Source organism: Shewanella sp. SW1, from assembly GCF_025653545.1.
Classification (GTDB): Bacteria; Pseudomonadota; Gammaproteobacteria; order Enterobacterales; family Shewanellaceae; genus Shewanella; species Shewanella oncorhynchi.
Genome location: NZ_JAKKSG010000007.1, coordinates 1 through 57,671, shown reverse-complemented (window position 1 = coordinate 57,671; position 57,671 = coordinate 1). Strand labels below are relative to the sequence as shown.

General features: G+C 48.7%; 43 protein-coding genes and 2 pseudogenes. 28 read left to right on the top strand and 17 right to left on the bottom strand.

The features are described from left to right. Positions 1-20 precede the first annotated feature (20 nt). From phsA to nrfD, 3 genes are read left to right on the top strand one after another with little or no spacing between them, the layout of a single operon-like run. A complete protein-coding gene (gene phsA / locus L5M71_RS07985) occupies positions 21-2,303 on the top strand; it encodes a thiosulfate reductase PhsA (RefSeq protein ID WP_263206846.1) in 2,283 nt (760 codons plus the stop codon). Between the two features lie 12 nt (positions 2,304-2,315). Beyond that, positions 2,316-2,882: a 4Fe-4S dicluster domain-containing protein gene (locus L5M71_RS07980; RefSeq protein ID WP_105251316.1), complete on the top strand. Its 567-nt coding sequence runs from the start codon at positions 2,316-2,318 to the stop codon at positions 2,880-2,882. Between the two features lie 2 nt (positions 2,883-2,884). After that, positions 2,885-3,832, top strand: coding sequence for an NrfD/PsrC family molybdoenzyme membrane anchor subunit (gene nrfD / locus L5M71_RS07975; protein ID WP_263206844.1), 948 nt, complete (start codon positions 2,885-2,887; stop codon positions 3,830-3,832). A 106-nt stretch (positions 3,833-3,938) separates the two neighbouring features. On the opposite strand, the gene L5M71_RS07970 is transcribed toward nrfD, so the two are convergent. Further along, complete coding sequence (locus L5M71_RS07970) at positions 3,939-4,682, bottom strand: sulfite exporter TauE/SafE family protein (RefSeq protein ID WP_113940051.1); 744 nt, start codon at positions 4,680-4,682, stop codon at positions 3,939-3,941. A 134-nt stretch (positions 4,683-4,816) separates the two neighbouring features. Then, positions 4,817-5,131, bottom strand: a complete 315-nt coding sequence (gene metJ / locus L5M71_RS07965) for a met regulon transcriptional regulator MetJ (RefSeq protein ID WP_259582805.1) — start codon at positions 5,129-5,131, stop codon at positions 4,817-4,819. Between the two features lie 212 nt (positions 5,132-5,343). On the opposite strand from metJ, the gene metB reads away from it, so the two are divergent. The 3 genes from metB to metF all read left to right on the top strand — a co-directional run bounded on the left by metB (position 5,344) and on the right by metF (position 10,017). After that, positions 5,344-6,507: a cystathionine gamma-synthase gene (gene metB / locus L5M71_RS07960; protein WP_263206842.1), complete on the top strand. Its 1,164-nt coding sequence runs from the start codon at positions 5,344-5,346 to the stop codon at positions 6,505-6,507. Between the two features lie 11 nt (positions 6,508-6,518). After that, positions 6,519-8,912, top strand: a complete 2,394-nt coding sequence (locus tag L5M71_RS07955; protein WP_113940049.1) for a bifunctional aspartate kinase/homoserine dehydrogenase II — start codon at positions 6,519-6,521, stop codon at positions 8,910-8,912. A 217-nt stretch (positions 8,913-9,129) separates the two neighbouring features. Continuing rightward, entirely contained in the window at positions 9,130-10,017 is an 888-nt protein-coding gene (gene metF, locus L5M71_RS07950; RefSeq protein WP_012088154.1) for a methylenetetrahydrofolate reductase, read from the top strand. A gap of 56 nt (positions 10,018-10,073) precedes the next feature. On the opposite strand, the gene L5M71_RS07945 is transcribed toward metF, so the two are convergent. Beyond that, complete coding sequence (locus L5M71_RS07945; protein ID WP_263206947.1) at positions 10,074-11,975, bottom strand: methyl-accepting chemotaxis protein; 1,902 nt, start codon at positions 11,973-11,975, stop codon at positions 10,074-10,076. Positions 11,976-12,198: 223 nt separating this feature from the next. Here L5M71_RS07945 and slyA point away from each other — a divergent pair, with 223 nt between their 5' ends. From slyA to L5M71_RS07910, 7 genes are all read left to right on the top strand, one after another. Next, positions 12,199-12,672 carry a transcriptional regulator SlyA gene (gene slyA, locus L5M71_RS07940; protein WP_105251323.1) on the top strand — a complete coding sequence of 158 codons (474 nt, stop codon included), beginning with the start codon at positions 12,199-12,201 and terminating at the stop codon, positions 12,670-12,672. 8 nt (positions 12,673-12,680) lie between these two features. After that, on the top strand, positions 12,681-13,739 hold the full coding sequence (locus L5M71_RS07935; RefSeq protein ID WP_263206840.1) for an HlyD family secretion protein: 1,059 nt from the start codon (positions 12,681-12,683) through the stop codon (positions 13,737-13,739). Between the two features lie 213 nt (positions 13,740-13,952). Further along, complete coding sequence (locus L5M71_RS07930; protein WP_198573402.1) at positions 13,953-14,981, top strand: DUF2955 domain-containing protein; 1,029 nt, start codon at positions 13,953-13,955, stop codon at positions 14,979-14,981. 225 nt (positions 14,982-15,206) lie between these two features. Continuing rightward, complete coding sequence (locus tag L5M71_RS07925; protein ID WP_263167726.1) at positions 15,207-15,830, top strand: c-type cytochrome; 624 nt, start codon at positions 15,207-15,209, stop codon at positions 15,828-15,830. 10 nt (positions 15,831-15,840) lie between these two features. After that, entirely contained in the window at positions 15,841-16,908 is a 1,068-nt protein-coding gene (locus L5M71_RS07920) for a c-type cytochrome (protein WP_263206837.1), read from the top strand. 599 nt (positions 16,909-17,507) lie between these two features. Then, entirely contained in the window at positions 17,508-18,458 is a 951-nt protein-coding gene (locus tag L5M71_RS07915) for a hypothetical protein (protein WP_168825619.1), read from the top strand. Positions 18,459-19,151: 693 nt separating this feature from the next. Then, entirely contained in the window at positions 19,152-19,481 is a 330-nt protein-coding gene (locus L5M71_RS07910) for a cysteine-rich CWC family protein (RefSeq protein WP_263206835.1), read from the top strand. Positions 19,482-19,488: 7 nt separating this feature from the next. Here L5M71_RS07910 and L5M71_RS07905 read toward each other — a convergent pair whose 3' ends face one another. Then, positions 19,489-20,598, bottom strand: a complete 1,110-nt coding sequence (locus L5M71_RS07905; protein ID WP_263206833.1) for an energy transducer TonB — start codon at positions 20,596-20,598, stop codon at positions 19,489-19,491. Between the two features lie 196 nt (positions 20,599-20,794). Next, on the bottom strand, positions 20,795-21,616 hold the full coding sequence (locus L5M71_RS07900) for a hydratase (RefSeq protein WP_263206831.1): 822 nt from the start codon (positions 21,614-21,616) through the stop codon (positions 20,795-20,797). Between the two features lie 318 nt (positions 21,617-21,934). Between L5M71_RS07900 and L5M71_RS07895 the strand changes: the two genes are divergently transcribed. Both L5M71_RS07895 and L5M71_RS07890 read left to right on the top strand, forming a co-directional pair. Continuing rightward, complete coding sequence (locus tag L5M71_RS07895; protein WP_113940039.1) at positions 21,935-22,909, top strand: DMT family transporter; 975 nt, start codon at positions 21,935-21,937, stop codon at positions 22,907-22,909. Positions 22,910-22,938: 29 nt separating this feature from the next. After that, the gene (locus L5M71_RS07890) at positions 22,939-23,553 is read left to right on the top strand and encodes an HAD family hydrolase (RefSeq protein WP_263206829.1); all 615 of its coding nucleotides are present in this window, start codon (positions 22,939-22,941) and stop codon (positions 23,551-23,553) included. Here L5M71_RS07890 and L5M71_RS07885 read toward each other — a convergent pair. From L5M71_RS07885 to uvrA, 4 genes are all read right to left on the bottom strand, one after another. Next, positions 23,550-23,921, bottom strand: coding sequence for a DUF6677 family protein (locus tag L5M71_RS07885; RefSeq protein WP_263142103.1), 372 nt, complete (start codon positions 23,919-23,921; stop codon positions 23,550-23,552). The genes L5M71_RS07890 and L5M71_RS07885 overlap by 4 nt on opposite strands. A 138-nt stretch (positions 23,922-24,059) precedes the next feature. Beyond that, entirely contained in the window at positions 24,060-25,982 is a 1,923-nt protein-coding gene (locus L5M71_RS07880) for a DEAD/DEAH box helicase (RefSeq protein ID WP_011847889.1), read from the bottom strand. A 194-nt stretch (positions 25,983-26,176) separates the two neighbouring features. Further along, the gene (locus L5M71_RS07875) at positions 26,177-27,331 is read right to left on the bottom strand and encodes a M28 family peptidase (RefSeq protein ID WP_263206827.1); all 1,155 of its coding nucleotides are present in this window, start codon (positions 27,329-27,331) and stop codon (positions 26,177-26,179) included. A 188-nt stretch (positions 27,332-27,519) separates the two neighbouring features. Further along, positions 27,520-30,402: an excinuclease ABC subunit UvrA gene (gene uvrA / locus L5M71_RS07870; RefSeq protein WP_263206825.1), complete on the bottom strand. Its 2,883-nt coding sequence runs from the start codon at positions 30,400-30,402 to the stop codon at positions 27,520-27,522. Between the two features lie 403 nt (positions 30,403-30,805). Here uvrA and L5M71_RS07865 point away from each other — a divergent pair, with 403 nt between their 5' ends. After that, positions 30,806-32,173: an MFS transporter gene (locus tag L5M71_RS07865; RefSeq protein WP_263206822.1), complete on the top strand. Its 1,368-nt coding sequence runs from the start codon at positions 30,806-30,808 to the stop codon at positions 32,171-32,173. 108 nt (positions 32,174-32,281) lie between these two features. Next, complete coding sequence (ssb, locus tag L5M71_RS07860) at positions 32,282-32,992, top strand: single-stranded DNA-binding protein (protein ID WP_011790777.1); 711 nt, start codon at positions 32,282-32,284, stop codon at positions 32,990-32,992. A 191-nt stretch (positions 32,993-33,183) separates the two neighbouring features. On the opposite strand, the pseudogene L5M71_RS07855 reads toward ssb, so the two are convergent. Then, positions 33,184-33,468: pseudogene (locus tag L5M71_RS07855) on the bottom strand (transposase); the annotation flags it as partial. 160 nt (positions 33,469-33,628) lie between these two features. Here L5M71_RS07855 and L5M71_RS07850 point away from each other — a divergent pair. The 8 genes and pseudogenes from L5M71_RS07850 to cueR all read left to right on the top strand — a co-directional run bounded on the left by L5M71_RS07850 (position 33,629) and on the right by cueR (position 44,985). After that, complete coding sequence (locus L5M71_RS07850) at positions 33,629-33,877, top strand: heavy-metal-associated domain-containing protein (protein WP_105252492.1); 249 nt, start codon at positions 33,629-33,631, stop codon at positions 33,875-33,877. A 328-nt stretch (positions 33,878-34,205) separates the two neighbouring features. Beyond that, positions 34,206-35,094 (top strand): annotated as a pseudogene (locus tag L5M71_RS07845) (transposase). Positions 35,095-35,739: 645 nt separating this feature from the next. Beyond that, positions 35,740-36,909, top strand: coding sequence for an efflux RND transporter periplasmic adaptor subunit (locus tag L5M71_RS07840; protein ID WP_317630039.1), 1,170 nt, complete (start codon positions 35,740-35,742; stop codon positions 36,907-36,909). Beyond that, positions 36,906-40,088, top strand: a complete 3,183-nt coding sequence (locus L5M71_RS07835; protein WP_263206819.1) for an efflux RND transporter permease subunit — start codon at positions 36,906-36,908, stop codon at positions 40,086-40,088. The genes L5M71_RS07840 and L5M71_RS07835 overlap by 4 nt, the downstream gene beginning before the upstream one ends. Beyond that, complete coding sequence (locus L5M71_RS07830) at positions 40,085-41,551, top strand: efflux transporter outer membrane subunit (protein ID WP_263206817.1); 1,467 nt, start codon at positions 40,085-40,087, stop codon at positions 41,549-41,551. Before L5M71_RS07835 ends, L5M71_RS07830 begins: the two co-directional genes overlap by 4 nt. 76 nt (positions 41,552-41,627) lie before the next feature. Next, positions 41,628-44,135, top strand: coding sequence for a heavy metal translocating P-type ATPase (locus L5M71_RS07825; protein ID WP_263206815.1), 2,508 nt, complete (start codon positions 41,628-41,630; stop codon positions 44,133-44,135). 83 nt (positions 44,136-44,218) lie between these two features. After that, positions 44,219-44,482: a hypothetical protein gene (locus L5M71_RS07820; RefSeq protein ID WP_105252487.1), complete on the top strand. Its 264-nt coding sequence runs from the start codon at positions 44,219-44,221 to the stop codon at positions 44,480-44,482. A 20-nt stretch (positions 44,483-44,502) separates the two neighbouring features. After that, positions 44,503-44,985: a Cu(I)-responsive transcriptional regulator gene (cueR, locus tag L5M71_RS07815; protein ID WP_105252486.1), complete on the top strand. Its 483-nt coding sequence runs from the start codon at positions 44,503-44,505 to the stop codon at positions 44,983-44,985. Between the two features lie 212 nt (positions 44,986-45,197). Here cueR and L5M71_RS07810 read toward each other — a convergent pair whose 3' ends face one another. The 6 genes from L5M71_RS07810 to aspA all read right to left on the bottom strand — a co-directional run bounded on the left by L5M71_RS07810 (position 45,198) and on the right by aspA (position 53,102). Beyond that, complete coding sequence (locus tag L5M71_RS07810) at positions 45,198-46,265, bottom strand: porin (RefSeq protein WP_263206811.1); 1,068 nt, start codon at positions 46,263-46,265, stop codon at positions 45,198-45,200. A gap of 230 nt (positions 46,266-46,495) precedes the next feature. Beyond that, the gene (locus L5M71_RS07805) at positions 46,496-47,221 is read right to left on the bottom strand and encodes a fumarate reductase iron-sulfur subunit (protein ID WP_113940031.1); all 726 of its coding nucleotides are present in this window, start codon (positions 47,219-47,221) and stop codon (positions 46,496-46,498) included. Beyond that, entirely contained in the window at positions 47,218-49,227 is a 2,010-nt protein-coding gene (locus L5M71_RS07800) for a fumarate reductase flavoprotein subunit (protein WP_263206809.1), read from the bottom strand. The genes L5M71_RS07805 and L5M71_RS07800 overlap by 4 nt, the downstream gene beginning before the upstream one ends. Positions 49,228-49,378: 151 nt before the next feature. Then, the gene (locus tag L5M71_RS07795) at positions 49,379-50,104 is read right to left on the bottom strand and encodes a fumarate reductase cytochrome b subunit (RefSeq protein WP_263179777.1); all 726 of its coding nucleotides are present in this window, start codon (positions 50,102-50,104) and stop codon (positions 49,379-49,381) included. A 139-nt stretch (positions 50,105-50,243) separates the two neighbouring features. Beyond that, positions 50,244-51,545 (bottom strand): anaerobic C4-dicarboxylate transporter, encoded by a 1,302-nt coding sequence (locus tag L5M71_RS07790; RefSeq protein WP_105251341.1) that lies wholly within the window; start codon positions 51,543-51,545, stop codon positions 50,244-50,246. A gap of 114 nt (positions 51,546-51,659) precedes the next feature. Then, on the bottom strand, positions 51,660-53,102 hold the full coding sequence (gene aspA, locus L5M71_RS07785) for an aspartate ammonia-lyase (protein ID WP_212600104.1): 1,443 nt from the start codon (positions 53,100-53,102) through the stop codon (positions 51,660-51,662). Positions 53,103-53,658: 556 nt separating this feature from the next. Between aspA and ansB the strand changes: the two genes are divergently transcribed. The 3 genes from ansB to L5M71_RS07770 all read left to right on the top strand — a co-directional run bounded on the left by ansB (position 53,659) and on the right by L5M71_RS07770 (position 56,223). Continuing rightward, positions 53,659-54,717: an L-asparaginase 2 gene (ansB, locus tag L5M71_RS07780; protein WP_263206807.1), complete on the top strand. Its 1,059-nt coding sequence runs from the start codon at positions 53,659-53,661 to the stop codon at positions 54,715-54,717. A 422-nt stretch (positions 54,718-55,139) separates the two neighbouring features. Next, entirely contained in the window at positions 55,140-55,487 is a 348-nt protein-coding gene (locus tag L5M71_RS07775) for a hypothetical protein (protein WP_263206805.1), read from the top strand. A gap of 4 nt (positions 55,488-55,491) precedes the next feature. Next, positions 55,492-56,223, top strand: coding sequence for a hypothetical protein (locus tag L5M71_RS07770; RefSeq protein ID WP_263206804.1), 732 nt, complete (start codon positions 55,492-55,494; stop codon positions 56,221-56,223). Here the strand turns inward: L5M71_RS07770 and L5M71_RS07765 are convergent. Beyond that, positions 56,173-57,356 (bottom strand): IS3 family transposase gene (locus tag L5M71_RS07765; protein WP_263206803.1). Its coding sequence is split into 2 segments (ribosomal slippage): positions 56,173-57,098 and positions 57,098-57,356, totalling 1,185 coding nucleotides; the frame shifts between segments, so codons are not numbered across the junction. The genes L5M71_RS07770 and L5M71_RS07765 overlap by 51 nt on opposite strands. Positions 57,357-57,671: the final 315 nt, after the last annotated feature.

The following is a 57,671-nucleotide window of genomic DNA, read 5'->3' as shown; positions in this document are numbered from 1 at the left end:
TGAGCGTGATGGAGGTAACCATGATTGAGCTTAATAGGCGAACCTTTTTAAAGGGAGCAGGAGCGAGCAGCGCCACGTGTGCGTTGGCCAGTCTGCTGCCGGGCAGCTTAGCGGCATTAGAGAATAAGCAGCTAAAGGGCATGGGCAAAGACATTGCCAGTATTTGTGAAATGTGTTCGACTCGCTGCCCGATTTCGGCGCGGGTGATTGAGGGCAAAAACGTCTTCATTAGTGGCAACAAGGCCGCTAAATCCTTTGGCGGTAAAGTGTGTGCCCGTGGCGGCGCAGGCCATAGTTTATTGTACGATCCACAGCGTATCGTTAAACCGTTAAAGCGGGTCGGTGAGCGCGGCGAAGGCAAATGGGCTGAGATCAGTTGGGATGAGGCTTATAAATTAATCGCTGAAAACCTCAATAAAATCAAAAAAGAACATGGCCCAGAGGCCGTGGCATTCTCGTCAAAATCTGGCTCACAAGAAAAGCATTTGTTTCACCTTGCGACCGCCTTTGGTAGTCCAAATACTTTTACCCACGCGTCGACTTGCCCTGGTGGTTATGAAATTGCCGCTAAGGCTATTTTTGGCACTAAGGTCAAACGTGATTTAAGTAATTCTAAATACATCATTAACTTCGGCCATAACCTGTACGAAGGCATCAATATGTCCGAAACCCGCGGCATGATGGCGGCGCAAATGGATAAAGGTGCCAAGCTGGTGGTGTTCGAGCCAAGATTCTCCGTCGTGGCCGATAAAGCCGATGAATGGTATGCCATTCGTCCCGGTACCGACGTGGCCGTTGCCTTGGCGTTATGCCATGTATTGATTGAAGATAATCTTTACGACAAGGCATTTGTCGCGCGCTATGTGGAAGGCTTCGAAGCCTTTGCCGCCGAAGTGAAAGCCTATACCCCTGAATGGGCAGAAACTATCTCCGATGTGCCTGCCAAAGACATTCGTCGTATCGCCCACGAATATGCCGCTAAAGCGCCCCATGCTGTGGTCGATTTTGGTCACAGAGCCACCTTTACCACCGAAGAGTTTGAGATGCGCCGCGCCCTTTACGCCGCTAACGTCTTGATTGGTAACATCGAGCGTAAGGGCGGGATTTATATCGGCCAGAAACCCGGTGATTACAACAAGCTTGCCGGTGAAGCGGTTGCGCCTGTATTGGCAAAACCTGGTGTGAAAGACATGCCAAAACCAGCAGCGAAACGTATCGATCAGGTGGAAGAACAGTACGCCATGATGTGGACATCTGGCGGCGTTTACCAAACCATTCTCGATGCCACATTAAGCGCTGTTCCTTACCAGTTACACGGTTGGGTGATGTCACGCACTAACCCAATGCAAACCATGACAGACAGAGCACGCGTTGTTGAAGCGATGAAAAAGCTCGACTTTATCGCCGTGTGTGATGTGTATATCAGCGAAACCGCCGCCTATGCGGACGTGATTTTACCTGAATCGACTTATCTTGAACGTGATGAAGAAATTGCTGATAAGTCAGGTAAAAATCCGGCCTATTATGTGCGCCAACGGGTCGTTGAAACCTTAGGTGATACTAAGCCTTCTTGGCAGATCTTTAAGGATGTGGGTGTGGCTATGGGCCTTGGCGAGTTCTATCCATGGGAAAACATGGAAACCCTGCAAATGCTGCAGGTGAACCGCGACACTGACCTGCTGCGCCGGATCAAAGACGAAGGTTTTGTGAGCTTCGGTAAGCCAATTATGTTGTGCGAGCCTAAGATGGTTACCGAGTTTATTAAGGCATACCCCAATGCGCGACCTGCCGATGAAGACGGCACTTACGCCAGCGCACTGACCTTTAAAACGCCAAGCGGCAAAATTGAACTCACTTCCGCGAAAGTCGAAGCCATGGCACCGGGCCGTGGGGTGATCAAGTTCCGCGAAGTGAATCTTAAAAAAGCAGATGAGCTGTACTTTATCCAAGGCAAAGTGGCGGTGCACACCAATGGCGCAACCCACAATGTGCCTATGCTCGCTAACCTGATGTCGGATAACGCAGTGTGGGTTCACCCTGTTACTGCGGGCAAGTTAGGGATCAGCAATGGCGACCCAATCCGCCTCACCAGCAGTGTTGGCACAGAAGAAGGCCATGCCTTAGTCACGCCGGGTATTCGCCAAGATACTGTGTTTGCTTACATGGGCTTTGGTTCTAAAAACAAAGAGTTGGTCAGAGCAACGGGCAAAGGTATCCACTGCGGTAACTTACTGCCGCACGTTACTGCTCCTGTGTGTGGCATGACAGTGCACACCACGGGCGTCACGCTGGCAAAGCGCTAATCGGAGGCTTAAATGAATAAACGATATGTAATGGTGCACGACGAGAATAAGTGCATCGGCTGCCAAGCTTGTAACGTGGCGTGTCGCAGTGAAAATGGCGTACCCGAAGGCGTAACTCGTCTGCAAGTGCGTGTGGAAGGTCCCTTTGGTGAGATGCCCAATCTGCATTTCAAATATCACAGGGTATCTTGCCAGCAATGTGAAGATGCACCCTGCGTTAAAGTGTGCCCAACAGGCGCGGCCTATGTGGGTGAAGATGGCATTATCTCTATCCATACCGAGAAGTGTGTCGGCTGTATGTACTGTGTGGCAGCGTGCCCTTATAAAGTGCGCTTTATGAACCCAGAAACCAAGGCGGCGGACAAGTGTAACTTCTGTAAGGATACGCGTTTAGCACGGGGCGAAGAGCCAGCGTGTGTGACTGTGTGTCCAACCGATGCCTTAGTGTTTGGTGATGCCAATGATCCACGCAGTGAAGTGGCCATCATGCTCAACACTAAAATCACTTACCAAGATAAAACCCATTTGGGCACTAAACCTAGGGTATATCGCGTTCCTACCAAAAGAGGGGGGATTTGATTATGAACAATACTTGGGGCGACATGGCGCAATATGATCCTGTCACTTGGCACTGGGTCATCGCCGTTTACCTGTTTATGGCGGGGTTATCCGCGGGCAGTTTACTGATTGGCATTGGTTTACGCTGGGCGAATAAGGAACTCAGCGCGGGAGCCGAAAGCAGCATTCTTAAGGCGGCAGCCATTATTGGGCCTGTAGCAATTAGCTTAGGTCTAGCTTGTTTAGTGTTTGACTTAACCAAACCATTCCACTTTTGGTTGATCTTAATTCACTATAACTTCCAGTCTGTGATGGCTATCGGGGTGCTGGCGCTGCTGGCGTATTCTCCCTTAGCTTTTGCGTACGCCATTATTGTGCTGCGGGATGACTTACCAAAATGGGGGTTGGGTTTCCTAACACCTATCGCTAAGTTACTTATGCCATTTCGAAAGCTGATTGAAGTATTGTTGTTTGTCCTCGCCATTGGCGTAGGGGCTTACACTGGCTTCTTAATTTCGGCGATGAATGCCTATCCTATGCTCAACACTGCGGTACTGCCTGCGCTGTTTTTAGTGTCAGGTCTATCGGCGGGCGCTGCGGCAAATGCGGTACTGGCGTTGCTGATGTTTAAGACTGACAGCCACGACAAAACTTTAGTGAAGATGCACGGTTTAGAATTGCCTGTGATGGCGATTGAAATTCTGTTCCTGTTCATGTTGTTTTGCGCCTTGTACTTCAAGGGCGGCGCGGCGGCTGCGGCCTTAGCATCGTTAACTTCTGGGCTATGGGCAAGCGTGTTCTGGATAGGTGTTGTCGGAATTGGCTTTGGTATTCCATTGCTGTTTATGCTGCTACCCGCCGCGACTCGCCACACTAAGGGCGCGATGATCATGGTGGCTTGTGCGAGCTTAACGGGCGTACTCGCCTTAAGACACTTTATTATGTACGCAGGGCAAAGCTATTTAAGCTGAGTGTAATCTGGCTTTACATATTGATAGATAAAGAAAAAGCACTGGCAATGTCAGTGCTTTTTTATTGTTTGAATCGTGAGAAGGTTTGCCAGTACAAGCGGGACGCTTATTGGGGTAATAACTCGATAACCGACTTCACCGTTAGTACTAAGGCGCTGATACTGCACAGGACTAACGTCGCCATCTTTGTCTTCTCTTTATCGACACGGCCCACTAATCGTCCTGCGACTAAGTAACCTAAAATCACAGAGGGGAGCAGCATCAACGACAGCCACAGATGTTTTAATTCTAATAAGCCAGTGATCGCTAAAATGATCAATGCAATCATGGAGCTAAAAATGAAGAAGGCCGACAGGGCAGCGCGAAACTGCGAGGCATCTTTGCCTGCCAACAAAATCGCCATCGGCGGGCCACCAATCGCGGCGATATTGCCGAAGATCCCTGAAACCACGCCCGCACCGAAGAGGGTTTTCTTATTCACTGGCAGGCTGAATTTATACAGGCTGAGGATCACTGCGACAGTCACAATGGCGGCGATGGATAAACCCAGTATGGGTTGAGGCGCAAACAGCAACAGGCTCGCGCCGATAAAACCACCGGGCACGCGACCTAGGAGCGCATATTGCAAGCCATTGAATTCTAAGTGACCGCGTTCACGCACTAAGGTCAGCAGGGCGATGGAGAAACCCATAGCAATAACAGGCGCAGGTACAAGTTGTGGATCGACGATATACAGCAAAGGACTGGCGACAACCGCAAGCCCAAACCCAATCAGACTTTGGGTTAATGCGCCCAGAAACACGACCAGCGAGGCTAAGGCGAGTGTCTGTGGATCTATCATAGAAAACATAGGATTTCCTATATCCCAAACCAACTCAAGATGGTGAAATTTAAAGTTTGAAGTCGCTTGGGTATAAACAAAAAGGGATCGTTAACGATCCCTATTGATGAGCACTGTGATATGACTTTGAAAGCGACGAGTCGCTATTCCATGTCTTCCCACTCGATTCCCATTTGATCCATCAACAACTTGGCTTCGGCGGGAATGCTGTCTGGGTTATCTTTTGACAGATCGTCATCGTTGGGCAATGGCTGGCCAGTGTAGGCGTGCAAAAATGCCTCACACAACAGCTCGCTGTTGGTGGCGTGACGCAAATTATTGACCTGACGACGAGTACGTTCGTCCGTGAGGACCTTAAGCACTTTGAGCGGAATAGACACAGTAATTTTTTTTACTTGTTCATTCTTCTTGCCATGTTCAGCATAGGGGCTGATGTATTCCCCATTCCATTCAGTCATTGACTCACCTGTTATAACGCTAAATTCGGGGCAGATTTTAAACCCTTACAAAGAACAGTCAAATTATTGCTACTATTTCTTTGTGATTGCAAACAGATTTCTTTATGTTCAGACGTCTAAACGTCTTCACGCCTATTGACGATGGCGTTGGGCTTAGGTACATTTAGACGTCCAGACATCTCTATCAGTCTATCGAATTTAGGAGTCCACCCATGGCAGAGCGTCAATTAGCCACACTGGCAGTGCGTCAGGGTATCGAAAGCGATACTCAATATGGCGCAGTTGTGCCACCGATTTATTTGTCGACTAATTACGCCTTCGATGGTCATAAAAATCCCCGCGAATTCGATTACAGTCGTTCAGGCAACCCAACGCGCTGCATTTTAGGCGAAGCATTAGCGCAATTAGAAAAGGGCGCCACTGGCATAGTGACGTGCACTGGCATGGCGGCCATCACCTTAGTGACTACTTTGCTCGGCCCCGATGAACTATTAGTTGTGCCCCATGATTGCTATGGTGGTTCCTACCGTTTATTTACCAACTTAGCGAAGAAAGGCCAGTTTAAGCTCATTGTGGTCGACCAAACCGACAGCCAAGCGTTAGCCGCCGCCATTGCGCAGAATCCTAAGATGGTGTGGCTCGAAACCCCATCGAACCCGTTATTGCGTGTGGTAGATATCGAAGCCATTGCTAAGGCGAGCCATGAGGTCGGCGCGCTGGTGGTGGTCGATAACACCTTTTTATCGCCGATATTGCAACAACCCCTATTGTTAGGCGCGGATATCGTTATCCACTCCACCACTAAATATATCAATGGTCACAGCGATGTGGTCGGCGGCGCTGTGGTCGCCAAAGACGCGCAAATCGGCGAAAGCTTACATTGGTGGTCGAACACTCTAGGCTTAACGGGGTCAGCCTTCGACAGTTATCTGACCCTGCGAGGCCTGCGTACCTTAGCGGTGCGTATTCGCGAGCATCAAACCAATGCCCAGCGTATTATTGAGGTATTAACGCAAAGCCCTGTGGTGAGCAAAGTTTATTACCCCGGTCTTGCGGATCACCCAGGTCACGCCATTGCGGCCAAGCAACAACAGGGCTTTGGCGCTATGCTGAGCTTTGAGCTCAAAGGCGGCGAGGCCGAAGTGGTGGCCTTTTTAGGTGCACTCAGCTTATTTAGCGTGGCGGAAAGTTTAGGTGGCGTCGAAAGTTTAGTGGCCGTGCCCGCCACTATGACCCACAGAGCCATGGAGCCGCAGGCGCGTTTTGAGGCAGGTATTAAGGACACCCTATTGCGTCTATCGGTGGGTATTGAAGATGCCGCCGATTTAGTTGCAGATATTCAAGCAGGATTAGCCGCCGTTGTGGCTTGTCAGTAGAGGAATAATAGATGGCACGTTGTCACTTACATAAATTTGGTGGCTCCAGTTTAGCGGATGCCGATTGTTATCGCCGAGTCGCCCATATCCTGTTAACCCACGGTCATAGTGATGATCTCGTGGTGGTCTCTGCGGCGGGTAAAAGCACGAATTTCCTGTATAAATTATTAGCGCTGCGTGATGCGGGTCAGCTATGGCAAGAAGAATTACAAGTGCTGATCAGCTACCAACAGGGGTTGATTGAGCAGTTGTTGTCGAATGAACAAGCCCGCGATCTGCGTGAGCGTTTGGCCACAGATAAAGCGCAACTCATCAGCTTGTTGTCCTTAGATGAGCGCAACGAATACCAAATCAATCATGTGGTGAGCTTTGGCGAACGTTGGTCGGCACGTTTAATGGCGGCGCTACTGCGCGAATCTGGCGTGGCGGCAAGCCATGTGGATGCCTGTTCAATTTTAGTGGCCGATGAAGCCGCTGTACCGCAAATTCGGGTACAAGAATCCCGCGCTAAAGTACAAGCCCTATTAGCCGCGCATCCCAATGAACGCTTAGTGATCACAGGTTTTATCTGCGCTAACGAGCGTGGCGATACCCTATTACTTGGCCGTAATGGTTCCGATTTTAGCGCCAGCCTGATTGCTAGTCTCGCCGATATCGAGCGCGTGACCATTTGGACCGATGTGGAAGGGGTGTTCAACGCCGATCCTAATAAAATCAACGATGCCAAGTTACTAAAAAGCATGTCACTTGCCGAAGCCGATCGCCTAGCGCGTTTGGGCTCGCCAGTATTGCATTCGCGCACTTTGCAGCCGTTATTCAATACTGAAGTGAGCTTAGCGGTGCGTTCAAGTTATGCGTCGCATACCGACTTTACCTTAATCGCGCCCCACAGTTCGTCGGCGAGCGCGCCTGTGGTGACTAACCTCAATGCTGTGGTCCTGTTCGGCTTTAAACTCACGGGTGAGTTAACTCGTTTATTAGATTTATTGATCGCCGCAGGTTTAACGCCATTGGCCCATTGGACCTCTGCCCATCAAAGGGTTGAACTTGCCTATACCGCTGAGAATCAAAAACAAGTTCAAAGATTACTCGATGCCGAGGCAGAAGCATTAGGGATCAGCGATCAGCAGATCAACACAGATTTTGGTTTAGTCGCATTAGTGAGTGCCGACGCCGAACATTATCGCCGCAGCTTCGCCCGTTTACTGAGCCGTGATGCTAAACCTTTGTTCAGTGGCGATTTAAGTTTAGTGACGTTAGTGCCCCAGTCACAGGTGAATCTGTTAACCCAAAAAGTTCACCGCCGCTGCGCTGGCCCGCGTAAACGCATTGGTGTCCTGCTGCTCGGTGTGGGTAATATCGGTGAGGCTTGGATCGATCTGTTTAAGTCGGTTTCGCCATCACTGGACCATGAACTCGAAGCCAGTGTTGAGTTAGTCGGTTTAGTCAGTTCGAGTAAAGCCTTGATTAAATCCACTGGCATTAATCTTGCTGCGTGGCAAACAGAGTTTAATACTGAAGCAACGCCTTGGCAGTATGAACATTTATTCGAGCAATTAGAGCAAGTTAACTGCGATGAGCTGGTGGCCTTAGATATCAGTGCCAGCGCTAGTTTGACGCTGCAATATCCAGAACTGTTCGAGCGTGGCATACATGTGGTGAGCGCGAATAAACTTGCGGGCTCGGGTCCACTGCCTTTCTATCGAGAGTTAAAGCAGCAACTGGGTAATCGTCGTTTGTTTTGGCGCTATAACGCCAGCTGTGGCGCTGGTTTACCTATCCAACATGCGCTAAATGATCTGCGTAACAGCGGTGATAGCGTTGAAGCGGTGGGCGGGATTTTCTCTGGCACCTTGTGTTGGTTGTTTGAGAAATACGATACCAGCAAGCCTTTCTCTGAATTAGTGATTGAAGCCAGAGGCTTAGGCATCACTGAACCCGATCCCCGCGATGATCTCTCCGGCCGTGATATGCAGCGTAAACTGCTTATTTTGGCCCGTGAAATAGGCCTTGAAATCGAGCTTGAAGATATTGAGCTGCGCTCACTCGTACCAGCCGCTTTGGCGGATATTCCCTTAGATCAATTTCTCACCCGCATTGCCGAGTTAGATGCCGATCTGCTGCAACAGTATGGTGCGGCGGCGGAGCAAAATAAGGTGCTCAGATATGTGGCATCCTTAGACAACAGCGGCCCAGAGCTCAAGGCCGAGGTGGGTTTGCAGTGGATTGATACCCATCACCCTTACGCCAACTTAACCCCTGGTGATAATGTGTTTGTGATCCGCAGTGTCTTCTACCAAGGTAATCCGCTGATCATCCGTGGACCGGGCGCAGGACGCGAAGTGACCGCGGCGGCGGTGCAGTCGGATCTGACCCAGATCTGTCGCGATCTGCTGCAGGAATAACGCGGTATCAAGCTTCTTAAAGGACTCATTCGAGTCCTTTTTTATTGGCTAGAATAAATCTATCGAATTAACCGAGATTAAATGCGGTTTATGGGTATTTTTGGGCTTGACTTACATCTCAGTTTCTCTAGTATATGGACATATAGACGTCCAAACGTCCATTTGAACTAATTCATACTAGCAAAGAGTAGCGCCAAGGGCGGTTGAGGAAATACACATGGCTTTTCATCACGCACAACATTCACAATCGCTGAACCAGAGCTTGTCTGAGCTTAATGGCGATATTAATGTTTCTTTTGAGTTTTTCCCGCCATCGACCCCCGAAATGGAACAGATCCTGTGGAACTCTATCCGTCGTTTAGAGCCGCTGAATCCTAAGTTTGTGTCTGTGACTTATGGTGCTAACTCAGGCGTACGTGACCGCACCCATGGCGTGATTGAGCGTATCCAACAGGAAACTGACCTCGTTGCCGCGCCGCACTTAACCTTAGTGGATGCCAGCGATGAAGAGCTATTAGAACTGGCTAAGCATTACTGGAAATCGGGCATTCGTGACATAGTGGCACTGCGTGGTGATTTACCCGCGGGCAGCCCAAAGCCAACCCGTTTTGCGGTCGATTTAGTGCGTTTACTGCGCTCTGTGGCTGACTTTGATATTTCCGTTGCGGCCTATCCAGAAGTGCATCCCGATGCGAGCAATGCACAGGCGGATTTGATCAACCTTAAGCGTAAGATTGATGCGGGTGCCAGCCGTGCCATTACCCAATTTTTCTTCGATGTGGAATCTTACCTGCGTTTTCGTGATCGCTGTGTTGCCGCCGGTATCGACGTTGAAATTGTGCCGGGTATTTTACCTGTGACTAACTTTACCCAGCTAAAACGTTTCGCGGGCATGACCAATGTGTCGTTACCGAATTGGTTACATAAGCAATTCGACGGTCTAGAAAACGATGCGGGTACACGCCAATTGGTGGGGGCAAACGTGGCCATCGACATGGTGAAAGTGCTGTCCCGCGAAGGCGTGAAGGATTTCCATTTTTACACCTTAAATCGCGCCGAATTGACCTACGCGATTTGCCACACTTTAGGCGTGCGTCCTAAATAAAACCTTATAAAATAAGCTAATAAAAACGCCGCAGAGAATGCGGCGTTTTGTTTTGTTTAAATTCTAAATTGAGCTAATAAAGTTGTTAAACGGGCTGCGAGTTGGGCAAGTTCATCGCCAGCGCGTGCGGTTTGTACCGCACTATCTGTCGCATTGGTCGCAATATCATTGATGTTATTAACATTTTTATTAATCTCAGCCGAAACCGCACATTGCTCATTTGCAGCGCTGGCGATCTGGATATTCATCTGGCTAATGGTGGAAACCGCATGGGTAATGGCTTCGAGTGCTTCACCCGCTTGGTGAACTTGGGATACACAGCTTTGGGTGGTGCGGGTGCTGGTTTCCATCGCATTGACTGTAGACTTAGCTTTATGCTGAAGCGCTTCGATCATCTGCTGAATTTCTGCCGTAGATGCTTGAGTGCGACTCGCCAGAGTGCGTACTTCATCGGCAACGACTGCAAACCCTCGACCTTGTTCTCCCGCCCTTGCGGCTTCAATTGCCGCATTGAGTGCGAGTAAATTAGTTTGGTCGGCAATATTACGGATAACTACAAGTACAGAATCGATTTCAGCGGTATTACGCTCTAATTCATTGATTTCACTCGCTGCTGTGGCTATTTCCTCGGCCAGTATGGCGATAGTGGTTACCACTTTTTGTACAACCAATTTGCCTTGTTCGGTTGAGTCATTGGCATGATTGGCTGCATCGGCCGCATCGGTCGCATTATGGGCAACTTCTTGTACCGTTGCGGCCATTTCATTCATTGCGGTGGCAACTTGCTCGGTTTCGAGGTGCTGACGACTCGCCATCTTCTGGGTTTCCCGCGTAATGCTCGACATTTCTTCAGCAGAGGTGGCGAGCAGGCTTGTTGAGTCGGCGACGTGGGAAACTGTGTTGTGAATTTTTTCTACAAAGCGGTTGAATGCCATCGATAATTCAGCAATTTCATCCTTACCTTTTACCGCGATTCTGCGGGTTAAATCGCCTTCACCTTCAGCGATATCATTCATGGCTTGGGTGGTTTCAGCGATAGGGCGAGTAATGCCTTTGGCAATAAACCAAGCAATGGCAGTTCCAATGACCAGAGCCACTAAACCGATAAGGATCAACTTAAGGCGAATATCCGCTATCGCTTTTTCTGAATGGGTTCTATCCATCGCAATATCGAGTACCCCAAATACGTTTCCTGAATAATCTTTTATGGCGTTGCGATACAGAGCATAGGTTTTGTTATTTAAGGAAATAGTGCGTATGACTTCATGGCCTTGCATGACGTTATTGAGTTCATCTGTCGCTTGGGTATCAGGCGTGAATGTCGCGCCAAATAACTTATATCCAGAATCATCTGGCAAGATGAGGGCAATTTCTGCTTGATAGGCTTGTTTAAAATTATCAAAAAAGGGTTGACCGAAGGACATGCCAAACTCAACTGATCCTGTGTGTTGCCCGTTGTAACTCATTGGAACTAAACCACGAATACCTAATCCTTCCACTCCATATTCCAAGCCATAAAGAGGGCGCTTTTGGCTATTTGTTTCCACTATGGTCTTGCGTATGCTGGTGAGATCATCGCCAAATTTTTCGGGACGATGCAAGCGTAGAAAAGAAGTGGCTGGTGGCCTATGAAATTGGAATTGCTGAACCGCAAAATCGCGCTTAAGTTGGGTGAATATAGGTAAGGTACGGGTGGTGAGTTCATCACGCTCGCCTGTTGCAAAGGTGCTTTGAACTTCTGGCGTGAGTGAGATGATGGTTGCCATTGCTTCGGCTAATTTGCCCGATGAGGCTATCTCGGCAACAGCGGTTTCATAGATCTTATGGAGTTCTCTTTGCTCGGATTCTGCAACTTGGCGACTGAATTCAGAGAGAACGAGCGGCATGATAAAGCTCATTACTGTTAACAGTAATAGACAGATCCCAATAACGATCCTCGTACTAATTTTTAGATTTATCAAAACAGCCTCCAATTCATGTGCAAATCAACTCAATTTATCCGTTTGATATTATAGAGATACAACTTGATAAGATTTGAGAGGGCGCGAACCTTTTTAAGTTATTTATTCCCTCTTACGCTCGTTTCGTGCCCTTGGACACAGATCTATTTGTGACCTAAATATTTACTTAGCCTGCTAACTAAGTATAATGCTTAGCACGCTAACTAAGTGGGTGAGCAAGATGCAAAAAGAATTAGAGCGACTAAAAGAGTTATCACTGGCGGAGCATTTAGGCCGTCTGCATCGATTGTGGCGTACCGTGGCCGATGTTGAGCTGGCACCTTTAGGATTAACTCATCCCCGTTGGACTGCCCTTTGGAAACTGCTGCGTTTAGGCGACAGCGTGAGCCAGAAAGTATTGGCTGATGCCTTAGAAATTGAATTGGCTTCGCTAATGCGCACCTTAGGGCAATTAGAAGAGCAAGGTTTAGTCGAGCGTCATTGTTGTGACAAAGATAAGCGGGCAAGGATTGTGAGCCTGACGCCAGCGGGATTAGATGTTTTAAAGCAAATGGAAGCGCGGATTATTCAAGTGCGCCGTGAGTTATTAGGCGGGATCAGTGCCGAAGAGTTGAGCGAATTTGAACGCATTATTAGCCTGATCAGCGACAATGCAAGCGCCAAATTAACCAAGGTTACAGACACCCTTTTGTGAGAAAGAAGATGACACCGGATCAACAGTTTGCCCGTTTAGTAAAATTTGCCATGTTTGGCTTTGTGATGGTTTTTGGCTATTTCATGCTGGCCGACACTATGATGCCATTGACGCCTCAAGCCATGGCGACCCGTGTAGTGACGAAAGTGACACCGCAGATCAGTGGTAAAATCCAGACCATAGCCGTGACCAATAACCAAGCGGTTGCCAAGGACGATTTGTTGTTTCAAGTCGATCCCGCGCCTTATGAGTTAGCGGTATCGCAAGCTAAATTGGCCTTAGAGCAAGCCCGTCAAGATAATGCTGAGTTAGATGCCTCGCTACTAGCCGCTAAGGCCGAGGTCAATGCCAATAAAACCACCTCACAACAAAAACGCAGCGAGGCTAAACGTCTCGATGCCCTGTATGCCATCCATGGCGTATCGCAGCAGCAAAAGGAGTTAGCCGATAGCGATGCCGCAGCTGCTGAAGCCAATTTGCTTGCCGCCAATGCGCGTTTAGAAAAACTCAAAGTGAGTCGTGGCAGTTATGGCGAAGAGAATCTTAAAGTGCGTCAGGCGCAAAACCATTTAGCCCAAGCCGAGCTTAATCTGTCTTATACCCAAATACGTGCCGATCAAGATGGGATAGTGACTAACTTACAGTTAGAAGTCGGTAGTTTTGCGACCGTGGGGCAACCTCTGTTGGCCGTGGTATCGGATAAAGTGGATATTATTGCCGATTTTCGCGAGAAGAGTCTGCGTGGCGTGAATGCTTCTTCGACCGCTTTGATTGCGTTCGATGGCGAACCTGGGCGTTTATATCGGGCGACGGTGAGCAGTGTCGATGCGGGCGTGAGTGCAGGGCAATTCGATGCTAATGGCCGTTTAGCCGCGCCACAGGAATCGGACCGTTGGGTACGTGATGCTCAAAGATTGAGATTACATCTAGTGTTAGATGGTATGGCAATGAACAGCTTACCTGCGGGTGCGCGCGCGACCGTGCAACTGCTGCCCGAGAATAGCCTTTTTAGCTTGCTCGCTAAGGTGCAGATTAAAGCAATCAGCTTGCTGCACTATATTTACTAGCCTATTTACTAGAATGTTTACTAGCGTATTTGCCAGCATATTTATCGGCATATCCATCAGTACTTATCTGTGTTGACGAGCACGAGTGACTCGCGGTGGTTTGTATTTGCCACGAGTCGCTTGAGTGAACGCTTCAAAGCAACATAAGTGTGAACGCAGCATAAGCCAGCTAAACATCCTCATTTAATGTATCGATAGAACAAGGCGACGAGCATGTTACTACGCCATAGCCCATTGACGGCCAACGATTTACGCCAGTGTTTACGGATTGCGACTGGCGCGACCTTAGGTTTTACCCTGTGTAAAATTTTTGGTTGGAGCAATGGAGTCTTTTTCACTGTGACACCTATGCTACTACTCGGATTAGTGCCAGTGATGAATGGTCATGCTATGCGCCAATTATTGGCTTCATCTGCCATGGCTGGGTTAGAGGTTGGGTTACTCGGCGGTTTCTTTGGCAGCCATCCCGGCATGATGACTCCCATCGTTTTCCTATTATTTTTATACCGCTTTGCGGCCATGTCCCGCGGCAGTTTGTTTCTCTTTGGTGCCAACGGTGTGCTGAGTCTCAGTATCATGCTGCACTTTGCTAGCTATCCAGGCGTTGACTTAAACGACTTAGTTTTCAGTAACTTTTGGGCAACAGCCCTTTCAGTTGTTATCGCCTACGCTATGACGGCACTCTGGCCCGATGTTGAACCAAGAGTGGCTTACAAATCTGGGCCTAAGGCGCCGCATCGAATGCGCCACGAAGCCTTGCTCGGCGCGACCATAGCGACGGCATCGTTTCTGGTGTTCCAAATATTTGATCTGCGGGATTCGATGTCGGCTCAAGCGACCACTCTTTTGCTATTGTTTCCCATGCATTGGAATGGCGCACTCGACTATGCCCGTAAGCGCGCCATAGGCACCCTGTTGGGGGTGTCGTTTGGGATACTCGTGCAGTTGCTGCTCTATGATTGGTCAGGGCTATTGATGTTAGTTGTCCCCTTGTTGTGGATCGGACTGATGATTTTTAGCCAAGCCCATGTGCGCGAGGCGAATGGCTCTGGCGTGGGTTTTGGTGCTATGACCACGTTAGGGATTTTGTTTGGGCAGTATTTGACCCCAGGTAACGACTTAATCTTCAGTGCCTTATACCGAGTGAGCAGTATTTTAATCGCTATCGTTGGCACGTTACTTTTATGCTATTTGATACATAAGTTATTGAATCGTTTCGAATCGACGCGATTTGGTTATTGAGCAGGCCATTAAGTCTTGAAGGCTTGCAGCTTAACCTTGTACAGAGTAAGGTAAATTTATCCCGTTTGAATTGAACAATAAGTGACTCTTAATGAATGTTAAGGCTCATTTATTGGCTGTTTTAAAAATGAGCGGCTGATTTTAAAATGGGTTTAGTGTGTGAGCACAAACATAAATAACAATAACCCCTATGCTTTAGAGCTTAATTCTCTTCAAGGATAGAACATGAAGATTAAAACATTAGTCATAGGCTTAACGCTATGTAGCGGCTATGCCGCTGCCGCCGAGCCTTCTGACAAACAATCGATGAACGTTATGCCACAAGCTGCACAGTTATGTGTGTCTTGCCATGGGGCAGCGGGTGAGGGTATTGAACCACTCGGCCCTCGATTAGCGGGATTATCTAAAGAATATATCTCGATACAATTGCAGCATTTCCAAGCGGGCGTTCGCCAAAATGCGACCATGATGCCGATGGCAATGACGCTCCAAGGTGACGGTATTGAGCAAGTGTCGAGCTATTTTTCAGCTAAGCCTGCCAATGACGTCAAGCCTGTTATCCGCGGTGAACAAGTTGTTTTTAATGACGATACTGCTCGTTTAGCCTATCAAGGTGATTGGTCCCGTGGTTTACCAGCCTGCGTGACCTGCCATGGTCCTTCTGCATTAGGTGGCGGCTTATTTCCTCGCTTAGCAGGTCAACAGGCGAGTTATATCAAAACGCAATTATTAGCATGGCAGTCGGGAACACGTAAAGGTGATGTCGATGGCATGATGGGGAGCGTCGCGAATAAGCTCACCGTCGCCGAGATTGATGCGTTAGCCAACTACTTTGCGAATTTAAAATAAGGAGCCGGCCATGAAATATTCCGCAATGTTATTACTGGCCGCGATGGGGTCGTTAACCGTTCAGGCGCAAGCTGAAACTGAGCCAGTACAAGAACGCCCAGATAAGCAAGCTCCGCTGCCTTCTTTCCCTAAGGTAGCAGATCAAACCTATCTTACCCCTAGACCTTTGAGTGCGATTCCCGAAGGCGCCTTTGGTGATAAAGTGCGTTTAGGTTATCAACTGTTTGTGAATACCCAACAGCTGCGTGATAAGTATGTGGGTAATGAGCTTAACTGTACCAATTGCCATATGGATGCAGGCCGTAAAGCCAATGCATCACCCCTCTGGGGCGCGTATTTTGCTTATCCGGCGTATCGTAAAAAAGACAATAAAGTCAGTAGCTTTGAAGAACGCATCCAAGGCTGTTTTAACTATTCGATGAATGGTAAAGCCCCCGCATCAGGTAGCCCTGAGTTAGTGGCGCTTTCTGCCTACGCCTATTGGTTAGGCATGGGCGGCTTGATGGATGAGGCTAATATCAGTGGCCCTGTTCCTGAGATCAGTGATGCTGAGTTAGTCAAAGGTGCCAAGCGGGATGACTTCCCACTACCAGAGGCATTAGCTAAGGCGATGACAGTTGAGCAACGTGCTAACTTGCCGGGTCGAGCTTATCCTGAGATCCCAAAACCCGAACAAGCCTATTCACCTGAACGAGGTAAAGCTGTGTATGTCGCCCATTGCCAAACTTGTCATGGTGTTGATGGGCAAGGTCAAGCCATTGCTGGTGTGTATGCACTGCCGCCGCTGTGGGGATCTCAAAGTTATAACTGGGGAGCGGGAATGCACAGGGTCAATACTGCCGCATTTTTCATTTATGAAAACATGCCCTTTGGTAAGAGCATGCAGCTGACGAACCAACAGGCTTGGGATGTTGCCGCTTACATCAACTCCCACGAGCGTCCGCAGGACCCACGTAGCAAAGGTGATGTAAAGCAAGCGCAGGATAAATACCATAATGACAGCGATTACTATGGTCTCGCTGTTGATGGCAAAGTGTTAGGCACTGAGTCCTATCCGATTTTTCCTAAGAAGTCATAGCCCAAAGCGTTAGGCCAGTTTTGAGATGAGTTTGAGTTAGTTATAAATCTAGACCTATTTTCATGAACCCAAAAGCCAGTAGAGGTTATCTTTACTGGTTTTTTAATGGGTCAAATATGTGTTGGTTAATTGTACTGAGTCATCTGGGATTTACGTTGTAGGGGTCTTCGTGTTTGCAGGTATCAACGTATAGATGAGTCATGGCATTCGCTCGTCGACTCGCAGCCAGTCCATCCGTGGATGCTCGACCGCCCCGTCCATGGGGCGGACGGTCGCCTCGAAAATCACCATGACTCGCCTTTCGAGCATTTGCGTAACCTGTTGGTTTAAAATACAGAGAATTTAGCCATGGGTGGCTCATTAAACTATCTTGAGTGGGCAAAATATATCGGGGTGGGTTAACACTTCCTGTGTTTCATAATAAACTGATTTGCAAGTTTTTTAACCAGGTTAAACAAAGGTTTGTTACACCTTGCTGTATTTCTTTATTGATAGAAAATATCAACTGATTTGGAAAGTATTGAACCCTAATTTTTGGTGGATAACTATCTTTTCAGTTATCGTATGTAGCACGTCAAATTTATTAACAAGAGTTGACCTTGAATCCATTCAACCTACCAAAAGAAAGTTTTAACGCTAGACGAGATATACTGCTCTCTAGTTTGGAAAGTGTTATTACAGAGACATCTAACTATATCTATAATGACTATCCAAACCTCGAAAAGCTTGAGCAAGCTGAGTCATTTTGTACGCATGAGTTAATGGAAGCTCCTACGGCAAGAGTCGATCACTTAGAAAAAGTAAGCATTTTCCCGTGGGTTGAAGCGGTACAGGAGTTGGATAGTTGTTTGACGGTGATCTTTCAGGGCAACTACAAAAATGCTTTTGATTCTTTAAGGAGAGCTTTAGAACTCGTAGTAGCGGGCAGTTTTTTTGTCTTGGATAGTACTGAGTCAGAAAAGGCAAAAAAGTGGATGCATTCGGTTTCAGATAACGGTACACCAAATTTTAAGCGTGCGTTAAGTGCACTAAAAAAGGCAACTCCGCAGTATGACCAAGATAATGACGAGTCATGGACAGACGTTTTATTAGAGCATTATTGGGATATCTGTAATGTCATTCATGTAAACGGCTTGGAAAATAGCTTCAACATCATATCTCCAAGGTTTCGGCATATAAATGGAATGGGCGTCCCGCAATTTGATAAGAAAGCATGTAGCCAGAGTCTTTCTTACTACCTGAAAACAGTTGAATTAATAGCCCTTACGGTTGCATTAAGCAATCCTGTACTTTTAGTAGGTTTTGACATGGAGCGTAAATTTGGCATTAATCCACCAATGTCGGGGTTTTATAGTCCAGTCCAAGCTGAAAATTTAGCCTGCTTGATACCAGATAATTTTCAGAAGCTTATAGCTAGAATAAAAGAAACAGATACAAATATCAGATCAATACAGCATTGGTATGACTCTCTGCCTGATATCACTGAAGAAGAATTAAACGCTCAATTTGAAAGACAGGATGAATTCTTTAAAGAATTCAAAAAGTCATAAAATTAACGTGATTTCAACTCGCCTTCCGTATTCACCGTGTGCGCATCTGTGAACCCTACTGCTATAACGCAGGAATGCGGTTCACTGAGCCAAATAAATACATCCAAATATCATTTAAGTTAGATAACTTGATGAGCACAAACTATTGAACAACAAAACAGGACACCCAATTTTAAAAAATGGAAAAGACACAAATCTCTGGGATTCACAGACAACACTAAAACTACAGAAGTTCACCATCCCCTGCGAAGTTGCCGCGGGGCGTTGGAATAAATTGCGTGAGTCCGGTCATGGATGACCGGCTAGCTTTCGCAGGTGCAGGGACGCATCCTTCGGAAGCGATAGCAATTTGTCCATAAGACCGAGGCCTGTCTCTAATGCATGTAACTTCGCTAGGGGGCGGCAAGGGAGATCCAAGAGGGAATTGCTGTTGATCCCCTCTTGGTCGGGTGTGGGTTGAAGACCCACGACTTTGACTTATCTCGGCCGTAAGGCCGCAATCAATATAGCATTGTGCTAAACAGCACCAATATTAGCCTGAGGGGTGAAGCCCCACGACTTTTTAACTAAAGCATTCAAACGTAGTTTGGAAAGTTTTAAAGTCTCACTTTGGTGCCAATCAACTAAGTTTGAGTTGCAAAAATCTATTATGATCTCCGCGCTATAACAACTTATCTTGCTATAAGGATTACCGTGTCTCAGCCATTGGAAGAACCTAAGTTAGAAACTGCACAAATTTGCCCTTTGTGCCAAGGCGCGAATCAATGTGCTGTGATTTTAGGTAAGGGTATTGAGGATTGTTGGTGCGCTCTGCAAACATTTCCACCTTTGGCCGCCTTGCAAGCGCAAGCATCAGATTCGCCGCTAGGGGTCATCAACCATATTTTACCGTCTGCCGATGCGTGTATTTGCCAAGCTTGTTTAATCCAACTTAAGCAGGGGTTAAGTCTGGGGCAGATCGCAGAGCAGGATGAAAAAAGCCCATCGAGTGTGAGCGACGGGCTAGGTTATGAGGTGAAATAGCGGGCTATTAGTTTATGGTGTAATCCATTTGCACGCTAGTTTGTGCTTCCACGGCTATACCATTTTCAAACTTGGGTGCGTAACGCCATTTATTTAAGGTTTCAATACTCTCTTTTTCAAATAAAGCACCACCCTTAGAGGCTAAAATTTCAGGATTTTTCACGAACCCATGTTCATCGACAGTAAATTTAAGCTGAACCCAGCCACTTTTACGTTGCTTAGCATAGGACATTGGATAGTCTGGTACGATACGGAAAATAGGTTGTTGTTCCTGTGCGTCGGCCCAAGGACGCATTTTGCCGATAGCAATACAGTGGGCGGTGGACTCGTCACGCTTTCCTTGGCGCTCATAGAGTTCGACTAAATAAGCGTGGGCACTTAAGGCATAGGGATGGCTAAAGTTAAGGGCTTCAAACTGCTTCACGACTTCTAAAAGCAATGGCATCGCCTTGTCATCATGCTTTTCTGCATACTCAACTGCACCCACCACATAGGTTGCCTTGACTCTGTCTATGGCGTTCTCTGGTAAAATCTCTTTATAAATATCATAGGCATCGAAGGCATAGCGTCTTACGCTTTTGGTGTATAGCTCTGTATTTGATAAGCGGTTGAAGGCGGCCATTTTTACATCGGCGAGCAGTTTCTTTTTATCGGATTTCTCAGCAATTGCGATAGCAGTAAGCAAATCATTTTTCGCATCTTTGGCTTCAACGGCGGTTTGTGCAGTCCCCAGTAAGGGGTCGATAAGCTCAAGCGCTTCTTTGCCATAATGAACTTTATAGTTTGCAAGAGCGAGCTGATACAACTCATTTGCCTTCGCCGTTTTTGGCAGATTCTTTTCTGCAAATGGGTAAGGGGCGACTTGCTTTTCTATCGCGCTGGCCCAGTTCATGGCGAGATTCGCTAAGTCGACACTGTCTTTGGCATATTGGGCTTCGCCGAGTAGATAAGCGGTTTTTGCGCTTGCTTCAATATTTGCAGCATCGCCTTTTTCTACGGCGGCTTGATAGTCACTATAGGCTTTGGCAAAGCTATTTTCTGAGGCATGCACGCTAAGAGAAGTGCCTAAAGTGAGGGCAAGAAGACAGGCGATTGGCAGCGTTTTTCCGTGCGACATTCTATATATCCTTATTATTGATGAATTTAGATGATACATAGGTGTACATTTTGAGGCAAGTTAGTTTGGCTTTTGTTAATGATGCTTGTGGGGAATGCAGATAACTGAGCTCTGAGAACTGAGATTGAAAATAAGCGAGCCCAGCTGAAACTGAGTTCGCTTATTTATCAGTGTTTTGTCGTTTTACTCGCCGCAATCACTTAGTAGTGAAAGTCACGGCGAACTGTCCAAGCGCGCCGTATTCAAATTTGCAGACCTGTGCCAATGGCAGATCAAGGACGCCAGCGTAAGAGCCTGTGATCACATATTGCCCTTGAGTTAAGCCAATACCTTGGGCGGATAAAAAGTTAACTAACCAGTAGAGTCCCGCCTTAGGGAAACCGTTAGGATGAATGGCGGATTTTTGCAGTGTGTCGCTTTGCTGGTGCTCGTCATTGGCAATATCAACGCTGAGTTCAAAACAGCTGGTTTCTAAACCTTCTTGCGGATTAAGCACTGGCCCTAACAACAGTCCTTGATTGACTAAGCCATCGGCGAGGGCATCAAAATGCGTCGCTTCACTGGGTGTGTGGTAGCGGCTTTTGATCAATTCCAAGGCTAAGCGTGTGTGGCCTAAGGCCTCGTCGATTTCAGCCTCTGTGTAAGGCGTGCTTCTTGGCGGTAAATCGCGAGCAATCTCGAAGGCGAGTTCGGGTTCGACTCGGGCCAGGCCTTTAGTCGATGGATAGAGCGGGCAAGTGGTCGATTGTTGATACACATCATCTTGATAAATAGGCGCTACGACGGTTTTTTCCGCCGTAGGTAATAGGCATTTCCACGCCGCGATAGGATTGTTATCGCTTGCCTTAAATATTTCTGCTACGGCTTGTTGAATAGCGAAGGCCTGTTCGAAGCTGGTTGGCCTTAGTTCTGGGATCAGTACATCGCCGCTCGTGCCTGCTGCGCGGCGCTCGGCTAATTCTTTGGCTGCGGTATTAATATGCGTTTTAACTTGTTCGATTGTGGCGGTAGATAACATTAACTTTCCTATTTAAAGCGTTAGCTTAAAAAGAAGTGGCCTAGAGAGTGTGTGGCAGAAGCCATTTTTATGGGCCAAATATACTCGGTTATTGGCAACGCGGGAAATGCCAATGTTGGCTTTCGAGGTAAATCTGCTGCCGTTGAATCAAGAGTGCGGCCAATATTCCAATTATCGTAAGATGCTGAAACTTGCCTCATATAAGTGTCAGCTAAAGTATCCAAGCTAACGCGAATGTTTCCATGATGATCCGCTAGATATTGTGTTAGCTCAGTGCCAGAATGGCTGTCCATTTTGCGGTTTCTACTGGACTCCTTCGTGAATCTTAGCCATAACGCCCCTCAGGCAAATAATCATGCTCAACTCGGGCTCCTGTTCATCTCAGTTGCGGTTTTATTTTGGGGCATGTTACCGATAGCATTAAAGCTCTCTGCGGCCTTTATTGATCCCGTAACTCTTACTTGGTTTCGTTTTCTGGTCGCGCTTTTAGTCAGCATAGTGATCCAATGGAGCGCAGGTAGTCTTAAGCAATTTGCAGCACTCGATGCCAAAGTTTGGTTAAGGTTAGTGCTTGCTGGCATCTTCTTGATGCTCAATTATGTGTCTTTTGTTTACTCACTCGATTACCTCGCACCCGGCGCCGCCCAACTTAATTTCCAGACTTCACCCTTTTTCCTCGCGTTTGGTGGTGTGTTGTTTTTTAAGGAACGGCTTAATGCAGTGCAACTCAGCTGTTTTGCAACCTTAGCTTTAGGTATGTTGATGTTTTTCCATCCTAATTTAAATTTTTCAGGGGCTAATAATCATCAGGTTTGGATTGGGGTGATGATCATCCAGTTCTCAGCACTGTCGTGGACTAGCTATGCCTTATTGCAAAAATCCTTACTGAATCGTTTGTCGCCCGCGAACGTGCTCTTAGTGATCTATGGCTTAGGTATTTTCGTAATGGCTCCCTTTAGCGACTTTAGTCAGTTTGTCCGTATGGACAGCTTCGATTGGCAGATAGCACTGTTTTGCGCCGCCAATACCTTGATCGCCTATGGCTGTTTTGGCCAGTCGATGAAGTATTGGCCGACGGCGCAGGTCAGTGCCATGTTGGCCCTAACGCCAGTATTTAGCTTTAGTGCCACGGCGTTAGTGGTGAGTCTTGGCTGGTGGCCAGAAGTATTTCGCGCTGATGAATTAGATGGTTTATCTCTGCTGGGGATTGGCGTGATTATTGTCTCTGTGATGGTGGTGCAATTGCTGCCTATGTACCGTAATCGTCAGGCGAAGCGTTTGCAGGCTGTCTAACGCAGACATTTTATCTATGGGAAAGGCCAGTGATCACTAGACTCAGCGAGTTAAAACTTCAGGATATCCGTGGCGTCATCTTCGATCTCGACGGCACCTTAGCGCATTCTAATCCCGATTTTGCTGGGCTGCGGCGGGAGTTGGGGATTCATTCTGGTACGGATATCTTGGCCCATGTCGAGAGTCTGAGTACGGGTGAAGCACGGGCTAAGGCGTTAGATATTGTCCATGAGTACGAAAGACAAAGTTCACTCAAGGCCAGTTGGATTGATGGCGCGAGGGAGCTTATCGAATGCCTACGGGCCAAGTCACTGCCCTTGGCTATTCTGACTCGCAATATGCCAGAAGCGGCGCAAATCACTATCGATAAACTCGGCATAGATATCGCACTGGTATTAACGCGCTATGATGCTGAGCCTAAGCCGCATCCCGAAGGTATTCATCTTATTTGCCAGCAGTGGCAACTCGCGCCCGCAGATATCTTGTATGTGGGCGATTATCTGTTTGATCTGCAAACTGCGCGCAATGCTGGTAGTCACTGTGCCCTCTATTGTCCTGAAACTATTCCCGATTATGCCCACAACGCTGATATGCTCGTTACTTGCTACCATAGCTTTATTGAAGCATGGACAGTTGGCGACTAGGCATTTTTTGGGGCCGTGACTGCATCTTGCTTATCTTGTTTCAGTCCCAAGCGCACGCTATCTAATAAGGCAATTAGCCAGCAGAGGATAAATCCATACATCAGCTTGTCCGCACCATCACGAATGGTTGCCGTGGTTTGCTTGGTCACTTCGGCTGTAATCACGCCTATATCTAGCGGTAAAACACCAGTTTGAATATCAAGTGAGATAAGCTGTGCTACTTGCATGACTTGTTGCAGCATCAGGCCAAGACTCAGTATTGCCAGCACAAAAAACACTAGGGCGCTGCGTTTATGTTGCAGATAGAAATGGCCGCTGCCGGGGGCGACGAAGGCGGATAATAGTCCAGCGGTAAGGGCTTTTTTCATGGGAGTCGATTACTTATACCATTAAACTCTTTGGAGATTAGACACTAAGCTTTATCTTTGCTAAAGGCAAACTAAGACAAAATCAAGACAACAAAAAAGGAGCCTAGGCTCCTTTTTTAGTCTCTAGCTTAAGCTAGATTAGTCTTCACGTGGTTTACGTGGCTTACGCTCACCGGCAGGTTTGTCTGCACGTGGTTTGCGGTCAGCAAATGGCTTGTCACCAGTAGACGCAGCGCGAGGCTTACGATCACCCGCTGGGCGGTCACCTGTTGGACGATCGCCACGTGGTTTACGGTCACCGGCAGGACGGTCTGAACGAGCACTGCGGCCTGAATCAACAAATACTTGATCGCCAGCTTCGCGGATGTTCAATGGCTTGCCACAAACACGTACTTTACGTAGGTGCTGTAACACGTCTTTTGGCATGCCGTCTGGCAGGTCAACAGTGGTCACTGCATCGTAAAGTTGGATTGCGCCAATGTAACGGCTGTCGATGTTAGCTTCGTTTGCGATAGCGCCAACGATGTTACCCACACCTACACCATTCTCACGACCTACGTCGATCACGTAACGGCACATTTTTAAATCTGGGTTGTCTTTCAACGCTTCAGCTGAGCCTAAGCTTGCTGGCATTGGACGCGGTTCGCGACTTCTGCGTTCACCACGCTCACCACCACGGTCATTACGATCACTTCCGCGGTCGCTACGTTCAGTGCGCTCACTGCGTTCATCACGAACACGTTCTTGAATGGCTGGCAATTGCAAAGGACGTTCTTGCTGAACTTGCTGTAATAATGCAGCGGCTAGCAGATCGGTATCGACTTCTAACTGTTGGCATAATTGAGCAACAGCTTCTTTCATGAAATCTAAATCGCCGTTGATTGTTTCAGCCAATTGCTCACCTAAGCGAGACAGACGACGTTCTGCAACTGTCTCAGGGCTTGGGATTTTCATCGGTGAAATGCGGCTGTTAGTTGAACGTTCGATAGTGCGCAGCATGCGCATTTCACGGCTAGTCACAAACAGGATCGCCATACCAGTACGGCCAGCACGGCCTGTACGGCCAATACGGTGTACATAAGCTTCGGCATCATACGGAATATCGTAGTTCACAACGTGACCGATACGCTCAACGTCAAGACCACGGGCCGCAACGTCAGTCGCGATCAGAATGTCTAACTTGCCACGTTTCAGTTGGTCAACTGCACGCTCACGGGCTTGCTGATTCATGTCACCGTGTAGTGGTGATGAAGCATAACCGCGGGCTTCTAACTTCTCAGCTAACTCAACACATGAGTTACGAGTACGGACGAATATGATCACACCTTCAGTGTTTTCAACTTCTAATACACGTACTAAGGCTTCAAGTTTGTTGTGTTGTGATACTTGTACGAAACGCTGTTCGATTGACTCAACCGTCGTTTGGCTTGATTCGATACGAACATGTACAGGATTACGTAAGTGCTGGTTAGCAACACGCTTAATTTGCTCTGGCATAGTGGCAGAGAATAGTGCCAGTTGGCGTTCGCTTGGCGTGTGCTCAAGGATCCATTCGATATCATCGATGAAGCCCATTTTTAACATTTCATCGGCTTCATCGAGCACTAAGGCTTGTAATGAATCGAGTTTCAAGGTGCCGCGACGCATATGGTCCATAACACGACCTGGCGTACCAACGATAACTTGTGGGCCGCGTTTCAGGGCATTCAACTGTTGTTGCATGCTTTGGCCGCCGTAAATTGGAAGAACGTGGAAATTCTTCATAAATTTGGCATAGCTACTGAACGCTTCAGCAACCTGCACGGCTAATTCACGTGTTGGTGCTAATACTAAAATTTGCGGTGTAGTTTGGCTGGTAACTTTGTTTAATAGTGGTAACGCGAAGGCGCCAGTTTTACCTGTACCTGTTTGCGCTTGACCTAAAATATCTTTGCCAGCCATAAGTGGATCGATACTGGCTGATTGGATTGGCGTTGGTTTTTCATAACCTAGCTCGTCAAGAGCACGCAACAAATTCTCGGATAGGCCGAGTTCACGGAAAGTTCTTTCATCGGATGACATTGGGTTGTAGCCTTGTGGATGCGCGCGCGAAATGGCGCTAAAGTTTCACAGACAGAAAATCAACCCCGTGTCGATTTCCCGCGAACGACGGATTATAGCAGCATGGCGGCCACTTTACCAATCAGAGTCACGCGATTTAACCTGTTTTCTGCATTTTTTTCGCTAAAACTGAGCAAGAAACGCGCCACTTCCCATTAATTCTTTAAATATTCAACATTTAATTGAAGTAACTCGAATGCTGACTCTGTCACTGCCGCAAGAAAAGTGATGTCGATTGTCGCGACGGTATCCTCAGGGGTGTGATATTGGGGATGGGTCGGCACGCCAAAATACAGCCAAGGGATATTGGCTTTGTGGAAGGGATAATGATCCGATGCCCGCAGCCAGTCGGTACTTTGTATGCTACGGCCAACGGGTTTTGGGTGCGTGAGCTTAATGCACAGTCGGTTCTGTTGATTCAGTAGGGGTTTAAATTGATTGAACTGAGTGAAGTTTCGACTGCCTTCAAGGTAAATTCCATAGGGCCTGCCGGGGTGACTTACCATGTCGAGGTTAATCATTAATTCAAATGTCGCCTCTGGCAGGCGGGTTTTGAGTTGTTCGACCAAGGCGATGCTGCCATAGAGTCCCGGTTCTTCGGCATCGGTTGCCACAAACATGAGGTTTATCTTAGGCAAGGTATTGGGTTGCAGGGCAAATTGCTGCTGCCAATGTTTGGCAATTGCCAGCATAGCAGCGACGCCGGAGGCGTTATCATCGGCGCCGTGGTAAATCTTGCTGCCGCTCATGCCTAAGTGATCATAGTGGGCAACGATAATGCGCCATCGATTCGTCGGCTCTTTCGCCATCGCGGTGGCGACCATATTGGCGCCGGTTTCTTGGGTGAAGAAGGTTTGGTATTCAAAGGGCACGATAAAGTCCGCTCCCCAAGGCTGTAAACCTAGCCCCTGAAATTGCTGCTTTATATAGTCACGACTTTTTGCCGCACCTTGGGTTTGGGTTTTGCGGCCTTCAAATTCATCTGAGCTTAATCTTGTGACTGCCGCTTGTAACTCTGTGGGCTCGGCCCAAGTGAGTTTTAGCTCAGTGCGTGCACAGGTTTCGGCTGAGTTAACGCAGCCAGTGAGGGTCGTTGCAACAACGCAGGCCAGTGCTAATAAGCCAAGTCTTTGGGATTGATGTCTTATAAGGTGCGTGATCTTGAACTTGGCGAGCAGCTGACCGATACGACTGTGGTTGAATAGAGTCGATGCGCTTAGGTTTATGTCGCTTAGGTTTTTACTTAAAAGTGATTGATACTGCCTCGGTAATATAAGGTGAGTCACTGGGGACTGAGTGCTATCACGCATGGACATTCCTTATCGCTGAAGCCTTCGCCAGAAGATGAATATCATCTTTGCCTAAATCCGATTCTAATTCAATGAGATCTATATGTATGCGATAGCTTAAGCATATTGGATTGCTGAGCGAAAAAAAGCGCAGTGCTTAGGGCGACTGCGCTTCTATTATTCAGACCAACGGCGGCGTGAACCGAATGTTAAGCCTTAGCTTTATTGGCCTTTGCCAGCTCGATATCCCGTTTTAGCAGTGGCTTTAAGAAGCGTGCCGTGTGGGAGGTTGGATGCTCGGCGACTTCTTCCGGCGTGCCTGTGGCTAAAATCATACCGCCACCACAGCCACCTTCTGGGCCTAAGTCGATAATCCAGTCTGCGGTTTTGATCACATCCAGATTATGCTCAATCACCACAATCGTGTTGCCGTGGGATTTAAGACGATGCAATACGTCGAGCAGCAATTGGATATCGGCAAAATGTAAGCCCGTGGTCGGTTCATCCAAGATATACAAGGTTTGGCCCGTGTCACGCTTAGACAGCTCTTTGGCAAGTTTCACCCTTTGGGCTTCGCCGCCCGAAAGTGTGGTTGCACTTTGGCCGAGACGCACATAGGACAAACCTACATCCATCAAGGTTTGTAGCTTACGGGCAATGGCAGGTACGGCATCGAAGAACTGACGCGCATCTTCCACTGTCATCTGTAGTACTTCGTGAATATTCTTGCCTTTATAGCGTACTTCTAAGGTTTCGCGGTTGTAGCGCTTACCTTTACAAGAATCACAGGGCACATACACATCGGGTAGGAAGTGCATTTCGACCTTGATCAAGCCGTCGCCTTGGCAAGCCTCACAGCGTCCACCTTTAACGTTAAAGGAGAAGCGGCCGACTTGATAACCGCGAGTGCGTGACTCTTGGGTTCCGGCAAAAATTTCGCGAATTGGGGTGAAGATGCCGGTATAAGTGGCCGGATTCGAACGCGGTGTGCGACCAATCGGACTTTGGTCGATATCGACCACTTTGTCGCACAGTTCCATCCCTTCGATACGGTCATAGGGTGATGGCTCATCCACCGTCGCCCCGTTGAGCATTCTATGGGCGATTTTGAAGAAGGTATCGTTGATTAAGGTCGATTTACCCGAACCCGATACGCCCGTCACACAAGTGAATAGGCCAATGGGAATGGTTAAATCTACATTACGCAAGTTGTTGCCGCGGGCGCCAAACAATTGAATGACTTGGTTTTTGTCGAAGGGAATGCGCGGCGTATCGATATGAATGCTGCGCTTACCGGAAATATATTGTCCGGTAACTGACTCTTCACAGGCGATGATTTTCTCAATTGGACCGTCACAAATCACTTCGCCGCCGTGTACACCTGCGCCTGGACCAATATCGATCACGTGATCCGCCATACGGATCGCATCTTCGTCATGCTCAACCACAATCACAGTGTTGCCCAAATCCCGCAGGTGGATAAGCGTCTGCAGCAGACGTTCGTTATCCCTTTGATGCAGACCAATTGAGGGTTCGTCGAGCACATACATCACGCCGACGAGCCCGGCGCCAATTTGGCTGGCGAGTCGAATACGTTGGGCTTCACCGCCGGAGAGGGTTTCTGCCGAGCGCGATAGGCTCAAATAATTGAGACCCACGTTGACGAGGAAGCCTAAGCGATCGCGGATTTCCTTTAAAATCTTCTCGGCAATCTGCGCCTTTTGGCCGCTAAATTCGACTTTCTCGAAGTAGTCCAAGGCTTCGCCAATCGACCAAGTGGTGAGTTGTGGCAGGTTGATATCACCTAAAAACACGTTACGTGCTTCTTCGCGTAAGCGCGAGCCACCACAGCTTTGACAAGCTTGGGTATTGATAAACTTGGCTAACTCGTCACGTACCGAGTTACTTTCGGTTTCGCGATAGCGCCTGTCCATGTTGTTTAGAATGCCTTCGAAGGGGTGATTACGCACCACCACATCACCGCGGTCATTAATGTATTTAAAGGCAATACTTTCTTTACCTGAGCCGTAAAGTACGATTTTGCGGACTTTTTCGCTAAGCTGCTCGTAGGGCACTTCGACATCGAACTTATAGTGTTCGGCGAGTGAGCTAAGCATTTGGAAATAGTAGAAGTTGCGTCTATCCCAGCCGCGAATCGCACCGCCCGCCAGTGAAAGCTCGGTATTGGTGATCACGCGCTCAGGATCGAAAAATTGTTGTACCCCTAAACCATCACAGGTTTGGCACGCGCCAGCGGGATTGTTAAAGGAGAAGATCCTTGGCTCTAATTCCGCCATCGAATAACCGCAGTGCGGGCAGGCAAAGTTGGCCGAGAAGATCAGTTCTTCGCCTTTGGATTTACCAGTACCCGTGTCGTCTTCCATGCTGGCAACGGTCGCTATGCCGCCGGAGAGTTCCAGCGCGGTTTCAAAGGATTCCGCTAAGCGTTGTTTGATATCGTCACGCACTTTAAAACGGTCGACGACCACTTCAATCGTGTGTTTAACGTGTAAGTCTAAGGTTGGCGGATCGGTTAAGTCACACACTTCACCGTCGATACGCGCGCGGATATAACCCTGCGCCGATAGACCTTCGAGCAATTTAACGTGTTCACCCTTACGGGCGTTGACCACAGGTGCGAGCAGCATCAAGCGGCTGTCTTGGGGCATTTCCAACACTTTATCCACCATCTGGCTGACGGTTTGTGCCGCCAAGGGTTGATTGTGTGTCGGACAACGCGGCTCACCCACGCGTGCAAACATCAAGCGCAGGTAATCGTAAATTTCGGTAATCGTGCCCACGGTCGAACGTGGGTTATGGGAGGTGGATTTTTGCTCTATGGATATCGCCGGGCTTAAGCCTTCGATATGGTCCACATCGGGCTTTTCCATTAAACTTAAAAATTGGCGAGCATAGGCAGATAGGGACTCGACATAACGTCGCTGGCCCTCGGCATATAAAGTATCGAAAGCGAGGGAGGATTTGCCAGATCCCGATAAGCCCGTGATGACAATCAGTTTATCCCTTGGGATAGTCAGGTTGATATTCTTGAGATTGTGGGTGCGTGCGCCGCGTATTTCAATCTTATCCATCTATCGCTCTAATGCCATATGCTTAAAAAAATGAGCACAAGTATCGCACAGTTCCGCCGCTGAGTTTAGTTGATTCTGTGATCTGCACCAATCCTAGGGCTGGCACTGGCTTTAAGTCGGCCTGCTTTGCGGGATGTTGTGGATGGAATGGATTAACTAAGATTAATACTGTTGTTGCGCACTGACTCACAGGACAATTGTGAACACTATGTTAGACTCATTCCCCTGTGCATGAACGTTAAAAATAAAGATGTTAACTCTGACACAGTCAATATAGGTCCGTGATAAACGGGATAAAAGCTAAGTGTATAGTCAGTGGTTTAGGCCACTATTTCCTTTTGAGCAAATCCTTTTGGGTGTGGTAACATGCGCCCCTTAAAAGACTTCAATCCAGGGCAAAATCATGGGTAACAACGGACTTTCGGGTACTGAGAAAAAAGTCGCGTTTTCTTTAGCCAGTGTATTTGGTTTGCGCATGATGGGCTTGTTTATGATCATGCCCGTCTTTGCACTTTATGGTCAGCATCTCGAAGGCTTTTCGCCTCTGTGGGTGGGTATTGCTATCGGCGCTTATGGCCTGACTCAAGCCGTGCTGCAAATCCCCATGGGGATTTTATCTGACAAATATGGTCGCAAGCCGATTATTCTCGGTGGCTTAGTGTTGTTTGCTATTGGTAGTGTTATCGCTGCTAACGCAGATACGATTTATGGCGTTGTCTTTGGTCGAGCTGTACAGGGTATGGGCGCGATTGCCGCTGCCGTGCTGGCGCTTGCCGCGGATTTAACCCGCGACGAGCAGCGCACTAAGGTGATGGCGATTATTGGCATGTGTATCGGGTTATCTTTTGCCCTGTCTTTGCTAATGGGGCCTATCGTAGCGCAACATCTTGGGTTGACTGGATTGTTTTGGTTAACGGCGGTATTTGCTATTGTCGGTATGCTGTTGATCCAGTTTTTAGTGCCTAATCCCATCACTCAGGCGCCGAAGGGAGACACTCTCGCAACGCCCGCTAAGCTCAAACGTATGTTCCTCGAGCCGCAATTATTTAGGCTTAACGCTGGGATTTTTATCCTGCATTTAGTGCTCACCGCAGTATTTGTGGCACTACCGCTGGATCTGGTGGATGCGGGTCTAGTGAAAGAAAAACATTGGATGCTGTATTTCCCTGCTTTTGTGGGCGCATTTATTTTGATGGTGCCGTTAATCATCATCGGAGTTAAGCGCAAAAATACTAAGGCGATGTTCCAAATTGCCCTCGTGATCATGATAGTGTCATTGCTGGCGATGGCCGCATTTGCGAGCAATCTTTGGGTATTGAGTTTTGCCGTGGTGCTCTTCTTTACAGGGTTTAACTATTTAGAAGCCTCACTGCCAAGTTTGATTGCTAAATTTTGCCCCGTCGGCGAAAAAGGTTCGGCCATGGGCGTGTATTCTACTAGCCAGTTTTTAGGGGCTTTTTGTGGCGGTATGCTCGGTGGCGGTGCTTTCCAGCTCGTGGGCGCAGTCGGGGTATTTGTTGTTGCCGTGATCTTAATGTCTATTTGGTTATTCCTGACATTAGGCATGCAAAATCCTGTGTTGTTAAAGAGTTACACCTTAGAAGCCGAAGTGAAAGACAAGGCGCAAGCGCGCGATATGGCAACCCAGTTATCCCAATTAATGGGCGTTGTTGAAGCCATAGTCGTACTGGACGAGAAAGTAGCTTATCTCAAGGTAGACGAGCATTTCGATTTAAGAGAAGCACGAGCTGTGTTAGGCTCTGCTCAATAATATCTGGTCTGCCGTGTGGTATTTGGGGAAGCTGATTTTCCTCTATGGCAATAAAGATAAACAACATACTGAATTAATAGATTATTTAAAGAATCGCAGGAGATTTCAATGGCCAGTCGTGGTGTTAACAAGGTAATTTTGGTTGGCAATTTGGGACAAGATCCAGAAGTGCGTTATATGCCAAACGGTAATGCAGTCGCAAACATCACAGTAGCGACTAGCGAATCGTGGAAAGACCAACAGGGTCAACAGCAAGAGCGTACTGAATGGCACCGTGTGGTTCTGTTCGGCAAATTAGCTGAAATTACCGGTGAATACCTGCGTAAAGGTTCACAGGTTTACCTTGAAGGTAAACTGCAAACTCGTAAGTGGAAAGACCAAAGTGGTCAAGACCGTTACAGCACTGAAGTGGTTATCGACCAAAGCGGTAGCATGCAAATGTTAGGTAGCCGTGGTCAAGGTGGACAAGCACAAGGCGCGCCAATGGGCGGCGGCATGCCACAAAACGCAGGTTATCAATCTGCACCACAACAAGCCGCGCCTGCGCAAAATCAATATGCGCCAGCGCCTCAAGCAGCACCTGCTTACCAAGCGCCAGCTCAGCAACAATATGCTCCGCCAGCACCTGCCCAGCAGCAAGGTTATGGTCAGCCACAGGCTCAACAACCACAACAAGGTGGTTATGCGCCTAAGCCACAAGCCGCTCCAGCACCAGCTTATCAAGCGCCAGCAGCACCGGCACAGCGTCCAGCGCCACAACCACAGCAAAACTTCACCCCAGATTTGGATGATGGTTGGGATGACGATATTCCGTTCTGATTTGGAACGTATCGAAGCATAAAGACGGTATCGTCTTAAATAAGCAAAGCCACGCGAGTCGTGGCTTTGTTGTTTCTTGTCTTTATGCTTTTAGTTTTTGTGCCGTGAAGCGTGGGTTAGGTCGTTCAACCCTTTACCTCGCTTGTTCACATGATGATACGCTTGAGATAGATACTTAACCTGAGATCAGTTTAACGATCCATAACTGCAATAGCATTAAACTCCCCGTTAGTGAGGTTCGGTTGTGGCTTATTGTCTTTTAATTGATAGGCGATGAGTCCCGCAATCATATTCAGCATAAATCCATGCACGCTGCGGTGTCTGGAGAGCTCTATTTGAGAGATATTTTTTAACTGGTCGTTGATGGTTTCTATGATGAAAAGTCTCGACAGCATCGCTCTATCCCACAACAACATCGCCTTCTCTTTCATATTCTTACGCACGTTTGTCACCAGTGTGACGCCTTTCTCCAGCAAGTACTGAGCTGCTATCAGATTGCAGCACTGGCGACCCCTGCTCACATTATGCCATTTTGGCACAATTGGTACTGGGTAACATCACAGAAAATAAGCCTTGACCTTCTCCCTGTAGCAAGGTAGAGAATTTTAGCTGCCCACTTAGTAAAGGAGATTTACGATGTTAACGTTAAAAATTACCGATATGACCTGCAACCACTGCTTTGGCTTGATCAACCGTGCAATAAAGGAACTGGACGCCGATGCAGTCGTAACAGCAGATCTCACCAGCCGTAGTATCAATGTACAAAGCAGCCAATCGCAAGACGAAATACTCGACGCTCTGGAGGAAATTGGATATCCGGCAAAACCTGAGTCAACCTGTTGCAGTGTAGATAGAAGCAGCAAGTCGCAAAATACCGCCAATTGACAGTGCACCTTAGTGGAGGCTTGAGCTGTGTGCAGTGAAAGTTGCATGTACGGTTCTTAGGAGAGCAGCACCTAGTAACAGAGGTGCTGCTTATCCGCCCATAACGAGTTATAAATGGATATAATTTAAGGACAGAGTAATTGAATTTGTTTCCAAAAATGTAATATCACCGCCAATATAATGGTCAGACTCTGTATACCACTGCATCTGCTCCGGTCTAATTTTATTTCAGCACTTAATTTTGAGACAGTATGATCAATAAATTAATAGGTCTATGTGAGTCTGAATAAATCACATATAGAGTTATCTGCAGGTTGAAGCTGTCTAAATGGTGCTAGAGCAAGGTTATAGCGTTGTTGATGCGGCAATGTCTCTAGGCGTTAGTACTAGTCTGCTTTACAACTGGAAGGAAAAATATCAAGCCCTGCAACAAGGTATCACCTTAGCAGAGTCTGAGCGTAATGAGTTAAAGTTATTGTGTAGATCAAACAAAGAATCACGCATCATCAAACAGCAATCTAACCTATTTCCTATAGCACTGTTATGCCGAGTAATGGTGTGAGTAAGTCAGGCTATTACGATGGGCATAAACGCTCAGCAAGCGTGATAAGTCTTGAAACACAGAAGCAATATCGCCTTGTTCGACAACTATTTAAGTAAAGTCGTGGCAGCATAGGAAATCGTGAAATGGTGAAGAAATTGCGTAAAGAAGGCTACTAGGTTGGTCGCTATCTCGTTCGTAAAATTATTTACCACCTTCGACTCAAAGCAACCTAGCGACGAGATTACAAGGTGACGACATAGCAAAAACACGCTGATGCTGTGGCTAATAACTTGTTAAATATTAACTTTAACATAAAATTCGCTAATTAGATTTGGGCAGGTGACATGGCCTATTTAAAGACAGGTGAGGGCTGGGTGACCGATGCTAACTGTATACCAGCAAGTAATTCGGTAGGTTGCTATCGAGCTATGATATCCGAGTCAGTATGGGGGATGTAGGTGCGTGTTGGGATAATGCCTTCGTTGAGCGTTTCTTTGGTAGCTTAAAACACGATTGGATTTTTAATATTGCTCAATCAACAAGAGATTTTTTGAAGCTAGATGTGACTGCTTAAATGAAATATTAGAACTTGGAGTGACGTCATTTTACTAATGGTGAACTGTCACCTGTAGAGTTCAAAAATTCTCAATTAAAATTGTCTAATATGGGTTGAACAGTACAGTGATCGCTCACAGACAGAAGTAAATCTAAGGCAATGGCACTCATGCGCTAGCACTGATCAAACACCTGAGTGATCACCACGAATTTAATCATAGTATCAGCTCTTCTTCATTTTGATTACTGCTCAGTCTGACATTTAAGACCAGAACATCATTTCCTTATTTCAGCCTGTATCTGCTTAGTTCTAAGCTCTAAGTTTGGGAGCTTACATTCCTCATACCCAAGTAGTCGAACGGTAAAACTCGCCAGTGTTTAATGCTGTTTGCTTGGAACTGCATTCAGGCCATTTCTGCTGTCAGCCCTAACATGAATGCAACCCGTCGGCTAAAGCTGCCAGCAGTAATAACATTTCCAACCGCTCTCGTTTGTAAGTGCAGTGGTCGCAGCAGTCAAGGCCGTATGTCTGGCTTTTTTGTCGAGGAAGTTTTCTTCTATGTGCATGCCTTAATACTTAGCGATTTTCGTCGCTGAACATGATTTTTTCGTCATCAGAGTTAGGCTTCGCTGCGCCTCGCAAGGCCCCCTTACTAATCAAAAAAAACACTTGACCTTCTAAGCGTAGTAAGCCGGATAAATACAGTAGGAGCTACCTCGGCTCAGCAAAACTAACTGTCGACTGCTATCGAGAAAGGAAAAAATGATGAAGGTCAAACGCATAACCATAATCACTGTGGCGCTAAGCGTTGCACTCGCTATCGCAGGATGCAAGGAGGCTATTCCCTCTGTCAGTCCCGCAAAGCCACCAAGCGTTCCGGTGGCCGAAGTGATCGTTCGTCCGGTGACGCCATTTGTCGAACTCACAGGTTCGCTGACCGCGGTCAAGCGGGTTGAGCTGCGCCCGAGGGTTGCTGGCTACATTCAGAACGTAAGCCTACCCGAGGGACGCTTCGTCGAAAAGGGCAGCGAGCTCTTTCTCATTGATCCTCGGGTGTTCCAAGCCGCGCTGAACGCCGCGACGGCGCACCTGCGCCAGGCTGAAGCGGCATCGATACTTGCCCAAACGGAATATGCACGAGCCGAACAGCTATTTGCCCAAAAGATCGTTGCTCGTGATCGCTTCGACATCGCAACCGCCTCTATGAATGCAAGCAAAGCACAGGTCGACGCCGCAAAGGCAGCGGTGGATGCCGCACAATTGGATCTGAGTTTCGCACGTGTCACGGCGCCGATCAGTGGACGTGTCGGCCAAGCCCTCGTTACAGAAGGCAACTACGTCTTCAGCGGCGAGACGCCACTCACGACTATCGTTTCTATCGATCCGATCCACGTCTATTTCGATGTCGACGAACGCACTTATTTGCGATCGCTCGCCGCAGGCCGAGACCACACTACCATGCATGGTCCACAGGCGGAAAAGGTCATGGTGGCACTGCTCACCGACAAGACGTATTCGAGGCCAGGCCGTGTCGACTTCCTCTCCAACACCAGCGATCGTGGGACGGGAACAGTGCGTATCCGCGCTGTTGTCAATAACCCCGATGGGCATTTGACGCCCGGTCTTTTTGCCAAGGTTAAACTAGAGACCGGAGCGCCGCAAGCGAGGGTTCTGGTTTCCGATCATTCGATTAGTACCGATCAAGGTAGCCACTATGTGCTCGTTGTCGGCAAAGACGACAAGACGGAATATCGGCCAGTCGAGCTGGGTCCGCTGGTCGAGGGTTTGCGCGTGATCGAACAAGGTCTACAGCCCGGCGAGCACATTGTCGTCAAGGGGCTGATAGGCCCGGGCATGCAGGTCACGCCACAGTCCGCTGCGATTGACGGTACACCTATTGCGGTGTCACAAACCTCGGGAGCCGTACAATGACATTCCCACGTTTCTTCATCGATCGCCCGATTTTTGCCATCGTCCTTTCAGTTTTGATGGTGCTCGCTGGCATCGTTGCTTTCTTCCAATTGCCGCTCAGCGAGTATCCGACCGTGACGCCGCCGACGGTTCAGGTGACCGCTTCCTACCCGGGCGCCAATCCCAAGGTGATTGCAGAAACGGTAGCCGCGCCACTCGAGCAGGCGATCACTGGGGTCGAGGGCATGCTATACATGTCGTCGCAATCAGCCACTGACGGCCGAATGATCCTGACCGTCACGTTTGCGCAAGGGACGAATGCCGATATGGCACAGATCCAGGTACAAAACCGCGTCTCGCGCGCTCTGCCGCGTTTGCCGGAGGAGGTGCAGCGCCAAGGCGTCATTACGCAGAAGACTTCGCCGGACATCCTGATGGTGGTTCACCTGTTATCGCCAGACAAACGCTACGACCCTCTCTATATTTCGAACTACGCTTACCTCCAGGTGCGCGATGATCTGTCCCGTATCCCGGGTGTCAGCGACGTTCTGGTTTGGGGAGCTGGTGAATATAGTATGCGGCTCTGGCTCGATCCGAGCCTGATCGCCGCACGAGGGCTGACAGCGGGCGATGTGATTGCCGCTGTGCGCGAGCAGAACGTACAGGTAGCAGCTGGCTCCGTCGGTCAGGCTCCCAATTCCAGTGCCGCGTTCCAAGTGACAGTGAATACGCTCGGGCGGTTAACTGATGAAGAGCAGTTCGGCGACATCATCATTCGTACAGGCGGCGACGGCCAGGTGACGCGCTTGCGCGATGTCGCCCGCATTGAGATGGGGGCCGATACCTACGCATTGCGCAGTCTGCTTGACGGTGAACCTGCCGTCGCGCTGCAAATCATCCAGAGTCCGGGCGCTAACGCACTCGACGTTGCGCAGGCGGTGCGTACAACCATGCAGCGGCTTGAAGGCAACTTTCCGGAAGGACTCAGCTCGCGCATCGCGTATGACCCGACGGTGTTTGTTCGTGCCTCGCTGGAGTCGGTGGTAACCACCTTGTTGGAGGCGATTCTTCTTGTCGTTATCGTGGTGGTGCTGTTCCTGCGCAACTGGCGTGCTTCGCTCATACCCCTTATAGCGGTGCCGGTGTCGCTGATCGGCACCTTTGCCGTCATGCATCTGATGGGTTTCTCACTGAACACGTTGTCGTTGTTTGGCCTGGTGCTTTCAATCGGGATCGTCGTCGATGACGCGATCGTAGTGGTCGAGAATGTCGAACGTCACATCGAAAATGGTGAGGAACCCATTCAGGCCGCACGGCTTGCCATGGACGAAGTCACCGGTCCTATTATCGCGATCACCTCGGTGCTCGCCGCCGTTTTCATTCCGACCGCTTTTCTAAGCGGCTTGCAGGGTGAGTTCTATCGACAGTTTGCGCTCACGATTGCGATTTCAACCATTCTGTCAGCAGTTAATTCACTCACGCTCAGCCCTGCGCTCGCAGGACTCTTGTTGCGCCAGCGCCAGGCGGCAATAGTGCGAGTTCCGCGCAGTTTGCGTGGCCGCGCCGATCAGTTGTTTCGGACACTAGGCCAGCCGTTCCAGCATGCACCTGACGCTTATGGCAACACGGTGCGCAAGGTCGTGCGGATTAGCGGCGTGGCGCTTCTGGTTTACGCCGGACTCCTTGCGTTGACCTTCTTCGGATTCAAGGCCGTCCCGCCCGGCTTCGTGCCTATGCAGGACAAATATTATCTTGTTGCAATCGCCCAGCTGCCAAACGCCTCGTCACTGGACCGCACCGACGCAGTCGTCAAACAGATGTCGAAGATCGCGCTGACCGAATCAGGTGTCGAAAGCGTCGTTGCGTTTCCCGGCCTTTCTATCAATGGTTTCATCAATGTGCCAAATGCCGCGGTCATATTCATCATGCTCGACCCGTTTAAAGATCGCACTACACCCGATCTCAGCGCGATGGCGATTGCGGGGCGCTTGCAAGCCCAATTTGCCAGCATCCCCGATGGTTTCCTCGGCGTGTTCCCGCCACCTCCGGTGCCTGGCCTTGGCGCGACGGGCGGATTTAAGATGCAGGTCGAGGACCGCAGCGGTGCTGGGCTAGCAGCTCTGGTGCAGCAGACCCAGATCCTGATGACAAAAGCTACCGAGTCGGGCGAGGTGGCTGGGCTTATGACCAGTCTTGACATCAATGCGCCGCAGTTAGATGTCACCATCGATCGCACTCAGGTCATGAGCCAGGGGGTTCGTCTGGCGGATGTGTTTGAGTCGCTTCAGGTCTATCTCGGCTCTCTATATATCAACGACTTCAACCGCTTCGGTCGAACCTATAAGGTGACGGCCCAAGCCGATGCAGACCACCGCATGCAAGCCGAATCTATCGGCCGACTGCAGGTGCGCAACGCGGCCGGAGATATGCTGCCGTTGTCCTCCTTTGTCACTGTGACACCAAGTGCCGGCCCAGACCGCGTGATGCACTACAACGGTTACCCTACGGCCGACATCTCGGGCGGTGCGATGGCTGGCGTCAGCTCGGGGCAGGCTGTTGCGGTCATGGAACGATTAGCCAAGGAGGTTTTGCCTGAAGGCATGAGCTTCGAATGGACTGATCTTACCTACCAGCAAAAACTGGCTGGCGATTCTGCGCTGTTCATTTTCCCATTGTGCGTGCTGCTCGCTTATCTCATCCTCGCCGCGCAATACAACAGCTGGCTGCTGCCTCTGGCGGTTCTGCTGATCGTGCCGATGTGTCTTTTGAGCGCGATTACCGGTGTCTGGCTGGCTGGGGGCGACAACAACGTCTTTGTTCAGATTGGGCTTATCGTGCTCGTCGGTTTGGCGGCCAAAAACGCAATTTTGATCGTCGAGTTTGCACGCAGCCTCGAAGCTGCAGGAACAAGTGCGCTGGAGGCGGTCGTTGAGGCTTGTCGATTGCGGTTGCGGCCTATCGTGATGACCTCATTGGCATTTATTGCTGGCGTCGTACCGTTGATATTGGCAAGCGGTGCTGGGGCCGAAATGCGCCAGGCTATGGGGATTGCGGTCTTCGCAGGTATGCTCGGCGTGACATTGTTCGGATTATTCCTGACACCGGTTTTTTATGTAGTGATACGTGGCTTGGAGGCTCACTTCGAGCGGCACAGTTACAGTTCAAGTGCTAAGCCGCACATAGAGGAGAGCATGTCATGAGAAGTCCCTACCAAGCAGTTCTGTTACCCCTGAGTGCGCTCATCTTGACTGGATGCACGGCGGTGGGCCCAAACTACTCACTACCTTCATCGCAGTTTCCGACCAGTTTCAGTGAGCCTCCCGCCGGTCTTGGAACAGGGGCCGTTGAGGTGAAGTGGTGGGGCACCTTCGACGATCCAGCTCTGAACATCATGATCCAGCGGGCGCTCGCGGCGAACCATGACATAGGTATCGCTGTCGTTCGGCTCGAAGAGGCAAAGGCCATGTTGGGTGAGAGCCGTCAGGGCTTCCTGCCGAGCGGTGGCGCTGAGCTTGGTTATGAGAACCGTCGCCGGAGTGAGGTCGAGACGCCCCATAGTCAGTCGCGTCAGATAGAAACCTATCGCGGCGCGGTAGACGCTTCCTGGGAAATCGATCTTTTTGGCCGTGTGCGGCGATCGGTGGAGGCCGCTCAGGCGCAAGCAGGCTCCCGCGAGGCTCTGCTGCGTGGTGTGCAGGCGGGGGTCGCTGCTGCGGTGGCTGCCACTTGGTTCGAGCTACGCGGTATCGAGGCCGAACTAGCTGTAGCCGCCGACATCAGCCAAAGCCAGCGCGAAAGCCTGAGCCAGGTCGAACGTCTCGTGCACGCCGGTTCTGCCAGCGAATTCGACCAGCTCCGTGCCGAGGCCTTGTTGCACCATGTCGAGGTGGCCGTGCCCGAATTGGAGCGCCGCCGTGCGGCCTCCAGCAATGCACTGGCCATCCTTCTTGGCGAAACGCCCCAGACGTTTAGACCACCCGCTGTAACGCCTGCGCGTGAAGCGCTTGCTGTTCGAATAATCGCCGTGGGCGATCCCGCAGCACTCCTTTCTCGGCGTGCTGATATTGCGGCGGCTGAACGGACTCTCGCTGCGGCGACCGCTCGGATTGGGTTCGAGACGGCTGGTCTCTACCCCGAGATCCAAGTGCATGGTTCAATCGGGCTCGTTGCTGGAAGTCTCGATGAAGTAAATGGCTCCGGAGTGTTGTCCAGCTTCCTCGGCCCAGTCATTCGCTGGTCTCTTTTCGATACTGGGCGCGTGCGTGCCCGCATCGCCGCCAGCGAGGCTCGTACCCAAGAGGCGTTGATCGTCTACGACCAGACCGTGTTGCGCGCACTGCAGGAAACCGAGGATGCCTTCAAAGCCTATGGTGCCGCGGGTAGCACGCTTGAGCTGCGTCTGCTTGAGTCAGCCGCAAATCGCGAGGCGGCTCGTCTTGCCCGTGTGCGGTTCTCAGCAGGTGAAGGCATCTACCTTGATGTGCTCGAAGCCGAACGGTCCGACTTTGCAAGCCGGCGTGCGCTGGCAATCGCTCGCACCCACCAACGGCTTGCCGTTGTCAGCATCTACAAGGCACTGGGTGGCGGCTGGGAGATCTGCGCGCAGGCGGAGCAGGACTGCAGTGGCGCCGACGGCATTTCGAACGGACGCGTCGTGAAATAAATCACATATAGGACTTGACCTTCCCATAGCTGGAAGCATTAAGCTTTTTTTAACTCAACATTTAAGGAGTAGTTCAATGGCTTCTGTTTCCTTGCCACAAAACGCCAATCAATCCGTGTCCGCAGGCACTCGTCTGAGCCTGCCTGTCGAAGGCATGACGTGTGCATCATGTGTCGGCCGTGTCGAGCGAGCGTTGAAAGCGGTCCCTGGGGTGCAGACGGGCGTGGTCAATCTTGCCACCGAGCGCGCCGACATGACTTTCACCGGCGTAGCCGATCCGCAGGCGGTTGTCCACGCCATTCAGAACGCTGGCTACACCATTCGCGAAGAGACCATCGAGTTGGCGATCGAGGACATGACCTGCGCATCGTGTGTGGGCCGGGTAGAGAAAGCGCTCGTAAAAATTCCGGGAGTGCTCGAAGCCACTGTAAATCTGGCGACCGAGCGCGCGAGGGTGCGCCATTTTGCAGGGGTCGTCTCCACGGCAGATCTTGAAGCCGCTGTCGAACAGGCGGGTTACAAGTCCCGTCGCTTGTCCGCCGAAACGGCGAATGCTGGCGATCAGGACACTGAGCGTCGTGAGATCGAGGCGCGGGCACTGCGACGTTCTTTCATCACTGCAGCCATCCTCACCTTGCCCGTATTCATCCTTGAGATGGGCTCTCACCTTATTCCCGCCATGCATCATTGGGTGATGGGGGTTCTGGGGCAACAGACCAACTGGTATGTGCAGTTCGTGCTCGCCACCCTGGTCCTGTTCGGTCCGGGTCTGCGCTTCTTCCTAAAAGGGGTACCGGCGTTGCTGCGTGGTGCTCCCGACATGAACTCACTGGTCTCGGTCGGCACCGCGGCGGCTTATGGTTATTCGATCGTCGCAACCTTTGCCCCTGAAGCGCTGCCGCAAGGCACTGCCAACGTCTATTTTGAAGCTGCTGCTGTCATCGTTACCTTGATCCTGCTCGGACGCATGCTGGAGGCGCGCGCCAAGGGGCGAACCTCGCAAGCGATCAAGCGGCTCGTCGGACTTCAGGCTAAGACCGCATGCGTCCAGCGCAACGGCGAAACGTTTGAAATACCGCTCGATCAGGTGATGACTGGTGACATAGTGCTCGTTCGTCCGGGCGAGAAGATTCCGGTCGACGGCGAAGTCGTCGAAGGTGCCTCCTATGTTGACGAGAGCATGATCACCGGTGAGCCGGTGCCCGTATCTAAAGGGGTGGGAGCCGAAGTTGTCGGTGGCACTATCAACAAGACGGGCGCTTTCAGTTTTTGCGTCACCAAGGTCGGCGCGAATACGGTGCTCGCGCAGATCATTCGTCTGGTCGAGCAAGCGCAGGGGTCAAAGCTGCCGATCCAGGCGCTGGTCGACAAAGTGACCATGTGGTTCGTCCCAGCGGTGATGGCAGCTGCCACGCTGACCTTCCTAGTCTGGCTAATCTTCGGCCCGTCCCCAGCGCTGACCTTTGCGCTCGTTAATGCGGTCGCGGTTCTTATTATCGCTTGTCCGTGCGCTATGGGACTGGCAACGCCGACCTCAATCATGGTTGGCACCGGCCGTGCGGCCGAGCTCGGCGTACTCTTTCGTAAGGGCGAAGCCTTGCAGGCGTTGCGCGATGTGAGCGTTATCGCGCTCGACAAAACTGGCACGCTGACCAAAGGACGCCCCGAGCTGACCGATCTCGTGCCTGCCGAGGGATTTGAATACAACGAAGTTCTTGCTCTTGTTGCGGCCGTCGAGACCCGCTCCGAGCACCCGATTGCCGAATCGATCGTCACAGCCGCAAAGCAGTTGAACCTCGCCCTTGCACCTATTGAGAGCTTCGACGCAACACCGGGCTTCGGCGTGTCGGCCAAGGTCGCAGGTCGTACCGTCGCCGTCGGTGCGGATCGGTTTATGACGCAGCTCGGTCTGGATGTGTCGAGCTTGCAGTCCACCGCCCTGCGTCTTGGCGAGCAAGGCAAGAGCCCACTTTATGCCGCGATCGACGGCCGCTTGGCAGCGGTGATTGCAGTCGCAGATCCAATCAAAGATACAACGCCTGAAGCAATCAAGGCGCTGCACGCGCTCGGACTGAAAGTCGCGATGATCACTGGCGACAATGCGGCGACCGCTGCGGCGATCGCCGAGCAGCTTGGCATCGATGAAGTCTTAGCCGAGGTCCTCCCCGATGGTAAAGTCGAGGCGCTGAAGAAGTTCCGGAACAATGGCGCGCAAGTCGCCTTCGTGGGAGACGGTATCAACGACGCGCCAGCACTCGCCGAAGCTGATGTTGGGCTCGCTATCGGCACGGGAACCGATGTAGCGATAGAAGCTGCTGACGTGGTGCTAATGTCGGGCGACTTGCGTGGAGTGACGAATGCGATCGCGCTTAGTCAGGCCACGATCCGTAACATTAAGCAGAACCTTTTCTGGGCCTTCGCCTACAACGCCGTGTTGATCCCGGTTGCGGCGGGTGCGCTCTACCCGTTGAATGGCACCTTGCTTTCGCCAATTTTCGCAGCGGCCGCAATGGCACTTTCCAGTATATTTGTGCTCGGCAACGCGCTCCGACTCAAGCGTTTCAGGGCTCCGATGATGGTTTAAACCCACACCAAGTCATTGGCTTTTGGGGTGGTAGCGCAAAAGTCACGCTTGGTAGACGAATATTGTTGAAGGAGTAACACAACATGTTTTCACCAAATACGCCCTTGGATCACCTCAAGGACGATTATAGCGACGCCCGAGAACATCTCTTTGCCACTGCAAGAGTCGTCACACCTGAGGTGTGGCGGGACTATATGCATTTGATCACCACATTAGCTCTGAGCAATCTTCAGATGGAATATAGACAACATGAATGCGATCTGAATACCTGTATGCCGACGTGTTCTTTACGCCCAGAGAAATATCTGTGCGTAGGTAAACCTAAGTTTTTGGGCGTATTTGATTAATTTACTAGAAGGAGAGAATGATGAATATTGGTCAAGCAGCCAAGTTGTCCGGCATCTCGGCGAAGATGATTCGCTACTACGAACAGATTGGCTTGATACCCAAAGCTAACCGTTCTGATGCTGGCTACCGAAATTACAACTCGGCGGACGCGCAAAGCTTTCGCTTCATCCGTCGCGCACGTGACCTTGGCTTTTCTGTCGAACAAATCTCGGAACTCTTGGTCTTGTGGTGCAACCGAGATCGCGCGAGCGCCGACGTTAAGGCGTTGGCGCTCTCCCATGCCGACGGACTGAAGGCGAAGATCGTTGAACTACAAGCTATGGTGCAAACGCTCGAGCAGCTAGCTGAAAATTGCCATGGCGATGGCCGCCCGGATTGCCCGATCCTTGCGGATTTGGCTGAGCCAAGCGCTGCAGCTAAAGAACGTTCGCAAGTTCCACATAGAACACCTCGATTTGGGAGTGACACACCCGCCTCGTCACGGCATCGTCCGCCACGGTGACTAGCTCGTGAGCTTCTTCGATGGCGGCGTTTTCCAAGTTAGTTGTCACCATTGACTTACGCATCGAAGAAGCCCAAAAAGCACAATCATCAAGTTCTGTACGAGAACCACGCGAGTCGTGGCTTTGTGGTTTCTGGTCTTTATGTTTTTAGTCTTTATGCCGTGAAGCCGTTAAACCCTTCACTTACATGACTATACGCTTGAGATAAAACTTAGAACGTGTAATCGAAGTTATAACGCATGCCCAGCATGATCTGGTCATTGGTTTCGCGGTATTCAAAATCTGTCTTTTGATATTCGATGAAGGTGCTGAATTGCGGTGTTTTATGCCACTCCAGCGTAGTGTTATAGGCGTTGTATTTAGCAGAGGTGATGTCATTGCCACCATCGTCGTATCTGGACACGCCCAGCTTGATTTTATAGCTGTCAGTGATGGGATAGCAGGCGACCACATCTAATGTTGAGCCATCCAATGTGTTTCCATCGATGTCGTCTTTTTCAATGTTTTGGTAGGCTGCGGCGAGGAACAGAGAATTGAAATTTTTCGCTAGGGTTACACCGAATGTATTTTCATCCTTGTTGTCCTCTAACTCTTTATTATAAAAAGCCGCGGCAATGTAGATGAAGTCGGTTTTATAACGGATACCCGTGTTAACGAAGTCACTGCCGCCACTGCCTTTATTGCCGTCGAATTGCGCATCGGCCGAAAATAACAGGTCGCCAAACTCTTTACGATAGGTCACGAGATTATTGAGCCTGAATGGGCTCGCACTGTCATAGGCCAGAGGCGTTCCTGAGCGGTTAAAGATATCAACGGGATCGGAAATCATTTCCTGCGTGACGGCTTGTTTACCTATGGCAACGCTACCAAAAAATCCCTTTAATCCGACATAGGCTTTGCGCGCATCGCCAAAGTCACCGTCATCTTTGATATCGACCTTAAATTCCCCTTTCGCAAAACCGACTAAGCCATTACCGAGTTGGTGCTCTGCAGCAAAACCAATCCGCGAGTTTGCATCGCCTACATCCCACACATCGTCCGAGTTAGTGTGGGTCAGGCCGAAGGTTGGGCGTAAAGAGCCATAAAAATTAAACTGGGTATCCGATGACACTGATGGCTCATTTTCTTGAGCTTCGAGCATGGCGAGTCTCTGCTGAATTTGTTGTAATTCAGTGCGTAATTCGTCATTGGTTTCTGCTGTATTATTGGCTTGAACGGCAAAAATAGGTGTGGCAAAGCTCAGCACAAGTATGGCTGATGTAAGTTTAGACGGTTTCATTTATGTTTCCTTACATAACAACTACTCGCGTTACGCTAATGGATTTTGTTGCCGATTGAGCTGTATCGCTAGTAGTAAGGAGCTGCACTTGTGATAGTGCTGGGGAGGCGCCTAACTAAGAAAATTAGGCTTCGTAACTCAGCAGCTGACAGATAAAAGCTGTCAGCTGGTTTTGGAAAGGTGTTGCCCTAAAACCCCGCTAACGCAACGGGACTTTAGGTTAAGGAAAACTAGAGTATGCTCGCGGCCATTTTGCGGCGCAGGTAAGCGATTTGCTGCATGTGTGGCAAATCTTTGGGGCAGTTATCTTGGCAGCCGAGTAGCGTCATACAGCCGAACACGCCGTCTTGATTGCCAATCACATGGTAGAAATCATCCGCGCTGCGGCTGTCTCTGCTATCCATTTCAAAGCGGGCAATTTTCATCATGCCAACCGCGCCGACAAAGGTGTCACGCATTTGTTTGGTGGCGCAGGCCGACACGCAAACGCCACATTCGACGCAGCGTTCTAGCTCATAGATCCGTGCGGCTTCTTCGGGTGCCATTGGATTTTCGAGCCGATGAATGTCCTGATCATCGGGTCTAGGGTGCAGCCACAGTTTTAAGCGTTCGGCTAATTCACGCATAAATTTACCCGTATTCACCGACAAATCGCCAATCAGCTCGAAGCCAGGTAGCGGCATGAGGGTGATTTCGCCATTAGGGTAATTTGCCGTTAACGTGCGACAGGCAAGCGTGGGGAAACCATTGATCACCATGGCGCAACTGCCACAGATGCCCGCGCGGCAGACAAAGTCGAACTGCAGTGACGGGTCTTGTAGCTCACGTAGTTGATTTAAGGCGATAAATACTGTCATGCCCGGTGTTTCAGTCAACTGATAACGTTCCATCTTTGGCTTGTCTTGGCCATCTTGCGGATCGTAGCGAAAGATATTAAAGCTGATTTGACGGCTCATAGTGGTTTGTTTCCTACCGGTTGGGCTGGAGTGATCGCTAAGGTATCGCTGAGGCGTTCATTAGGAGCCTGCAGGTGGCTTGGCAGCTCGTATGGCATCAGGGCTCGCTGCAGTGTGTTTCTATCGGGATCATCACCTAAGCTCGCGAGCACTTGATTGATTTCTTGTACGCGTTTTTCGGTATCGGGATGGGCGATAGTATTGTCGTTACCGTAGCCCCGGTATCCCGGTGGTAGCTCCATTTTCATCACATCTAACGCTTCATAACGCAGCACAGGTTCCAGTGACTCGGCATCTGGCCAAGTTGCCAGCGTGCGGTTAAGCCAATCTTTATCGTTGCGTTGTGGGTAATCTTCCCGTGAATGGGCGCCGCGGCTTTCAGTGCGAGCCTCTGCACCACAGGCGACGGTTAGGGCTACTTTCAACATACGGGTGACGCGCAGCGCTTCGACTAACTCAGGATTGGAGTGACGTTTTTTACATTTAAGGCCAAGATTTTTTGCCCGCAGCAGTAAGTCTTTCAAGCCTTTAATGGCTTTATCTAACTCGGGTCCATTACGGAAGATCCCGACGTAGTTCATCATGATGCGTTGCATTTCTTTCTTTATTTGGAAGGGGTTTTCTGTGCCGTTGCCTTCGACCAGTCCATCGATTTCTTGCTGCAATTTATCAATGAATTTTTGAGTCAGCGCAGTATCAATTTCTAAGTCGTTATTCTCACAAAAATCAGCCACATATTTGCCGATGATCATGCCGCCAACCACAGTTTCTGCCACCGAATTACCGCCTAAACGGTTAAAACCATGCATGTCCCAACAGGCCGCTTCTCCGACACTGAACAGTCCTTTGAGTTGTGGACTCTCACCTGTGGCATTGGTGCGCACGCCGCCCATGGAATAATGCTGGGTAGGCCTGACGGGGATCCAATCTTTGCACGGATCGATACCGAGGAAATAATCACAAATCTCTTTCACTTCGCGCAGGTTGGTTTCGATATGCTCACGGCCCAGCTGCGTAATATCCAGCCACAGATGCGGGCCGTAAGGGCTTTCGACTCCATTGCCTTTACGCATGTGCTCTGTCATGCGGCGGGAAACCACATCGCGGGAAGCGAGTTCTTTTTTCTCTGGCTCGTAATCTGGCATAAAGCGATGACCGTCTTTATCACGCAGAATACCGCCATCACCACGACATCCTTCAGTGGTGAGGATCCCCGCGGGCACTATGGCGGTGGGGTGAAACTGCACCGCTTCCATATTGCCTAAGGTGGCGACACCTGTGTCGAGTGCTAACGCTTGGCCTATGCCTTCGCAGATGGTGGCATTGGTCGATATTTCATAAATCTTGCCATAACCGCCAGTGGCGATGGTGGTGGATTTGGCGACATAAGCGCGCAATTCACCTGTGACTAAACATCGGGCAATGACTCCATGGCAACGCTTACCGTCATGGATCAGCGACAGGGCTTCAATCCGTTCATGTACTGGAATGCCCATGGAGATAGCTTGGTTATCGACCGCGTACAGTAAAGAGTGGCCAGTGCCGTCGGCGGTGTAACAAGTACGCCATTTTTTAGTGCCACCAAAATCGCGGGCATTGATCAGGCCGTGAGCTTCTTCAGCCTCATTGAGCGTTACCCTTTGTGCGTTCATGATGACTTCACGTGGGCCGGCAGATATTCTCGACCAAGGTACGCCCCAGTTGGTGAGTTCGCGGATCGCTTTCGGTGCAACGTGGGCAAACATGCGTGCGACATCTTGATCGCAGCCCCAGTCAGAACCTTTGACTGTGTCTTGAAAGTGAATGTCTTCGTTATCGCCCATGCCTTTAACGGTATTGCCTAGGCTGGCTTGCATTCCGCCCTGTGCGGCGGCCGAATGTGAACGTTTTGCGGGAATTAACGATAGCACTAAGGTATCTAGGCCTCGCTCTTTGGTGGCAATCGCGACTCTGAGGCCTGCCAATCCTGCGCCAATGACTAATGAGTCTGTATAAATGATTTTCAAATCAGATCCTTATCTAATAATTTAGATAACATTTCATGGATTTATCATTGCGCTCCTCGGGCATAGATGCGCTGCAACTATGTATCAGAGGAGGATCCGTATGTTGTTTGTCTTGCTACACAGGCTAGGTGCGCCGATAGCGTCATGCCCATTACTGAGGAATAAACGGTTGTACTGGCAAAACTAATTCGATACCAATATTGATATAGGTCACTAGGCTTAATGTGCCTAAACACAATAAATAGACGATCAATACTTGCGCGATAGTGCGGATAAGTGGACGGTTACTACTCACACCCCACTTTAATATCACTCGGTATAAACCAACGATGCCGTGGAATAACACGATAGGTAAAAACACCACGTATAAGAGCCAAGCGTTATCGTGGTAAACCCGTTCGGCCGAAAGGTGAGGGCCAATATCAGGGTTTAAAATCATAGTGGCAAGATGGGCTGACACTAAGAAAAACAGTAAGAAACCGGTGATCATCTGCCAGAACCATGCTTGGGTATCTCTATGCTTGATAGTCGACATAAAGCCACGCATCGCTCGCCATTGGCCTAATTGCACTGGAAAACGACGTAGTGCGGTGGCGGCATGTACTGCAACAATCACCAGCATAATGACTGAAATGATCTGGGTCACGATGGGGAAGCCATGACCCGTCGAGCTAAACATACTGCCTTCTAAGAATTGCACCATGTGAAAAAAGGTTTCTTTACCAAATAAAATGCTCGCCTCGAAATGCATATGAAATAAGAGGAAAATACCTAATATAAGCCCAGTCACACTTTGTAAGCAGTCTGCTTGAGCCGACCAAGCTTGGCCAAATGGTCCGCCGTTAATGGCGGTAGGAACACGCGTTTTTGCTGACATTAATTCACCTCTTACTCGATTTGCTATGGCGTGAATGTACCTGCATCACGCCAAAACAAAGTCTATAGATACAGATTAAAAGAAGAGGGTTAATCCATTTGTAGGCATTAGCCCTGAGAGCACTTAGGGTAAAATTGAGCTACAGCATCATGCCGCCAAACAGGAAGGCCAATGCCACACTGGTGGCAATCGTCACAACGCCAGGGACCAGGAACGGATGGTTAAATACCGCCTTACCAATCCGAGTCGAGCCAGTATCATCCATCTCGACCGCAGCCAGTAGCGTGGGGTAAGTCGGTAATACAAACAGCGCGCTGACGGCGGCGAAAGAGGCTACGGCTGTCAATGGACTTACACCAATCGCCAAGGCTGCGGGCATCAGCGCCTTCGTTGTCGCGCCTTGGGAGTAGAGCAGCATAGAGGCAAAGAATAAGGTTACCGATAATAACCAAGGCTGACTTTGCAGTAAGGTGCCGGCAAGATCTTTGATTTCCTCGATATGATTCGACACTAAGGTATCGCCTAACCAAGCCACACCTAACACACAAACACAGGCTGACATGCCTGACTTGAAGGTGGCCGCATTAGAGATTTCGCTCGCGTCTAACTTACAGAAAATCGTAATAGCGGCAGCTGCCGTGAGCATCAGCACCATAATGGCGGCGTCGCGTGGCAATACAGGGTCAACAATCAAACCGACTTTGTCTGATATCGCAGTGGCATATGCCATGACAGCCGCAATCGCCAGCAAGAAAATCATCACAGATCGTTTCGCGCCAGCTTTAATTTTGATCTCCGTTTTACCGCGTGTTTTGACTAAACCTTTGGCTAAGCGTTCTTGATAGACAGGATCATCGGCAAGTTCTTTGCCCATTAAGTTGGCAACAACGGCTCCGACCATGCAGGCGAGGAAAGTTGAGGGAATACAAACGGCTAACAGCACTAAATAATCTACGCCAAACGGCTCTAAGATACCTGAGAAGAACACGACAGCCGCTGAAATCGGTGAGGCGGTAATGGCGACTTGAGATGCGACAACGGCAATAGATAAGGGACGAGAGGGGCGAATGCCTTGCTCTTTTGCGACTTCGGCAATAACAGGTAAGGTGGAGAATGCTGTGTGGCCTGTACCCGCAAAAAGTGTCATGAAATAGGTGACGACAGGGGCCAGAAAGGTGATTTGTTTGGGATGCTTACGTAATAATTTTTCTGCCAGTGAGACTAAATAATCCATCCCTCCAGACACTTGCATGGCCGCGATTGCGGTGATAACTGACATAATGATGAGGATCACGTCAATCGGGATATTGCCCGGTTTGAGTCCCATCCCCGCGGTCAGTATCAGTACCCCGACACCGCCAGCGAAGCCGACTCCCATGCTACCCATCCTTGCACCAAGGTAAATAGCCCCGAGGACGATAATTATCTCTAATATAATCATAGTGTTAACTCTATTTTATTTTTAATTTCAATAGCCTGCGCATATTCACTCTGCGCAGGCTTATTCTTGAATCATCGAGTTGTGGACTGGGGAAGGCTCCCCAGCCCCACTGAGTTACACTTTGGCTTTGCTGGTGTTGCGTTTAGCCTGATATTTAGGATTCATCAGGTTTTCAACCGAGAGAATGTCATCGAGTTCTTCAACCGTTAACAAACCGCGTTCGAGTACCACTTCACGGACATTTTTACCCGTTTGAGCGCAAATCTTGCCTATGATGTCACCTTCATGGTGGCCGATGATTGGGTTAAGGTAGGTCACGATCCCGATAGAGTTCATCACATGGGCCATGCAGATCTCTGGATTGGCTGTGATACCTTCAACGCATTTTTCACGCAGGGAGATACAGGCATTGCCCATCAAACTGAGCGACTCAAACATCGCCTGTCCAATCACAGGTTCCATTACGTTAAGCTGTAATTGGCCAGCTTCGGCAGCCATAGTGATAGTGATATCATTGCCGACAATCTTAAAGGCAACCTGATTGACGACCTCAGGGATCACAGGGTTAACCTTGGCTGGCATGATGGAGGAACCCGCTTGCAGCTCAGGAAGATTAATCTCCTTCAGACCTGTACGTGGACCCGATGAAAGTAAGCGTAGGTCGTTACAAATCTTGGACATTTTAATCGCCATACGCTTAATTGCACTGTGCAGCATAACGTAGGCACCACAATCGGATGTCGCTTCGATTAAATCTTCCGCTGGCACATAGGCGCGGCCAGTAATGTCTGCCAGATACTTAATGGCTAATGCGGAATAACCGACAGGCGTATTGAGCCCTGTACCAATGGCGGTTGCGCCTAAGTTCACTTCTAACAACAGCTCTTGGCAACGCTTGATGGACTTAATTTCTTCTCGCAATGTAACAGCAAAGGCATGAAACTCTTGGCCTAAGGTCATAGGCACGGCATCTTGCAATTGAGTGCGGCCCATTTTTAAGACGGTTTTAAACTCTGTGGCTTTAGTGTCGAAAGCGCTGATAAGGTCGGTTAATGCATCTAACAGAATATCGGTACTGTTGATGACCGCAATGCGAAAGCCGGTAGGATAGGCATCGTTAGTCGATTGGCATTTATTCACATGGTCATTAGGATTGATGACATCGTAACGGCCTTTTTCTAGCCCCATGATCTCCAGTGCAACGTTGGCTAATACCTCATTGGTATTCATGTTGACTGAAGTGCCTGCGCCTCCTTGATAAACATCGACCGGAAATTGATCAACAAATCGACCCGTTGTGAGTATTAGATCGCACGCTTCAATAATTTTGTCAGCGATTTCAGGACTTACAGCGCCTAATTCACTGTTAGCCATGGCAGCGGCTTTTTTTGTTAGCATCATGCCACGGACTAATTCAGGTACATCGGAAATTTTTTGATTACTCAGCTTAAAGTTTTCGATGGCACGTAATGTATGTATGCCATAATAAAACTCATTGGAAACTTCTTTCGTGCCCAATAAATCTTCTTCGATCCGTACGCTATTAGTATCTTTCATTTCGATCCTATTAAATCCAATTAATAGTAAGATATATCTCCGAGTATTGAGTTGTGGATGTGTACAATAAGTATACGTAACACATCAAGAATAACTCATCGAAAACATGAAGGAGAATCGTCTCCTTGACTATCGAAGTAGATCTTAACGCTTTGGCAATAACAGGATTAGGATGGTGATCACTTAACTGTTTGAAATAGTGTATTTCTTTTGTTTCTTAGATAAGTCTCTCAACTCGGATCACTAGTGTGAGCCATTACTTTTTGATGCAAATTAGCTATAGATTTGTTATTCGTTAACCAATCGGCGACATATTTATTCAAGTGTTTTTAAATTTAAATAAACCATACGATATTTAATTGTCACCGCGTCAATAGCGAATAATCATTGATTAGTTAAATCTACTCAATAATAAATGCATGGTGTTTTCCTTAAAGTTTAAATAATCAATTAGATAACGCTAAATCTGTTATTTTATTTTAGTGAGAGCTATCACAGTGAGGCTTAGACAATAGTGCACACTGTGGGCGTTTATTATTAATCAAAGGATGTAAGCATGAATTTTCCAATGCGTAAGCTTTTGCTCTCGGTCACTTTAGGGTTATTTCTCTCCTCCGCGGCGCAGGCACTTCCACAGGTACGTATTATTGCCACGGGTGGCACTATTGCGGGAGTCGGACAATCGGCTACTGAGTCTAACTATCAGGCTGGTGAAGTGGGCATTAGTAGCTTAATTGCGGCCGTGCCTGAAATGAAACAACTTGCCGATATTCAAGGTGAGCAACTGGTTAAAATCGGTTCGCAGGATATGAACGATAAAGTTTGGCTAGCCTTAGCCAAGCGCATCAATCTGTTATTGGCTGATAAAGATGTCGACGGTATCGTCATTACCCATGGTACTGATACCTTAGAGGAAACGGCGTATTTTTTAAATCTCACCATCAAGAGCGATAAGCCTGTAGTACTGGTTGGGGCAATGCGTCCATCAACTGCCATGAGTGCCGATGGCCCGATGAATTTGTATAACGCAGTCGCGACCGCCGCTAACCTCGAATCTAAAGGTCGAGGCGTGTTGGTGGTGATGAACGATACCGTATTGAATGCCCGCGATGTGACTAAGACTAACACTACAGGCGTACACACTTTTGCCGCGCCTAACTTTGGCCCGCTTGGCGTTATCCATAACAGCAAGATTGAGTACATGGGTAATACTGAGCGTCAACATACTACGCAAACGCCTTTTGATGTCAGCAAACTCGACAAGTTACCGCAGGTAGGCATAGTGTATAGCTACGCCAATGCCAGTGATTTACCAGCCAAAGCCATGGTTGAAGCGGGTTTTGATGGCATAGTCAGTGCCGGTGTGGGTAACGGTAATATCTACCACTCTATATTCGATGTTTTAGCTAAAGCGAGTCAAAAAGGCACCTTAGTCGTTCGCTCTAGCCGAGTGCCCACAGGTGCAACGACGCTCGATGCTGAGATAGATGATGCTAAATACGGTTTTATTGCAGCAGGTAATCTTAACCCGCAAAAAGCCCGTATATTGTTGATGCTATCTTTAACGAAAAGCAAAGATCCACAGCAGATCCAACGTTGGTTTCAACAGTTTTAGGATTTCAGTTGAGTGATAAAAAAAAAGCCGTGCGCATATTCGTAGGGCTTTTGCATTTTGTCATTTAGGGTTCCACTCAGATTTTCAATCAAGAGCTGGCTAAGGATGGCTTTACATTTCCCTTGGATTCATAAGTAACCCTAGTAAAGCAATACTTATTAGAAAATAACTAACACTGATAATGATACATCTTGGGCTTTAAATGCTATCTCAGTATCCATATTGAGTTTATGCAATTTTTCTTCAAATCCTTCAGCAACTTCCCTGATGATTTAAGTATCCTTCAAAAAAGTATTTCTCTAATTCATCTCTGATTGTAGTACTTATAATATTTTTATTTTGTATTCAATAAACACTTGTTATTGTTATGTTTCATGTGTAAATAGAATGAAGTTGCCTGCAATAGGTATGAGGAGGGAGATTTGGCTAGAAGAGGTAGTCTTCTTGGCTTAACAATTAAAGTTGTTAAAGCTATTGATAAAGCAGGTAAACAAGCCGCTAGGGATGCAGAACGTAGACAAAAAACAGCCGCGAGAGATAGAGCTAAAGCGGAAAGAGAGTATCAGAAACGATTACGGGAGCAGGAACGAGAGGCTATGCGAGCTGAAAAAAATGGTGCTACTCGGGCTATGCAGGCTGAGAGGTTGAGTGCAGCTCTCGAAAAGCAACAATTTAAAAACTCACTTGTAGATGCCCAGACAGAATATGATGAAAGATGTTTGGAAAGAGCGGCTTTACGTAAACAATTTATCAACGAAGTACTAAGGTAGCCACATGGATAACAATTTACTTATAGTCGTGATTAGTGCATTTATAGCCGTAATAATTAGCTATTTTATAGCAAATTATTATTTTAATAAGAGATTTAATGAATACAAAAAGAGCGTCGATTCAAAATTTGATGAATATAAAAGCCTTGATGAGGCTCTAGTTAGAGTTCAAGATAAAATAGCACTAGTTCAAGAAGAGTTAGATCTAGGTACACAAGCTCTTAGCAAAGTGAAAGAAGAGACTTACGAGTTACAAGAACTGAAGAAAAATGAGAGCAAGCTTTCGGAGAACGTTCGTCAGCATACAGCTTTAATTATTAGATTTAAAGATGAAGAAGCAAACCTAGTATCTAAAATTGAAACGCTGAAAAATGAGAAGAACGAGTTAATGGGCGTTTTAGATCTATATTCTCGTTTAGATGAGTATACATCAATCGGGCATTTTGAAATGCCGGACTATCTTTATGAAACATCAGCAAGATTTTCTGAGGAAATTAAAGATATTCGAGTTCAGCAAAAGGAGATGATTAAACTAAAGAAAGCGATTCAATATCCTGCTTCAGTAGTGGTGGTGAATGATAAGACGTTAAATAGAAAAATATTAGATGGCCAAGTCAAGCTAATGCTAATTGCTTTTAATACTGAGTGTGATTTTCTTATTGGAAAAGTTAGCCCAATGAAGTGGTCAACTAAATTTGGCCACGGTTTTAGAATCTTCCCAAAATCTTCGCTCTGATTCATTTGGGCTTAATCCTGCATTATAATGATGTGGCCTGACTTGGCTATAATAGCCAATAATATAATCAGTCACATCTTGTTTAGCTTCAACAAAACTCTTATAGCCTTGCGTTGGCACCCATTCCGTTTTTAAACTCCTGAAAAATCGCTCCATTGGCGCATTATCCCAGCAGTTACCTCGGCGACTCATGCTCTGGGTTATTTGATATTTCCACAGCCGTTGACGGTATTTAAGGCTAGTGTAATGACTGCCTTGGTCTGAGTGAAATATCAGGTTTTTAGGCTTACTCCGTGATTCAAATGCCATTTCCAGTGCTTTCACCGTTAACTCAGTATCTGGTGAAAATGACATTGCCCAACCCACCGCTTTTCTGGAAAATAAGTCCAGTACAACCGCTAAATAGCACCAGCGATTACCCGCCCAAATGTAAGTGACATCGCCACACCAGACGGTGTTTGGTTCAACCACTGCAAATTGTCGTTCGAGTATATTGGGGATAGCGACATGCTCCTTCCCAGCCTTCTTGTAGTGATGTTTCGGTTGTTGGCAACTGACTAATCCTAGCTTTTTCATTAGCCTAGTTGCTCGATAACGACTTAGTGCAAAACCCCGTTCAGAAGCGATAGTGGCAATGTTTCTCGCACCAGCGGACTGGTTGCTTTGCGTATGTATCGCTTTGACTTCACATTCTAAACGTCGCTGCTCTGGCGTCACAATATGCTCATGACTCACCCAATAACGATAACTACTGCGGTTCACGTTAAATGCATGGCATAACACTGAAATAGGATATTTATTGCTCTCATTGAGCTTCTCGATTATCGAGAAGTGTTCAGCGAGTCCGACATCAAGAGAGCGGTAGCCTTTTTTAGGATTTCTTTCTCAAGATTAATCCGCTCAATTTCTCGTTTAAGTGCCCTAATCTCTATCTGCTCAGGCGTCATGGGTGAGGCTTTAGGAGCAAGCCCTTTGCGCTCGACCTGAAGCTGCGTTACCCACTTACTGACCGTTGATTTACCTACGTTCATGGCTTTGGCTGCCGCTTCTTGTGTATAGCCCTGGTCAATGACTAATTGGGCAGTTTCGAGCTTAATCGCTGCGCTATATCGTGCACGTTTACTTTTATTCATTTTGTCACCTAAATTCGCTATGAATGAGATCATAACATTTCTTATTAGGTGGCCAAATTCACTATGCCATATATGGACGCCTCAGCTTTTACAACACTTTTGAATGATTGGTTCACTACCATATATTCGGCGTCTAAATAGGCTTTTTACCCGCGCCATGATGTAAATCCGAAACCTATTACCTTATCACTACATCGGCATTTAATGCCTTGGTCAAGTCAGGCTCTAATAGGTACGGTTGACCGTTTATTCATCAGTGCATGTAAACTTTTACGTGATGCTTAACGTCTTACGCAAACGCTTTATTAACGTCGA

Coding starts and splice junctions, on each gene's coding strand:
- L5M71_RS07875 (WP_263206827.1), bottom strand. CDS start 27,331: ATGCGTGATAGCACTCAGTCCCCAGTGACTCACCTTATATTACCGAGG.
- L5M71_RS07920 (WP_263206837.1), top strand. CDS start 15,841: ATGAAATATTCCGCAATGTTATTACTGGCCGCGATGGGGTCGTTAACC.
- L5M71_RS07820 (WP_105252487.1), top strand. CDS start 44,219: ATGTTTTCACCAAATACGCCCTTGGATCACCTCAAGGACGATTATAGC.
- aspA (WP_212600104.1), bottom strand. CDS start 53,102: ATGAAAGATACTAATAGCGTACGGATCGAAGAAGATTTATTGGGCACG.
- uvrA (WP_263206825.1), bottom strand. CDS start 30,402: ATGGATAAGATTGAAATACGCGGCGCACGCACCCACAATCTCAAGAAT.
- L5M71_RS07880 (WP_011847889.1), bottom strand. CDS start 25,982: ATGTCATCCGATGAAAGAACTTTCCGTGAACTCGGCCTATCCGAGAAT.
- L5M71_RS07935 (WP_263206840.1), top strand. CDS start 12,681: ATGACACCGGATCAACAGTTTGCCCGTTTAGTAAAATTTGCCATGTTT.
- L5M71_RS07905 (WP_263206833.1), bottom strand. CDS start 20,598: ATGTCGCACGGAAAAACGCTGCCAATCGCCTGTCTTCTTGCCCTCACT.
- L5M71_RS07850 (WP_105252492.1), top strand. CDS start 33,629: ATGTTAACGTTAAAAATTACCGATATGACCTGCAACCACTGCTTTGGC.
- L5M71_RS07900 (WP_263206831.1), bottom strand. CDS start 21,616: ATGTTATCTACCGCCACAATCGAACAAGTTAAAACGCATATTAATACC.
- ansB (WP_263206807.1), top strand. CDS start 53,659: ATGAATTTTCCAATGCGTAAGCTTTTGCTCTCGGTCACTTTAGGGTTA.
- nrfD (WP_263206844.1), top strand. CDS start 2,885: ATGAACAATACTTGGGGCGACATGGCGCAATATGATCCTGTCACTTGG.
- L5M71_RS07790 (WP_105251341.1), bottom strand. CDS start 51,545: ATGATTATATTAGAGATAATTATCGTCCTCGGGGCTATTTACCTTGGT.
- metJ (WP_259582805.1), bottom strand. CDS start 5,131: ATGACTGAATGGAATGGGGAATACATCAGCCCCTATGCTGAACATGGC.
- ssb (WP_011790777.1), top strand. CDS start 32,282: ATGGCCAGTCGTGGTGTTAACAAGGTAATTTTGGTTGGCAATTTGGGA.
- L5M71_RS07955 (WP_113940049.1), top strand. CDS start 6,519: ATGGCACGTTGTCACTTACATAAATTTGGTGGCTCCAGTTTAGCGGAT.
- L5M71_RS07930 (WP_198573402.1), top strand. CDS start 13,953: ATGTTACTACGCCATAGCCCATTGACGGCCAACGATTTACGCCAGTGT.
- L5M71_RS07980 (WP_105251316.1), top strand. CDS start 2,316: ATGAATAAACGATATGTAATGGTGCACGACGAGAATAAGTGCATCGGC.
- L5M71_RS07830 (WP_263206817.1), top strand. CDS start 40,085: ATGAGAAGTCCCTACCAAGCAGTTCTGTTACCCCTGAGTGCGCTCATC.
- L5M71_RS07825 (WP_263206815.1), top strand. CDS start 41,628: ATGGCTTCTGTTTCCTTGCCACAAAACGCCAATCAATCCGTGTCCGCA.
- L5M71_RS07770 (WP_263206804.1), top strand. CDS start 55,492: ATGGATAACAATTTACTTATAGTCGTGATTAGTGCATTTATAGCCGTA.
- L5M71_RS07925 (WP_263167726.1), top strand. CDS start 15,207: ATGAAGATTAAAACATTAGTCATAGGCTTAACGCTATGTAGCGGCTAT.
- L5M71_RS07835 (WP_263206819.1), top strand. CDS start 36,906: ATGACATTCCCACGTTTCTTCATCGATCGCCCGATTTTTGCCATCGTC.
- metB (WP_263206842.1), top strand. CDS start 5,344: ATGGCAGAGCGTCAATTAGCCACACTGGCAGTGCGTCAGGGTATCGAA.
- L5M71_RS07885 (WP_263142103.1), bottom strand. CDS start 23,921: ATGAAAAAAGCCCTTACCGCTGGACTATTATCCGCCTTCGTCGCCCCC.
- L5M71_RS07840 (WP_317630039.1), top strand. CDS start 35,740: ATGATGAAGGTCAAACGCATAACCATAATCACTGTGGCGCTAAGCGTT.
- L5M71_RS07810 (WP_263206811.1), bottom strand. CDS start 46,265: ATGAAACCGTCTAAACTTACATCAGCCATACTTGTGCTGAGCTTTGCC.
- phsA (WP_263206846.1), top strand. CDS start 21: ATGATTGAGCTTAATAGGCGAACCTTTTTAAAGGGAGCAGGAGCGAGC.
- L5M71_RS07865 (WP_263206822.1), top strand. CDS start 30,806: ATGGGTAACAACGGACTTTCGGGTACTGAGAAAAAAGTCGCGTTTTCT.
- slyA (WP_105251323.1), top strand. CDS start 12,199: ATGCAAAAAGAATTAGAGCGACTAAAAGAGTTATCACTGGCGGAGCAT.
- L5M71_RS07795 (WP_263179777.1), bottom strand. CDS start 50,104: ATGTCAGCAAAAACGCGTGTTCCTACCGCCATTAACGGCGGACCATTT.
- metF (WP_012088154.1), top strand. CDS start 9,130: ATGGCTTTTCATCACGCACAACATTCACAATCGCTGAACCAGAGCTTG.
- L5M71_RS07970 (WP_113940051.1), bottom strand. CDS start 4,682: ATGTTTTCTATGATAGATCCACAGACACTCGCCTTAGCCTCGCTGGTC.
- cueR (WP_105252486.1), top strand. CDS start 44,503: ATGAATATTGGTCAAGCAGCCAAGTTGTCCGGCATCTCGGCGAAGATG.
- L5M71_RS07805 (WP_113940031.1), bottom strand. CDS start 47,221: ATGAGCCGTCAAATCAGCTTTAATATCTTTCGCTACGATCCGCAAGAT.